This window comes from Streptomyces sp. CNT360 (assembly GCF_000424785.1).
On sequence record NZ_AUKO01000013.1, the window covers coordinates 227,121 to 284,159 of the forward strand.

The following is a 57,039-nucleotide window of genomic DNA, read 5'->3' on the forward strand; positions in this document are numbered from 1 at the left end:
GTCGGCCACAGCACCTCCGGGTGCAGCAGCGCGTCCGTGGCGCGGAAGGGGGCCCATGTCCCATTCCCGACAGCGGTGTTGGTGAGATTTCCGGTCAGCCAGGCGAGGGAGGCGAAAGCCATGGCGGCGCCGAGGATGCCGAACAGGAGGTAGAGGAGCGCGTCCGACCCAGTGGTGGTCGAGGGCGCGCTGGTGCGCTGGGATGGCACGGCGGTTCCTTAGGTGTGCGAGCGGGCGGGGGCGGGGCGCGCTCGGCTCTCGTGCAGCACATGGGGGTCCTCCTGCAAGGCCGAAGCGGAACGTTTCAGCGGGGCCGGCCGGCAGGATGAGGCGCGGAGGAGGCGCTGCGGTGGTGAGTCGAGCGTGGGCGGCGCGACGTACTGGTTGCCGACGGCGAAGAGCGCGGCCGGGGTCACCGTTGGGGGGTTGAGGCGCGCGGCGGGTGACCCGTGGTGCTCAAAGGCGCCGGCTGGGAACTGGACGCCGAGGAGACCTTGGCCTGGTCCGCCGCAGGAGAAGTGGCCAGAGCGGCACCACGGTGATCACGGACGGTCCGTGCTGCGGCGTAACTCGTCGAAGCGGTGCCGACGCGGCGTAGTTCGGCCTCGGAATCGACAAGTTCAGACTGGGCTGAGCTGACGAACTCCGAGGCGAAGCCGAACCGGTCAGCGAGCGCATACGCGTCGTCGTCCAAGTCGTTGACCTGTTCTCCAGCCGCTTCCAGGGCCTCCCGGAGCCGCTCCAGAGCACCGTGCTCGGAGTGAAGGAGGTGGTCAACTGCGCGCTGAAGGCTGGCCCCGTCTTCGGCCGCACGGATCTGGTCCGTGATGCCGAGAAGTTCGGCTCCTGCGGCGTAGGACCCGAGGGCATGCACCGGAGGGCTCATCCGGGCGGTGTCGAGAGAGGGCGGAAGGGTGACGTCATAGCGAGCGGCTCGAAGCATCTCGGCCGCATGGGTGGCGATGGCGACCTGCTCGGCGAGCGGAGTGGTGGTGGGAAGGCGATGGCGTCGGCCATGCCAGTCGTCGATCTGCTTGAAACCGGCGTGGCGGAGGAGCTGTGCGGAGAGGTCATCGGTAGCGCCCTTGGCAACGACGCTGCCGCTGAACTCGGACGTGATGGTGATCGAGGTAGGCACGGAATTCTCCGGGGCAGAGAGAGCGAAGGACCCGTTGGAGGTGGGCCAGTGGGCAGAGCGTCCGGCAAATCCGGGGTTTGGTCCGGCCGAGAATCGCTGGTAGAGACCGCACGGTGGCGATCAGCCGGGTGCCCCGCCGCAGCAGGGCACCTGGGCGGTCAGAAGAAGGGATTCTCTGTCGGCCGGTCGGCCCCGGTGGCGGCTCGGAGCAGTTCGGTGAGGTCCTCGGGCTCGGACGACCTCTGGTCTACGCCGTACCAGCCGCCGTTTGGGCAGGCGGTGTGGAAGCCGTCGCGGCAGATCGCGCAGGTGTTATCGGCGAACGCGAACGGCGAGACGACGAAGTCGCCGCGCTTGAGGCCGCGGACCTGCGAGCCGGTCTCCTCGACGACGCCGAGGAACTTGTGGCCCATCGGAGCGCCCTCGGCACTCTTGTCCATGGAGCGGTAGGGGGGCAGGTCGAGGTCTGCAGGGAGCCGCCTACGGTGAAGGAACCGGCATGCTGATGGAGAGGAGTCCGCTGTGGTCACGTCCCCGATGCCAGTTTGTCGCCAGTCGGAGGCTTCAGGAGTCGGCTAAGAGGGTGCGGGTGACGCTCAGGGCGAGGTAGGTGGTGAAGGCGTCGTGGTCCACGGGTTCGGTGGCGAAGTCGGGGCCGTGTGCGGTGCGCGGAACGACGCAGGCGGAGAAGACCGTGGCGAAGTACTGCCGTACGGCGGCTTCCGGGTCCGGGTGGGGGATGTGGTCGGATGGTGAGCAGTCGGGCGGTGAAGGCGTCGCCGTGGGCCTGGACGTGAGCACGGCCGCGGCGGAGGACCTCGGGATGGGCGCCGGAGAGCAGCACGACGGGTTTGAGGAACGCGGCATGCTGGCGGAACAGGGCGGTGAGCTCCGTGACCACCGCCGTAATCAGCTGGTCGGTCGCCAGATTGCGCCAGGGGTCCGGCGCCGTCAGGACGCGATGGCCGGCGGCGATGCGGGCGATGCCGTGTTCGTAGACGGCGAGGAAGAGGGCGTCCTTGCTGGAGGTGCGGTCATACAGTGCACGGGGCGGCACCTGGGCCTTCTCGCACAGGGCGGCGATGGTGAACGCCTCGTAGCCGCCTTCCTCGATCAGGGTGACCCACGACGGTGCCGGGCGCGGCGGCGTCGATCTCTTTGCGCAGGCGGAGCAGGAGGGCGACACAGAGCAGCCCGGTGCCCTCGACGGTTATGTCCGGCGCGGGGATGTCAGGGTTCATCGGTGGTAGGCGGTGGCGGCGACGGCGGGCAGGAGGGCGAGGGAGAGGATGCCGCCGGTCAGCGCGAGGGTGGGGTAGCTGGTGGCGGCGACCATGATGCCGGAGGCCATGCCGCCGGTGGCGCCGGCGATGGCGATGGAGACGTCGACCAGTCCCTGGGTCTTGGCCCGGGTTGCAAGTGGCACGGTGTCGGTGATGATCGAGGTGCCGGATACGAGCCCGAAGTTCCAGCCGAGGCCGAGCAGGGCCAGGGCGAGCGCGAGGAGCGCGACGGAGCCGCTGGGCGCGGCGGCGGCGAGGATGCCGGCGGCCAGCAGGGTGGCACCCGATGCGGCGGCGATCTTCATGCGGCCGTAGCGGTCGACGAGCCAGCCGGTGAGGGGTGAGGGCAGGTACATGGCGCCGATGTGGATGCCGATGACGAGGCCGGATGCGGCGGTGGAGTGGCCGTGGTCGTGCATGTGGACCGGTGTCATCGTCATGATCGCGACCATGACGAGCTGGGTGAGGATCATGACGAGCGCACCGAGGGTGACGCCTCCGCGGCTCTCGCTGGTGTCGGCGGTATCGGCGGCGGCCGGGTTGGCTGCAAGGTCGGATTCCTTGTCCTGGGCGACGGTTCGGGCCAGGAGCAGCGGGTCGGGGCGCAGCCAGAGGGCGAGGACGAGGGCGGCCAGTGCGTAGGCGGCGCCGGAGATGACGAAGAGTCCGGCGAGGTGGGGTATGCCGAGGGATTCGGCGAGGGTGCCTGCGGGGGCGGCGAGGTTGGGTCCGGCGACGCCGCCGAGGGTGGTGGCGACCAGGACGGTGGACACCGCGCGGGCGCGGTGTCCGGGTGGGGCGAGGTCGGCTCCGGCGTAGCGGGCCTGGAGGTTGGTGGCGGTGCCGGCGCCGTAGACGAACAGGGCGAGGAACAGCAGGACGGGATTGTCGAGGACGGCGGCGGTGATGACGCCAGCAGAGCCGGCGGCGCCGGTGAGGTAGCCGGCGGCGAGCCCGGGGCGGCGGCCGCGGGCTTGGGAGATGCGGCCGACGGTGACGGCGGTGAGGGCGGAGCCGGCGGTGAACAGGGCGCTGGGCAGTCCGGCGAGGCTGGTGGTGCCGAGCATGTCCTGGGCGAGGAGGGCGCCGACGGTGACGCCGGCGGCGAGCCCCGCGCCGCTGAGGATTTGGGAGGCGACCAGGACGCGCAGGATCCGCCGCTGGGCGTGGACGGGATCGGATATGAGTCCCGGCGTTGCGGCGGGTGCGGCGTTGGTCATCTCTCTCCTCATGTGTGAGCCCGCCGGCCCCGGACGGGAGCTTGCGGCCGGGCGCGGTTTCGTACGGCGTCAGGCCGGTGGCCTATCTGCTGGGGGCTGTGACGTACTGGGTGGTCCCTTTCACGTCGGCGGACGCGGCGAGGATGGCACGCGCCGCGCGTTCTCCGGAGGCGAGGGCGCCTTCGATGTGCCCGGCATGGCTGGTAGCCGTCTCGGTCGTCGCCCAGTGCAGCCGACCGTCGAGGGCCGGGCGCTGGTAGAGACGATGGCTGAAGAGTGAGTAGTCGGCGAGGCGCTGCACGGTCGACGGGGCGGTCCACCGCTCGGTGCTCCAGTTCTGCACATGCAGGGCCACCGGGGCTCCGGCGGGCGGGCCGAAGAGCCGGGCGAGCTGAGTGATGGCGTCCTGCTCGAAGCCGGGGCGGACGGTGCGTGCGTGGGCGAAGCCGAACAACGCGGCGGGCTTGCCGTCGGGCCCGGACATGTCGTGGATCTCCTGGAGCGGGCCGGTCCTGCTGAACGCCGCACCTGCGAGCCCCTCCTGGCGCCAGAACGCGTCCGGGTAGTGGGCAACGACCTTGACGGCAGCACCCATCCACACGGGGGTGGCCCGGGCCAGGTGCACGAGGTCGGCGGGGAGGGCATCGTGGAAGTCGATGCGCTCCAGGGCCAGGGCCGGAGGGACGGCCAGGACGACGTGCCTGGCATGAAGGGTGCCGGCCGGGGTGAGCACGTCGAGGCCGCCCTGACCGGCCGGGTGGATGGCGGTGACGGGCGTGTCCAGCCGAAGAGCTTCGGTGGGCAGCGCGGCGGCGAGGGTGGCGGCGATGCTCTGTGCCCCGGTGGCGAAGCGGCGGGAGGGGGCGCCGATCAGGTTGCCGGTGAGGCGGCGGATGCCGGTCGCCTCCTGGAGCATCGTGTCGCCGGCGAGGTGCTGCTCGAAGATGGCGAGGCCGCTGCGGGCAGCCAGGTTCCGTACGCGATCCTCGCCGTCCCAGAACCAGGTGGCTCCCAAGTCGAGCGCCCGCCCCGGGTACTCGACAGGGGTGGAGAGCAGGCGTCCGCCGACGCGGTCGCGGGCCTCCAGGACAACGACGTCGCGGCTGGCGGTGTGCAGAGCGTCGGCTGAGGCGAGTCCGGAGGCGCCGGCGCCGATCACGATGACGTCGTGGGCTTCCTGGTGGGACATTGTGGCTCCATTCTGAGCAGGCTGAACCCCCGTAGTCGTCGGTGGTCGCGGCATCGGGTGGAAGACAGGGTGGAGTACCGCCCGCCGCGTGGCCGGGGCGCGCGGCGTGGCGAGGGGGCCCGCTACTCGCCGTCGGAGGTTTCCAGGACGATGCGGAAGCGGGGAGCGCCGGAGCGCAGCCGGGTGACGGCGTCGTCGGCCTTCTTCAGCGGCATCTGCTCGATCATCGACCGGACACCCGTGGTGACGGCGAAGGCCATGGCTTCTTCCGTCTCGCGCGGGCTCCCGGTCAGGTGCCCGGTGAGGGTATGACCGTTCATGACCAGCCGGGCCGCCGGGACGGTGACGGATCCCGCGTCGACGCCGACGAGGGTGAGCTGCCCATGCGTGCGCAGCCCGGTGAGTAGTTCATCCACGGGGGCGGTGGAGGAGGCGGTGTAGACGATGAGGTCGGCGCCGCCGAACTCCTTCAGGACGGCTCCGGGCGCGTGGGCGTCGCTGTTGACGTAGTGGCGGGCACCGAGCTCACGGACGAGGTGCTCGCGGTCACGGCCGCGGGTGATAGCGACGGTCTCGTAGCCGAGCTTCACAGCGAACTGGACGGCGAGGTGGCCCAGGCCGCCGACGCCGAAGACGGCGACCCGTCCTCCGGCGCGGATACCGGCCTTGCGGATCGCGTTGAAGGTCGTCACTCCGGCGCAGCCGAAGGGGGCGGCGTCGACGAGGTCGAAGCTGTCGGGGATGCGGGCGAGAGCGTCGGCGGGCACGGTGATGCTCTGCGCCCAGCCGCCCGGGTAAGACAGGCCGGGGATCTTGCGTTCGGCGCAGTGGACGACGTCGCCCGACCGGCAGTACACGCAGTGGCCGCAGCTTCCGCCGAACCAGCCGACCGCCACCCGGTCGCCGGCCGCCCAGCCCTCGACCTGGTCACCGGTCTCGGCGATGACACCGGCGACCTCGTGGCCGGGGGTGACGGGGAAGACGGTGTCCTCGCCGGTGGCGGCGGCCGTTCCGATGTCGGCGTTGCACACGCCGCTGGCCACCACCGACACGCGGACCCACCCGGCGGGAGGCGGGACCGTCTCGGCCCCCATGGGGTGCAGGGGTCCGCGGGGCTCGGTAACGACCATGGTCACGGCGCTGTCCGACATGGTGCCTTCCGTTCCGAACAGCGATGCTCATAGCTGCTGTTTATGCTGAATGAGTAGGAGCCCCACCGTAGGCAGAGGAAATGCCGCCCGGTAGGGGACATCAGTGAATGGAACGATAAGCCGTGGCTATGGCAACAGACCGTCTGAATCTTGAGGGGCTCCGCTATGCGCAGGCGGTGGCGGAGACCAAGTCGTTCAGTGCCGCCGCACGCGCGTACGGGGTCACGCAGCCCGCGCTGTCGAACGGGATCGCCAAGCTGGAGGAACGCCTGGGCGGCAAGCTGTTCGAGCGGTCGCCGCGCGGTGTGACGCAGACCGCGTTCGGCATCCGGATCCTGCCGCTGATCGAGCGTGCCCTGACAGCGCTCGATGCCATCGGAGCGGAGGCCCGACGCCTGAACGAATCCGGTGAGCAGAAGATCCGCATGGGGCTCTCCCCGCTGATCGGATCGCACCTGGTCGCCAGGGCGTTCAGCATGGTCCAGGGCCTTCCCGCGCCCCGGGACCTCGTGCTGCGCGAGGCGAACATGCAGGAGCTGCGGGAATGCCTGCTGGCTGGCCAGCTCGACATCATCCTGATCCCGGCCGTGGCCGCGATGCCCCGCTTCGAGCACCGGGTCATCGACGTCGAGCCGATCGTCGTCGTCACTCCCGACGCGGCGGAGGCGACCCCCGTCGAACTCACGGAGGCCGGCAAGGAGCAGTTCATCCTCGTCCCCGACACCTGCGGCCTGACCACCTTCACCACGCGACTCTTCCAGGCGCACGAGATGCCCCTGAACACCTATCCGGGTGAGGCCGCCAGCTACCGGGTCCTGGAGGACTGGACGAAACTCGGCTTGGGCTCGGCGTTGGTTCCCCGCTCCAAGCTCACCTCGCCCGACGTCTGCCACCGCCCCCTGCACGACGAGGGCCGCGAGGTGCAGATCTCCTTCGAAGCGGTCTGGAGCACCGACTCCCCGCTCGCCCCGGACCTGCTCCGTCTCGCCGACAGCCTCGCGGCCACCCGCCACTAGGGCCATACGCGACGCTTATACCTTGATTCAGTGTGGTCCCCTACCGGACCTTGCTGGGGATGCCTAACGTGGCAGGCAGGTTGCGGGACTCACCGCACCGCCCCCTCCCTGTCAATCGAGTGAGGCATAACCATGGCGTATCTTCAGATCACACTGCAGGTGGACCCGGCCCACCGCCCCGCAGCCGCGGGCGTGTACGAGAAGTACAAGCAGCCGTTCCTCGACACCGCCCCCGGCGCCCTCAGCAAGGAGCTCCTCGTCCGCGACGAGGACGTCCAGGTCCTCCACGGCTTCCGGAGCGTGGCCGACGCCAAGACGTACCTGACCAGCGAGCTGTTCACCCGTGACGTCGTCGGCGGCCTGTCCCCGCTGCTGAAGGCCGACCCCGACGTGCGCGTCTACGACACCGTCTGAGGCCCGGTCGTGCACGAGCTCACGGCGCTGCTGCGCGAATACGACCGCGCCCGCGTCTACACCGACGAGCTGTGGAAAGACCTCAGCCCACACGAGGTGACCTGGCGCCCGCAAGAGGACTCCAGCGCGATCGGCTGGCACCTGGGTCACCAGGCTCATGTCGCCCACTTCATGATCCGCAACCTCACCGCGGCCGAGCCCAGCCCGGACCCGGAACTCGACGGGCTCATGGACTCGGCGAACCCGGAGAAGTTCCGCGGCGCGCTGCCCACCGTCGAACGGCTCACCACGTTCCGCGACACCGTCGCCGAACGTGTCCACGCCCGCATCGGTGACATCGCCGCCGGCCGGGTCGGCGCCCCGACCCAGCTGACCGTCGTCGCAGGCCACCTGCTGCTCGCGCTCATCAATCACGAGTACCAGCACGACCAGTGGATCAGCGAGGTCCGTGCCGACCACCTCGGCCGCACGCTGCCGCCCGACCCGGCCTCGGATTGGCTCAGCCGCATCGACGGCTACCTGGTCTGCGACCCCCACGTCTGACCGCCTGCACCTCTGTTCTGGCGAAGCCAGCAGCAATTCACCACCGGCAACGACCCGATCTCAACGCGGGCCGGTGCCCAGTCAAGGAGCACAACGTGAGTGATGTGCGTGTCACCCCCTGGCAGGACGACAGCCTCCCCGCGCCCCCGCCCGAACTGCTCGCGGGAATGCAAGCGCGCAGGCCGGGCGGTGAGCTGATCGGCATCGACCGTGTCCTGCTGAAGAGCTTCCCGCTTGCCACAGGATGGAACGGGCTGCTGGGTCGGGTCCGCGCCGAGTTCGACCTGGCACTGGAATACCGCGAACTGATCATGCTGCGCGTGGCCGTGCTCAACCGCGCCGAATTCGAGTGGGGCGTCCACTACCCGGCCTATCTGCAGGCAGGCGGCACGGAAGACAAGTGCGAAGCCCTCAAGGGAGATGCCGCGGACAGCGGCATCTTCAACAAAAAAGAGCTCGCCCTGCTCGCGCTGACCGATCAGTCCACCCGACAGGTCGAGGTCGATGCCGACGTCATCGACGAGGTCAAGCGTCTGTTCGGTGAAGCCCAGACGGTCGAAGCGGTCGCCACTGTCGCGGCCTACAACATGGTCTCGCGCTTCCTGGTGGCGCTGGCCATCTGACACCCCCGTGCGCGGGAGGCCGTGAGCCCGACCGAGCACCGCGGCTACCGAGTCTGCCACTGCCCCCTGACCACCCTCACCCCCCTTCACGGCACTACCTGCTACAGGAGCACCACATGTCCAGCACCACCCTCGACTTCACCGGCCAGAAGGTCATCGTCATCGGCGGCACCAGCGGCATGGGCCAGGCCATCGCGGCCCAGGTCCTCGACGCCGGCGGCACCGCCGTCGTCACCGGCCGCACCCAGCCCAGCGCCGATGAAGCCGTGACTGCTCTGTCCGCCCGCGGGCAGGTCGTCGGCCTGGCCGCCGACCTCTCCGACCCCGCGGCCGTCGACCGCCTGCGCACCGTCCTCACCAAGGAGCACGCCGACGCCACCCTGCTGGTCAACGCTGCCGGCGTCTTCGCCCCCAAGCCGTTCCTGGAGCACACGGCCGCAGACTACGACCGCTACCAGGACCTCAACCGCGCCTTCTTCTTCCTCACCCAGACCGTTACCGCCAACATGATCGAGCGCGGCACGAAGGGCGCAATCGTGAACATCGGCTCCATGTGGGCCCACCAGGCCATCGCCGCCACCCCCTCCTCGGCGTACTCGATGGCCAAGGCCGCACTGCATTCCCTGACCCAGCACCTCGCGATGGAGCTCGCCCCGTACGGCATCCGCGCCAACGCCGTCGCCCCCGCCGTCGTGCGCACCCCGATCTACGAAGAGTTCATCCCCAAGTCGGAGATGGACTCCACGATGGACGGCTTCGACTCCTTCCACCCGATCGGCCGCACCGGTACCACCGACGACGTCGCCGCCACCGTCGCCTTCCTCCTGTCCGACCAGACCACCTGGGTCACCGGTGCGATCTGGGACATCGACGGCGGTGTCATGGCCGGACGCAACTGACCCACACCGTCTGGTGCACAGACGTCCTCGTGGCCCGGAAGGCCGGCCGCGTGCACTCCAGCCGATGGGTACGGCACCGGCCCCGTCTCAGGCACGGCGCAACGGTGCACCCTCTACGCGTTTACGAAAAAACCCCACCCATGTCCGTCATCAACGACTTCGACGTCCAGGCACTCAAGGACACCGAAGAGCTCATCGCCCTCGTCGAAAGCCGCTCACCCATCCGAGACACCCTGATCAGCCCGGTTGACGTCCTCACCACGCTCGCCTGAGCACAGGTCAGACACCCTGCCACGACCTGTCCCTACGCCGCCTCGAAGAGGCAGGGGCGGGTCGTCGCCGTACACACTCTAGGCGGGCGGCCTTCAGGCAGAGGCCGCCCACCCCTGCGGGGCCAATTGCTCGGCGGCGGCACGCCCTGAAGCGCCAGGCCCGGCTGCGATACCGGGCAGTTGTCCTCCTGGCCGACTCTCCGGGCCTCCGGTTCATGCCGGTCAGCGGCCGGGCACCTGCGTGAGAACTGCATCCATACCGGCACGGCGGGCGATGTCCACGAGGGCGCGGGTCATGACCGGTGCGGGATCCCGTTTGGCGACCACGAGTCCCATGGGCACCGCGCGGGTCGGGCTCACCAGGGGGACGGCCTGCATCCCGGCGGGCACGCCGAATACGTGCAGCCAGGAATGCGGTACCACGCTGGCCCACCGGCCGGTTCGGACGTGAGCGAACATGGAGGCGATCGAATCGGTCTCCACGCGCGGCCGGACCGGTGCGCCGATCTCCTGGAAGACGGTGTCCAGTACTTTGCGTCCCTGCATGACCGGATCGAGCAGGCAAAGGGGCTGCTGCGCCGCCTCGGCCCAGGTGATCTCGCTGAGCCGTCCGGCGCCGGAGGGCGGCTGGATCAGCAGGACGTAGCGCTCGCGGTACAGAGGTACGCACTCGAACCGCTCGGGAATGGTGTGGCCGAGGTAGGTGATGCCGGCGTCGATCTCGTAGCTCTGCAGTTTGTCGAGGATTTCCGTCGCGCGCAGGTCGGTCAGTACCTGGACGGTCGTCAGCGGGTGCTGGGTGCAAAACGGTTCGGTGAGCAGGGAGACGACCGTCGAGGCGGTGGGTACCGAGCCGATGCGCAGCCGTCCGCTGAGTCCGTGGCGCAGGGCTGTGACCTCGCTTTCCAGGGCGTCGCGGTCGGCGAGCATCCGCTGCGCCCAGAGCAGGATGCGCTCTCCTTCGGGGGTGAGCCCTTCGTACTTGCGCCCGCGGTGGACGAGGGGGACGCGCAACTCGTCCTCGAGTTTGCGCAGCCCTTCGGACAGGGCCGGCTGGGAGACGTAGCAGGCGTCGGCGGCACGGGCGAAGTGGCCCTCGCGGGCCAGGGCGACGAGGTATTCGAGTTGGCGTAGCAGCACAGGACGGGTCTACTGCACACCGCTCGCACCACGCCAGTCGACACTGTCGGCCCGACAGATGCCAGGCCACCGGCTCTTCCCGGTTCCACGGGCCGGGTGGCCTCGCGTGATAGGCGGCGCTTGTCGTGCGATCGAAACGACTGCTTTGACCACGGTTGGACCACGCGGCCACAGTGCATGCGGGGCACGCCCCGCAGACCATGCTCGGGGCCGCTGACCTTCCTCGGTGTCCCCGCTGTCGGCCAGCATCCACGAGCGGTGAAGAAGGCGGTCCGATCAATGAGCGCGAGCGAAGACCCGGGCGAGGAGCGTCTTTCCGTCACCCCGCCCAAGACGTGGGCGACCGGCGTGCCCGGGGTCGCGCACGCGATCCAGTACTCGCTGCAGCAGACCTCGCCGCGGCGCACCGCGCTGACGCTGCTGAACATCAACCAGACCAAGGGCTTCGACTGCCCGGGATGCGCCTGGCCCGAGCCCGCACCCAACCAGCGCCACCGCAACGAATACTGCGAGAACGGCGCCAAGCACATCAACGACGAGGCGACCTCCGCCCGCATCACCGCCGACTTCTTTCGCCAACACCCCATCTCCGAACTGGCGGGCAAATCCGACTACTGGCTCAACCAGCAGGGCCGGCTCACCGAACCCATGGTCAAACGGCCCGGGGCCGACCACTACGAACCGATCGGCTGGGACGAGGCGCTGGACCTGCTCGCCGACGAACTGCGCGCCCTGCACTCCCCGGACGAGGCCCTCTTCTACACCTCGGGCCGGCTCAACAACGAGGCGGCGTTCCTCCTGCAGCTGTTCGCCCGGGCTTTCGGCACGAACAACCTGCCGGACTGCTCCAACCTGTGCCACGAATCCAGCGGCGCCGCTTTGAATGAGACGCTCGGCATCGGCAAGGGCAGCGTGAGTCTGCAGGACATCCACGACGCCGACCTGGTCTTCGTCGTGGGACAAAACCCCGGGACCAATCATCCGCGGATGCTGTCCTCGCTGGAGCAGACCAAGCGCAACGGCGGCCAGGTGGTCGCGGTCAACCCGCTGCCGGAGGCCGGACTGCTGCGGTTCAAGCACCCGCAAAAGCCCCGCGGGGTGATCGGGCGCGGAACCGCGATCGCCGACCAGTTCCTGCAGATCCGCCCCGGCGGCGACCTCGCCCTGTTCCAGGCACTGAACCTGCTGCTCCTGCAGGCCGAGGACCAGGCCCCGGGCACGGTCCTTGACCACACCTTCATCGACACCCACACCACCGGCTTCGACGCCTTCGCCCAGCACACCCGAACAGTGGCGTGGCCCGAGGTCCTGGACGCCACCGGCCTGACCCGCGCGGAGATCGAAGACGTCCACCAGCGCGTGCTGAAGAGTAAGAAGATCATCGTGTGCTGGGCCATGGGCCTGACCCAGCACAAGCACGGCGTGCCGACCATCCGCGAGGTCGTCAACTTCCTGCTGCTGCGCGGCAACATCGGCCGGCCCGGAGCGGGCGTGTGCCCGGTGCGCGGGCACAGCAACGTGCAGGGCGACCGCACCATGGGCATCTGGGAGCGGATGCCGCAGGCGTTCCAAGACGCCCTCGGGCGGGAGTTCGCCTTCACCCCGCCCGCCCACCACGGCCTGGACGCGGTGGATTCCATCCGCGCCATGCGCGACGGGCACGCCAAGGTGTTCCTCGGCGTGGCCGGCAACTTCGTCCGTGCCACCCCTGACAGCGACCTCACCGAAGAGGCCATGCGGCGCTGCCGGCTCACCGCTCACATCTCGACCAAACTCAACCGCTCCCACACCGTCTGCGGCGAGATCGCGCTGATCCTGCCCACCCTGGGCCGCAGCGACCTCGACATCCAGGCCGGCGGCGAGCAGTTCGTCACCGTTGAGGACTCCATGAGCGAGGTGCACGCCTCCCGCGGCCGCCTCGCCCCGGCCTCCGCGCACCTGCTCAGCGAGGTCGCCATCATCTGTCGCCTGGCCCGCCGCACCCTCGGCGCCCAACCCCCCATCACGTGGGAGGACTTTGAGGCCGACTACGGCACGATCCGGGACCGCATCGCCCGGGTGGTCGAGGGCTTTGAGGACTTCAACACCCGGGTGGCACGCCCCGGCGGCTTCCGGCTGCCTAACCCAGTCAACGAACGGTGCTTCCCGACCCCGAGCGGCAAGGCCGTCTTCACCTCCAACGCCTTCGAGATGCTTAAGGCACCCGCAGGGCACCTCATCCTGCAGACGCTGCGCTCGCACGACCAGTGGAACACCATTCCGTACGCCATGAACGACCGCTACCGCGGCATTCACAACGGCCGCCGGGTCGTCCTGGTGAACGCCGCCGATCTGCAGGATCTGGGGCTTGCGGACCGTGCCGAGGTCGACCTCGTCAGCGTCTGGCGCGACGGCGTGGAGCGCCGCGCCCCGGGCTTTCGCGTGGTCGCCTACCCCACCCCTCCCGGTTCCGCCGCCGCCTACTATCCGGAGACCAACGTCCTGGTCCCGCTCGACAGCGTTGCTGACGTCAGCAACACCCCCACCTCCAAAGGCGTCGTCGTACGCCTGGAGCCGGCACGAGTGCGGGCGGCTGTTCGGGCGGGGTGACCCGCGGCGCCGGCTGGAAGCCACCGGGCGTGGCCAGATGGGCCTGTGTCCGGGCGGCGTGGCCGCGTACGACGCCGCAAGGCGCTGCACGGCGGCCATCCACCCCAGGCCATCAGTCGGGTATCCCGGGCGGCGGCCGGCTCTGTCGGTGCACGCCGTGGCGGTGCCCGCGGCGCGCTGCCACGGCGTGCACCGACAGGTGAAGCAGGCGGCCGCGGGGGAGCACTCTGCCGATCTTGTGCCCACGCCCGGTGGCCGGGGATCGTCATCGAGGCGGCGGCGTCCGTGGGGCAGATGTGGCGGGCTGTGCCGTGTGACGGCGGGGGACCGACGCCCGCGATCGGCTCCGCACCCTGGCCGCTGCCTACGGCAACCTTACCTTCGACGCCCCCAACTCCCCGCGTTCACAGAGTCGTTATGCGCAGCCCGGCCTCCGCGAACTCTGTGCCCGAGCACTTCGCGAACGCGGACGCGCTGTCGAAGTCGAGCACCTCCACGTCCACCTGCCTCGCATACTGACGGCGCCGCAGTGCAGCAGGCGCCGGCAGCTCACCTACGCGTCGCGCCAGGCATCGGTGACACAGCCGGTCTCGAAGTGCCACCACCCGTCCGCCTGGCCGCGGGCGAGCAATGCCTTGATCCCACCGAGGTCCGCATCGGCCGGCACGGTGTAAGCGACCAACGGGAACTCCTCACTGAAGACCTCACCGCCCAGGCCGAACGGCGCCAGCCGCTCGTGCACAGCCTGAGCGCTGCGCCCCAGCGGGCCGGAGGGGACGGGCAGGATGCGGATGGTGCAGTTGTCCGACGCCTCGACCCGCTCCTTCGCCCAGTGGACCCCGTCGGTGTCCGCCACGAACCGCACGATCTCGCCCTCGGCCACCCCGTCCTGCAAGAACGGGGCGTTCTCCACCTTGGCCGTATCACCGCTCAGTCGCGTGGCCCACAGCCCCTCAGTGTCATAGGGAAGCCAGCCGTCACGCGGCACAAACCGGTACCACACCTTGATCCGGTTGCTTCCAGCAGCGGCGGGCCCGGCCGGGGTCATAGAGGTCACCGTCCAGATGATCGCGCAGCCACCTGCACGCCTCGAACCCGGCCCCGTTCCCGTGACCCGGAAGCGCGGCGCCTACAGCTGGTTGACGGGTTCCCGGAAGGAGCCCGGGGTCTGTCCCATGACGCGGCGGAAGGAGTCGATGAAGGCACTGGAGGTCGACCAGCCGCACTCGAGGGCCACCTGGCTCACCGAGCCTCCTTCGGCGAGCCGGGTCATGGCGTGGAACAGCCGGGCGTGGGTGCGCCATTGCGGGTAGGTCTGGCCGAACTCGGACTTGAACAGCCGGGCCAGGGTCCGTTCGCTGGCGTGGGTCAGCCGGGCCAGCTGCGGCAGCGAGTACGCCTGCTCCAGGTTCGCCTGGACCAGTTCACACGCGGCGCGCAGGCGGGGGTCGCGGGGCGCGGGCAACCGCAGTCCGGTGACCGGGGTCCGGCGTATCCGGTCGAAGAGCACGCGCCGCAGGTTGTCGGTCTCCTCGGCGGGCAGGCTCTCGTCGGTGACGGCCTTCAGCACCTCATGCACCAGCGCGTCGACGGCGATGACCTCCGGTGCCCTGGCTCCGCGGTCCAGCAGTCCGGGCCCGTCGGAGGTGAACAGGTGCAGCAGGGTGTCGCCGTAGGTGCGGTGCTCGTGCTCGATCCCGGCGGGGATGATCAGCGCCCGGCCCGGTGAGGCGACCCAGGTGCCGCGCGCGGTGTGGATGGCCATCAGGCCCGAGCTCACGTAGATGAGCTGGTACTCGTCGTGCCAGTGCAGCGCGATGTGGATGCCGGCGGGGTAGCGTTCCGTGCGCGCGCCGACGTGCGGGCGGTGCGGCTGCGGCGGCAGCGCATCGGTGTGCGGATGCGGCCCGCCTTTCACGGCTGTCACCGGCAGCCCTCCCATCGGTCCGGGCCACCGTAACCGCCCTGGCAGAATTTCGATACTTGGTGACCGAACAGCAGAAGTTTTCGCGGGGGTGCGACTGCCAGGCTCGCAGGTATGAAGAAGAACATTCACCCGGTGTCCCCGCCGGGGCCCGGCCTGTCGCAGACGCCCGGGCGCCCCGCCCGACACCCGCACACCGTGATGCTCACCCTCGCTCTGTTCCTGACCGGCTTCGGACTGCGCAGCGCGGTGGCCAGCGTCGGCGCCGTGCTCGGCGACATCCAGGACGCGCTGTCCGCCGGCACTACCGGCATCAGTTTCCTCACGACGCTGCCCGTGCTGTGCTTCGCCGCCGCCGGGATCGCCGTGCCGGTCCTGGCCCGCAAACTGGGACTGCACCGGTCGCTGCTCATCGCCCTGGCGGTGTCGGTGATCGGCCTGCTGTCGCGGGCGGTGACGTCGAGCTTCGCCGTCTTCCTCGTGCTGTCGACGCTGGCGCTCGCCGGCGCCGCAGTGGCCAACGTACTGCTGCCGTCGCTGGTGAAGACGCACTTCCCCGACCGTGTCGGCCCCAAGACGTCCGTCTACGTCGTCGCCCTGAGCCTGGGCACTATGGCCTCGGCCGGACTGACGGAGCCGATCGCGAGCTTCTTCTCCACCTGGCGCTGGGGCCTGGCGGCCTGGGCTGTGCTGCCGGTGGTGGCCGCGATCCCGTGGATCCTGGCCCGACCGCAGCGCACCGCCACCGCCGCGGCGGCCGCCCCGAAGGCATCCGGTACCCGCCCGGCGCTGCGTGACCTGATCAAGAGCAGGACCGTGCTGGCCCTCACCCTCTTCTTCGCATCGCTGTCCGCCCTGGCCTACATCGCCTTCGGCTGGTTCGCCCTATACCTGAGCGACCTCGGGATCGCCAGCCACGTCGCCGGCACGATGGTCGCCGTCCTCGCCGGAGTCAGCATGCCGGTCTCGGTGATCATCGCCCGCATCAATCCGCGCCACTACCGGCTGGTCGTCATCGTCCTCGGGTGCTGCTTCACCGCGTCCCTGGCCGGACTGGCGCTGGCGCCGACGTCCGGGACCTGGCTGTGGATGATCCTGTTCGGGATCGGCAACGGACTGTTCTCGCTGAGCCTGGCTTTCATCGGGATGCGCGCCCGGACACCGGAGACCACCGCGGCCACCTCCGGGGTGGTGCAGGGCATCGGCTACCTGTTCGCCGGTGCCGGCCCCATCCTGTTCGGCCTGCTCAACGCGTGGACCGGGGGATGGACTGGCTCCCTGGTACTCCTCTTCGTCCTGGTCGGCCTCACCGTCGTGAGCGGCATCGCCGCCTCACGCCCCCGGTTCATCGACGACGACCTGCCCACGGCGCCCGAGCCGGCAGCACAGCACGGCGTAGCCGGCACCTCCTGACAAGCGCCGGCCCCGCGCGGGACACAGTGCCCCCCGGCACACCGGGGTAACACGCCGCCCCGCACGCCGGGACGCACCCCCGTAACGGACCGTTGACCTAGAACGACCACGCGTCGGACGGCAACGTCCGGCCGCAGCACAGCTCGGAGAGATACACCATGGCCTGGGACAGGTTCGTAGGCACCTTCCTCAGCAAGGCAGAGCTCACCAAGGGCATCTTCCGGGTCGAGTTCGCCATCACGGCAGACCGCCCCGGCTACGGCTACGCGCCCGCCACACCCGGCGATGAGTCGGTCGGCCTGTACTTCGCCGAGGAAGGCCACCTGCTCGACACCCGCCCCTCTCACGCGCCCCACGCGCACGGCGGCTGGGAGGTGATCGAGGACAACCGCAGCATGGGCCGGCGCAACTTCACCGTCCGCTCCTTCGACCCCGACACACGCGTCATGGCGATCGATGTCGCCCGGCACGGAGCCGGGCCCGCGATCGAGTGGTTCGACGCCGCGCAGCCGGGGTGGCGGCTGCTGATGGCCGGACCGCGCTGCTGGCACCGCCCGCCCGGGGCGGCGACGGACCACTACTACCTGCTCGCCGACCTAGCTGGGCTGCCGGCGCTGGCCCGCATCCTCGCGGCGACCGCGCCGCACATCCGCGTGACAGCGCTGGCCGAGGTACTGGACCCCAGCGATCTCGAGTACCTGCCGGACCACCCCCGCCTGGAACTTCTTCCGCTCGTCGGCTCGGGCAACGGGGTGGCCGACAGCCGCCTGCTGGACGGCCTCGCCGCGCTGCCGCCCCCTGCCCCGGCGTCCTACCAGTGGGTGGCCGCCGAAGCCGGGCAGGTGCGCGCCGTGAAGAAGTATTTGCGCACCTGCGGCCTCGACAAGAACAACTGCGTAGCCCTCGGCTACTGGAACGCCACCGAGCACTAGCCACCCGCCCGCGAGGGGCTGGCGATCACGGGTGCCGCGACACGCGGCAGCGCCGGTCAGCCGGGGATCAGCTGGGCGGGGCGGCGGCCGCGCGGTCCGCCGCGCGCATCGTGGTCCGGTAGGCGCCGGGGGTCTGTCCCGCGGTGCGGGTGAAGGCGTTGACGAACGCGCTGGTGGTGGCCCAGCCGCAGTCCTGGCCCGCCTCGGTGACGGTGGCCCCCTCGGCGAGTTTGATCATGGCGTGGAAGACGCGGACGGTGGTGCGCCACTGGGGGTAGGTCATGCCGAACTCGGTGCGGAACAGACGCGTGAGGGTGCGCTCGCTGGCGCCGCAGTGCCGGGCCAGCCAGGTCACCGTCCGCGGCTGGGTCAGATCGTCCTCGGCCAGCGCGCAGGCCTGGGCGAGCCGGGCATCCTGCGGGGCGGGCAGGACGAGCGGCTGGATGTGGGAGCGGCGCAGCCGGTCGCGGATGACGGCCTGGATGCGGCCGGCCTCCTCCAGGGGCAGGCCGGGCTCGCTGCAGGCGATGAGGAGTTCCCGCAAGAACGGGCCGACAAAGACCATGGTGGGTACGTCACCGGGCAGTGGCGGGTCGTCGGTGGCGAAGCCGAAGGTGTGGACGCGGCTGGAGCCGTACACCCGGTGCTGGTGCCAGGTGCCGGCGGGCACCCACATGGCGCGGGCGCTGGAGATCACCCAGGCCGCCTCCTGGGTGCGGACCGCGAAGACACCGGAGCTGACGTAGATCAGCTGGTGGAAGAGGTGCCGGTGCCGTTCGATGGTGTGGCCAGCGGGGTGGTGGTCCCACGTGCTGCTGGCTTCCGCCGGAACCGGGTGGCTGTTTGAAGACATCTGCTCGCACTTTACCGGGAACCGCCACCCGCTGCCGCGCGGTGCTCGGGGCGCATCCGGCCACCGTCCGCGCGTGGCGGGCGTAGCCGGTGGCGGTTTTTCGACACCGGACGGCCAGTTTAGGGAAGCCTAACCTTAATGCTGGTTGGCAGGGTGTGCTCATGAGCAAAGCAACACCCACGCGCCCGGCCGACATACGGGACCACTCCGGTCCCGCGCCGCACCGCGTGGCCAGGAAGGTCTTCGGTGCGGCCATGGACACCCGCCCGCTGGCCGTGCCCGCCTACCGCCGTTTGCTGGCGGGACAGGGCCTGTCCTACATCGGGACCGCGATCACGACCGTCGCGGTGCCGCTGGAGGTGTACCACCTCACGCGCTCCTCCCTCTACGTCGGTCTGACCGGCCTGGTGGGCCTGGTCCCGCTGGTGATCTTCGGCCTGTACGGCGGTGCCGTCGCCGACCGCGTCGACCGGCGCCGCCTGTACCTCGCCGCGTCCGCCATGACCTGGCTGGTCACGGTCGGCCTGTTCGCGCAGGCCCTGCTGGAGACGGGCTCCGTGGGGCTGCTGCTGGTGCTCGTCGCCGCGCAGAGCGCGGCGTTCGCGGTGTCCTCCGCGGCGCGCGGGGCCATCATCCCGCGGGTGGTGCCCGGCGAACTCGTCTCGGCTGCCAACACCCTCAGTCAGACCGCCGGAAACCTGGGCCAGGTCGCGGGCCCGCTCATCGCCGGTGCGCTGGTGGCGCTGCCGCACGGCTACGCCGTCTGCTACGGCCTGGACGCGCTGCTGTTCGCCGCCCTGCTCTACGCCGCCGTCCGGCTTCCCCCGATCACAGTGCAGCAAGACATCTCCACGAGCAGCGGGGTGCGCATGGTGTGGGAGGGGCTGCGCTTCATCGCCTCCCATCCGGTGCTGTGGATGTCCTTCGCCCTGGACATCGCGGCGATGGTGCTGGCCATGCCGACCGCCTTGTTCCCCGAGGCCGCCGCCACCCGCTTCCACGGCGGGGCCGGCCTGCTCTACTCCGCCATCGCCATCGGGGCCATCGCCGCCGCCGTCTTCAGCGGCTGGATCGGCAAGGTCCGCCGCCAGGGCGTGGCGCTGACCGGTGCGGTGGCCGTATGGGCGCTCGCCGTCGCCGCGGCCGGCCTGACCCGCACCCTGTGGATCGCGGTCGCTCTGCTGATGTGTGCCGGCGCCGCCGATCTGGTCAGCGCCGTCTACCGGCAGACCATGCTGCAGACCTACGCCCCCGATGAGATGCGCGGCCGGATGCAGGGCGTGTTCACCGTGGTCGTCGCGGGCGGCCCGCGCCTGGGAGATCTGCGGGCCGGCGCCATGGCCTCTGGCGCCGGCCTGACCCTCGCCTGGTCCGGCGCGGCCCTGGCGTGCCTCGTCCTGGTCGTCGCCGCCGCCCTCACCGTGCGCGCGTTCTGGAACTACACCACCCCCGCCCCGCCCTGCACCGGCGCCCTCCAGCCCGCCACCGACTAGCACCCCACCTCACCCGCCGGTGCCTCAACCTCAAGCGCCCCGGGGTCTTTCCGCCTGCCCAACGCCGCCGTGACACGGGGCCTTCGAGTACACGAGGCAGTCCTCCATGACACACGACCACCCAGCACCGCATCGCCGAGCCGGCACCGCGATGCACGCCGAGCACATGCGCGTGTCCTACGACCGGCGCAAGGTGTTGCACCAGGCCGCTCTGACCCTGTGGCCGGGGAAGGTCACCGCGCTGGTCGGCCCCAACGGCAGCGGCAAGTCCACCCTGCTGCGGGCCCTGGCCCGCCTGGAGCCCGTACACGCAGGGGCCCGCATCACCCTCACCCCGGCACACGGCCGGCCCGCCGACGCCCTCGCCCTGCCCCCGCGCGCCTTCGCCCGGCAGGTGGCTTTGATGCCGCAGATGCGGCCCGTCCCCTCCGGCCTGGACGTGCGCAGCGTCGTCGAGCTCGGACGCCATCCCTACCGGGGACCCTTGGGCGGGCGCGATGCGCAGGCGGCCCACGCCGTGCAGCGGGCCCTGGAACTCACCGGTATCGCCGACCTCGCCGACCGGGCCGCCGACCAGCTCTCCGGTGGCCAGCTGCAACGCGTATGGCTGGCCTCCTGCCTGGCGCAGGACACCGACGTGCTCCTGCTGGACGAACCCACCACCTATCTCGACCTGCGCTACCAGGTCCAACTCCTGGACTGCGTCCGGGAGCTGGCCGACGAGCACAACATCAGCGTCGGCGTCGTCCTGCACGACCTGGACCAGGCGGCCGCCGTCGCCGACGAGATCGCGCTGCTGTGCGACGGCCGCCTGCGCGCCACCGGCCCCCCGCACACCGTGCTGACCTCCCAGCAGCTGACCGAGGTCTACGGCATCCGCATCGAAACCTCCACCGACCCGCTCACCGGCCGCCTGCGTACCCGCGCCGTCGGCCGCCACCACCTGCGCCACGAAAGGGCCGACACCACCCGATGAACAAGATCCTCACCCTGGGCGCGGCCGCCCTCGCCTCGGCCCTGCTGCTGTCCGGCTGCGGCACCACCCAGCCCACCACCGACGCCGCCGGCCGGCAGGGCAGCAAGGTCACGCTGACCGACGCCACCGGGCACCGCATCACCCTCGACCACCCCGCAACCAAGGTCATCGCCACCGAGTGGATGCCGGTCGAGGACCTGGTGACGCTCGGCATCAACCCCGTGGGCATCTCCGACATCAAGGGCTACACCCGGTGGAACCACTCCGCGCCGCTGCGGACCAAGCCCGCCGACATCGGCACCCGCGGCGAGCCGAGCATGGACACCATCGCCCGCCTGTCTCCCGACCTCATCGTCGCCACCCAGACCCTGTCCAGCGCGGCCGTCAAGCAGATGCGCGCCATCGCCCCGGTCCTGGTGCTCCAGGACGGCGATCGCAGCGACCAGGTCGGCCGCATGATGACCAACCTCGACCAGCTGGCGAAGGCCACCGGAACCGCTGAGCAGGCGACCAAGGCGAAGAAGGACTTCCACGCCAAGGTCGCCAAAAGCCGCCAGGCCATCGCCGACGCCGGCCTGCAGGGCACCAAGGTGGCCAACGCCGACGGCTACAAGACCTCCAACCAGATCAGCATCCGCGCCTTCACCAGCGGCTCCCAGGTCGGCGCCATGAACGAGCTGATCGGGCTCAAGAGCGCCTGGGCGCTGAAGCCGAAGGAGAACAGCGGACTGGTCACCACCGACGTCGAGGCCCTCACCCGGCTCGGCGACGTCCCCTTCCTCTACATCCCCTGGGCGGGCAAGGAAAACGACCTGTTCAAGCAGCAGATGACCCACAACGCGCTGTGGAAGTCCATGCCCTTCGTCAAGCACGACAAGGTGCACCGACTGGACGACACCATCTGGCAGTTCGGTGGCCCCCGCTCGATGGGCCGCTACGCCCAGGCGGTCGCCCAGGCACTGACCGCATGAGCGTGCAGACGGCCAAGCGGGCCGAGGCCCCTGCGGCCGCCTCCGCCCCGGCCCGCTCTCGCCTCCGTGCGGCCCCGGCCCCGGTCCTTGTCACCACCCTGACCGGTGTGGTCGCCGCGCTGGCCGTCATCAACATGTGCCAGGGCACCGCCGACGTCGGCGCCGCCCAGGTGTGGGACGCCCTCACCGGTGACACCGGCCGCACCGTCACCTCCGTCGTCTTCAACTCCCGCCTGCCCAGGGCGCTGGCCGGGATCCTGGTCGGCTTCTGCCTCGGCGCGGCCGGCGCGGCCCTGCAGCGGGTCAGCCGCAACGTCCTGGTCTCCCCGGACACCCTGGCCGTCTCCAACGGCGCCTACCTGGCGGTCGCGCTCACCACGATCACCGGCCTGTCGCTGCCGTTCATCGCCTCCACGGCCGTGGGCCTGGCCGGCGGCCTCGCCGCCGCCGTCCTCGTCCTCGCCCTCGCCGGACGCCGCGCATCACCGGTACGGCTGGTCCTGGCCGGCAGCGCGCTCGCGATGGGCCTGGGATCGGTCATCTACGCGCTGCTGCTCTTCTACCCCAAACAGGCCCAGGGCCTGTACCAGTGGGGGCAGGGCAGCATCAGCCAGGACGGCTTCCCCGGGCTGAGCCAGACGCTGCCGCTGGCCCTGATCGGCCTGATCGGTCTCATCGCGCTGGCGCACCGGCTCGATGCCCTGGCGCTGGGGGACGACGCGGCCAGAGCGGTCGGTGTCCCCGTCACCAGCACCCGCATCCTGGTGGTGGCACTGGCCTGCCTGCTGGCCGCGGTCTCCGTCACCCTGGCCGGACCCATCGGCTTCGTAGGGCTGGGCGCCCCGGCCGTGGTCCGGTTCCTGGCCCGCACCAGTACGTCGCTGGTCAAGGCCCGGCTGGGCATCCCCGTGGCCGGGCTGACCGGCGCGGCTCTCGTGCTCGGCTCGGATGTGGCACTGCGCGCCCTGCTGCCCGCCGACACCGCCGTCACCGTGCCCACCGGCACCATCACCAGCCTGATCGGCGGCGCCGCGCTGATTGCCGTGGCGCTGTCGCGGCGCAACACCCTGCGCTCGACCACCAGCACCGAACGGCTGCGCCTGGTCAGCCGCCGCAGGTTCGCCGTGATCACCGCGGGCACCCTGGCCGCCCTCGTGGCCATCACCGCGGCGGCCGTCCTGCTGGGCGACGCCACCCTGCTGGGCGGCGACGTCGTCAACTTCGCCCGCCACCAGGCCCCGTCGGGCATCACGTTCATCCTGAACACCCGCATCCCGCGGGTGCTGGCAGCCCTGCTGGCCGGGGCGGCGCTGGCGCTGTCCGGCACCCTGGTGCAGGCCGCCACCCGCAACCCGCTCGCCGAACCCGGTGTCCTGGGCATCTCCGGCGGCGCGTCCCTGGGAGCCGTCTCCCTCCTGACGGTCCTGCCCGCGGCCGGCGGATGGGCGCTGTCCGGCGCCGCCTTCGCCGGGGCGGTGGCCGCCGCCCTCCTGGTCTTCGGCCTCACCGCGCGCAGCGGCTTCGCCGAGAACCGGCTGGTCCTGGTCGGCATGGGTACCAGCACCGTGACCGGGGCGCTGGTGGGTCTGGTCATCACGCTGACCGACCCGGCCAACGCGGTCAAGGCGCTGACCTGGCTGTCGGGGTCGACCTACGGCCGCACCCTGGCCGACACCCTGCCCGTCGCGGTCATGCTCGGTGTCGGGGCGGTGTTCGCGCTGTGCGTTCACTCCTCGATCGACCTGATCGCGCTCGACCAGGACACCCCCCGCTTGCTGGGCGTGCGCCTGACGCGTCAGCGCCTGGCCCTGCTGGCGGTGGCAGCGCTGCTGAGCGCGGTCGCCGTCGCCGCGGCCGGCACCATCGTCTTCGTCGGGCTCGTCGCACCGCACGCGGCACGCGCCCTGGTCGGGCGCCGGCACCTGCGGGTCATCCCGACCGCGATCCTGCTGGGGGCCTGCCTGGTCGCCCTGGCCGACCTGGTCGGACGCTGGGTCATCGCCCCCGGTCAGCTCGGTGCGGGCATCACCACCGCCTTGATCGGCGCCCCCTACTTCCTCTATCTGCTCATCCGGAGCAGGACCTGACGGCGTGAGAGGAGCGCCGGGCACCGCGGCCGCGATACGGCAGGGCCGTGCCGCCCGCCCGGCAGCCCGCGGTACGGCAGCCTGCGGGGCGTCGGCTCACTGCGGGCGGCCGGGCTGTGTCGGCGCTGCCAAGACCAGGGGAGCGAGGTGGGCGCGGGCCAGTTGCTGGGCGCGCCCGCTGTTGCGTTCCTGGATGGCCTCGACGATGGCCGCGTGCTGGTCGACGAAGGCGCCGAAGTCCTCCGGCGCGGTCGTCTCGCGTACCGAGCGCTCCGCCCCGTCGTGGATGGCCTGGTAAAAGTGGGCCAGGATGGTGTTGCCGGCCGCCTGCACGATCGTGCGGTGGAACCGGGTGGACAGCTGGGTCAGCTCCTCGCCGTCCTGGCGGGCCAGCGCCGCCCGCGAGGCCGCGATGATCTCCTCCAGCACGGCGATGTCGCCGGGTGCGGCTCGCACGGCCGCCAGTGCGGTGGCCTCGCTCTCGATGGCCAGCCGGACCTCCAGCACCGTGGTCAGGTCCTCGCCGCCGACGTAGCGGGTCAGCACGGCGTCGAGTTCGGTGGTGGCGCGCACGAAGGTGCCGCTGCCCTGGACGGTCTCCAGCACCCCGACGTGCACCAGCGCCTGGACGGCCTGCCGGAAGGTGATCCTGCTGACGCCGTACTCGGTGGACAGCTCCGCCTCCGTGGGCAGTTTCGCGCCCACCGGCCACCGGCCGGCCTGGATGTTGCGCTGCAAGATGTCGATCAGCTGGCCGACCAGGGCCGAGCGCTTGGGCGCCTCGCTGGCGTGCGTCATGTGCGTCTGTCCTTCGCGTCGCATCCGCGTGTCGTTGTGAGGCGGATCTGTCGTTCCCCACCGGATTGGGTTGCCCTTTAGTCTACTCGCGCTGCACAATAGGGTTGCTCTTTTACTCTTTAGCTCTTAGGAGGAGGTTCCGTGGTAGCCACGACGTCACTGTTCAAGCGCAACGCCATCGCGGGGTGCCTCATCGCAATGACCGCGATCGGCGCCCTGACGGCGGCCTACGGGCCGTCCATCCCCGCATTCAAGGACCAGCACGGCATCAACGACACCGCCGCCGGCGCCGGGCTGGCCATGCAGTCCATCGGCGCGGTCGTCGGCATCCTGCTCAGCCAGCCCCTCATGCGCCGCCGCGGCAACCGGACCGCCCTGGCCGCCTCGATGGGCCTGGTCGCCGCCGGCGCGGTGATCGTCGCCGCCGCACCCACCTGGCCCCTGATCCTGGCGGGCGCCGTCATCACCGGTGTGGGACTGGGCGGCTGCGACGTCCTGATCACGCAACTGCTCATCGTCGGCACCGGCGCCCGCGGCCCGGCCCTGGTCAACATCGCGCACGCCTGCTTCGGCCTGGGCACAGCCGCCGCCCCCGCGCTGATCGCCGCGGTCGGGGCCGCCCAGTACCGCATCGTCTTCGCCGTGATCGCCGTGATGGGCCTGATCGGCGCGGCCACCCTCAAGGGCGTGGCTCCCTCGCCGGGCCCGCACGAGCTGGTCCCCAAGGCCGGGCAGCACACCCACCACAGCCCGCGCCGCCGGGGCCTCGGCGTGGCCGTCGCCTTCGGCTTCCTCGCCCTGTACGTCACGCACTTCGGCGCCCAGTCCGGAATCGGCAACTGGGAACCCACCGTCCTGGCCGACCAAGGCTTCACCGCATCCGGCGCCGCGCTGGCCACGTCCGGCTTCTGGCTGGCCATGGTCGCCGGCCGGTTCGTCGCGGCCGCCCTGCACCGGCGCGTCGGCCTGGCCCCCCTCGTGGTGGCCAGCTGCATCGGCATGACCGGCGCGTCCGCCCTCGCCCTGCACGGCTCGATGACCGCCTGGGCCTACCTGCTGACCGGCTTCTTCATCGGCCCCATCTTCCCCAACGGCCTGACCTGGATGGCGACCACCGGCCACGCCCACGGCAACCGGTTCGCCTACGTCATCGCCGCCTCCATGATCGGCATGGCCCTGGCCCCCGTCGTTCTGGGGGCCGTCATCGGCGCCCACGGCACCACCGCCCTGGCTCCGGCCATCCTCGCCATTGCCGCGCTCACGCTCGCCTCGAGCGCACTGGTGGCCGCGCTCACCCGCACGCGCCGCCCCCGCCCCGGCCACGAGATCACACCCGAGCAGGATCTGGCCGCCGACGCCTCCCGCGCCCGCGAGCACAGCCCGCACTGACCCCAGCCGCACGCGCACGATCCGCAGGCCGGCACCACGACACCGGAAAGGAGCAACTGCCCCGATGCGACCAGCGATGCTAAGCCGCCGCCTCCGGGCTGCGCTCCGGCCCGGCCTGCGCCTCGCGCGCCTCGCGCGCGGCGGCCCGGTAGAAGCCGGGCGCCGTGTCACCGCACAGCGAGCAGATGGCACGGTCCTCATTGGCGGGGTCGCGGTCCATCTCGTAGGCGACGTAACTCTGCGCGCAGCGTGCGCACTTGATGCGGGCCGCCCACGCGTCCTCGACCTCCTCACGCAGGTCGCCCGGGCGGACCAGGACGGCCCTGCCCACCGGCTGCCACCGATCCAGCAGCGCGTACAGGGCGGCGGCGAGGGGGAGGACGATGATGATCGCCCAGGTGGCACCGAAGTCTCCGGCGAAGGCCAGCAGCAGGACGCCGACCGCGGCCGAGCACAGCCACGACGTGAGGCCGGCGGGGTTGAGCAGCGTGAGGCGGCCGGGCCGGAACTCATCCGCCGCCGCCGACGACGGCGCGGTGCGCGAGCGCACGATGTGCACGCACGCGATGGCCACCCACGCGGCCACGAACACGGTCTGGTAGTTGAGCGCGGTCAGCAGGAAACCGATCACGTCCGCCAGCATCAGGACGTAGACCAGCACGCCCGCGACCGCCGCCCAGACATAGCGCGGCCTGAACCAGCGCAGCGCACGGCTGCCGAACGCCTGCAGATTCAGCGACGCCACATAGAAGTTGGTCGTATTGATCCGGCTCTGGGTGACCCACACGAGCAGCACCCCGGCGAACCCCATCAGCGAGATCAGCGCGAAGACCGCCGAGGTCTCCGAGAACGCCCCGCGGATGTCGATCGTCTGCGCCAGGAACAGCCCGGCCAGGCCGTTGAGCACGAACGTGACCAGCCAGAACGGCAGGCCGAAGGTGACCCGCGCGTGATACGTCGCGTGCTGCGTACGGGACATCCGGGCGAAGTCCCACAGATACATGATGAAGACGAGCTGGCTGAGGTAGCCGCTGAAGGACAGCACCCAGCCCGGCCCCACAGTGGTGACCGGGCGGGCGGGCATGTAGGAGATCCAGGCGGAGTCGTAACCGAACTCGGCGACGGCCCACACCACGGCGGCCACGATGCCGACGACGTAGACCGGCAGCAGCCAGGCGTTGAACTTGTCCAGCCACACCCTTACGCCGCCGAAGGCGAGCGCGACCGCGACGGCGACCGCGAGCAAGTACCAGACCGGCAGCGGCAGCGTGCCGACGTACTCGTGGAACGCGATCGAGATGATCGACGTCTCGAACGCGCAGTAGTACAGGGCGGTCACCGCCACCAGCAGGCTGACCAGCGCGCCACCCCAGTAACCCATCAGCCGGCGGCTGAACATCGCCAGACTCGTCCCGGTCCGGGCCGCGTAGGGCACCACGATGGCGGCCGCGACGGAGATGACGACCGCCGCCAGCACCATGCCGATCAGGGTGTCGCGCACCCCGACCGCAAGCGCCAGGGTCTGCGGGAAGACCAGCCAGAACATGGCGCTGAACACCGACAGCCACGCCATGGACAGCGAGCCGCGCGAGCTGCGCCAGCTGCGGGGCACCACATGCCCCGAGAAATCGTCGGTGGCGGCAGCCTTCAGCACCGCCGGGTCATCGTGGAAGGAGACCTCGAAAGAGGGGTTGCTCATGTGTGTCCTCGCTGGGTTCCAAAACCTCAACCGGATGCGCTCGAAGCAGGAAGGAGCGCCGAACTGGGCGGGTGCCGTACGCCCGAGAGCCGCGGCGGCCGCGGGGCCGCCGGGAGGCCGCCCACTGGCGAACCTATTTAGACCAGTGAGGACCATTGGTTGTTGGGGCGAGACGGTACACCGGCCCCCCGGGCCTGTCGACCATCCGGTGAGGAAAAGCCCGCGCGGCACCGCCGCCCTGCTTGCGCGGCCCGGCGGCCGGGCCGGACGCGTCGCCGCTTCCGCCGACGGGCAGGCATGCGGCGGCGCACGGGCGCAGGATCTGGCGGTGAATCAGCGACGTGGGGGCGTCAGCGGCGCGGGCCGGTCACAGGCTGTGGCCGAACAGCTCGCGCGAGACGTGCTGCAGGTGGGCGCGCATGCGCAGCCGGGCCTCGTCGGGGTCTCGCTCCTCGATCGCCCTGACGATGGCCTCGTGCTCCTTGCAGTAGTTCTGCTGCAGGCCGGGACTGTAGGTGCGCTGCTTGAGCCGGCCCCACACCGGCTGGTGCCGGCTGTCGATGAGCAGCCGGCTCGTCTCCACGATCAACGGATTGTGGGTCGCGACGGCGAAGCTGTGGTGCAGGAGCGTGTCCCAGTGCTCGAACTCCGCGGAGCTGGCGGCCTGCTCGCCCTCCTGGTGACAGCGCCGCATCTCCCGCAGGTCCTGCTCCGTGGCGGAAATGACGGCGGTGGGCAGGAACTCCGGCTCGAGCACCAGACGCGCCTGCATGATGTTGACCGGACTGGGCGCGCCCGCCTGCGCGGCCGGCTCGGCCTCCGTGCCGGGCGCGACGAAGGTGCCGCGCCCCACGTGCCGCACGACCACACCCTCGTCCGCCAGGGACTTCAGCACAGACCGGACCACCGCTCGACTGGCTCCGGTCGACGCGGCGAGGTCGCGCTCCGTGGGCAGCTGGGCGCCAGGGGCAAGCTTCTCCTCGCTGATCACCTGCGAGATGTGCGCACGGACCACCGCCGCGGGCCCCACTGCCTGCACCCCTGCCACCTCCCCGGAACAACCAATGCGACCCATCGCGGCCGCCACCGTCTGCTTCTGCTGGAGGACCGGCATGCAGCCCCTCCTCCTGAGCCCAGGAGCCTAGCAGGCGAGCCCCAGGCCAGCGCGCGACATCCCGGCCCGAGCGCCCCCTGCAGGAGGCGCGTTCCAGCCGCCGACGCTCCCCTCCGCCGCAGCGCCGACCGGTCGATGGGCAACCCGGTCGACCGCAGTTCCACCGTCGCCGGCGACGGTGCCCCGCCTGCTGGCCGGGTGCCGGAAAACCGCTGCTCGCAGGCTGCCGCTCAGGGCGGCGGGCGGGGGGCCTGCCCCGTGCCGGGCGACGGAAGGGGGCTGCTGCGCAACCGTTGACGGCCAACCAATCGATACCTATGGTGAGCCGAAGGTTCACATTGGTTTCGCGCAACCGGAGGATCAATGCGCTTCGCGCGCTCACAAACGGAGAACTACGGGCCGGTTCTGTGCGTACTGGACGAACAGGGCGCCGAGCCCCGCATCGTGTGGGACGAGAAGAACCAGCGGCCCTACACCCGCCTCCAGGAACTCGTCGGACTCTCGGGCGACGAACTCGCCCGGCTGGCCACCCGCCCGGGACCTCCCGGCTGGAAGCCGCTGGCCCCCCTCGTGCCGGACCGCAACATCTTCTGCGTCGGCCGCAACTACGCCGACCACGCCGCCGAGTTCGCCCGCAGCGGCTTCGACGCCACGCACTCCGCCGGCGTCGCCGAGGTGCCCGACAAACCCGTCATCTTCACCAAGCCGGCCCATTCCGTCATCGGCCCCGGCCAGGAGATCGACCCGCACACGGACATCACCTCAGCCCTCGACTACGAGGGCGAGATCGGCATCGTGATCTCCAAGCCCGGCTACCGCATCCCGCGGGCCGACGCCCTCGACTACGTCTGGGGCTACACCCTCATCAACGACGTCACCGCCCGGGACATGCAGCGCGACCACAAACAGTGGTTCCTGGGCAAGTCCCTGGACACCTTCTGCCCGATGGGCCCCTGGGTGACCACGGCCGACGAAGTCGACCCCGACAAGATCACACTGCAGACGTTCGTCAACGACGAACTCCGCCAGGACTCCGACACCTCCCGTCTGATCTTCGACATCCCGGCCATCATCGAGACCCTCTCCGCCGGAATCACCCTGCAGCCGGGCGACGTGATCGCCACCGGTACCCCCCAGGGCGTCGGCATCGGTTTCAACCCCCCGCGCTACCTCCAGCCCGGCGACGAAGTCGTCATCAAGGCCAGCGGCCTGGGAGCCCTGCGCAACACCATCGCCCACCCCACCCCGGCACACACCCCCACAGGAGGAGCCACCCAGTGACCATCAGGCAATACCCCGTCCACGTCGAGGCGGACGGCAAAAGTGTGCAGACCCGCGTCCTGGACGCAGGATCGGGCAGCGACCTCGTCCTGTGCATCCACGGCGTCGGCTCACGGGCCGACCGGTTCACCCCCCTGCTCGAGCCCCTGGCCGCCCAGGGCTACCGCGTCCTCGCACTGGACCTGCCCGGCCACGGCTTCGCCGACAAGGGCTCCCTCCCCTTCACCGTCCCCTACTGCGCCGACATCGCCAGCAAGGTCGCCGCCCAGTACGCCCACTCGCGGCTGACCGTCATCGGAACATCCCTCGGCGGCCAGATCGGCGGCTACATGGCACGCAACTTCACCACCCCGGTGCACCGCCTGGCCATGGTGGGAACCCTCGGCGTCGTCCCGCTCGACGAGAAGGAGGGCGCCAACATCAGCCAGGTCATCCTCAAGCAGCGCGGCGTCGAGGACTGCCGACGCAAGCTCACCGCCCTCATCCACGACAGCGCGCGGGTCACCGACGCCTGGGCCCTGGAGGAATCTAGGATCAACAACTCCGCCGGCGCCGACGCCTCCTTCGACGCCATCGGCCGCCACTTCGAAGGCCCCATCAACGACCACCTCATCGCAGCCGACGCCCAGCGCCTCGCCGACCAGGGGGCACCCGTCGGAATGATCTGGGGCAGCGAGGACACCATCGTCTCCGCCGAGACCGGGCGCGCCAGCATGGACCGCCTGCCCGACCTGCCCATGGCCTGGATCCGCGACACCGGCCACGCCCCCTACTGGGAGCGGCCGGCCGCCTTCATCGACGCCCTCAACTGGATCTTCGCCGACACCGCCACCCGGCACGGCCGCGAACGCACCTTCTGAACGCCCACAGCCCACCCAGGCTCGCCAGCGACCAGCCACACCCCACCGAACAACCCCATCCTCTGAACGGGAGCACCCCATGTCCGTGAAGTTCACCCCGCACATCCCCGACCTCGGCAAGCTGTACGGCGCCTACTCGCCGGCCTCGAGCGGGACCGGAACCGTGCACTCGATCGCCGGCCAGCTGGGAGGACTGCCGGACGGCTCCCTGCCCGGCGACGGCAGCATCTACGCCCAGACCAAGCAGTCCTTCGCCAACGTGCAGACCGTCCTCAACGGCATCGGCCTTACCTTCGCCGACGTACTGCGCTTCAACACCTTCATCGTCGACCGCGCCTCCATCCCCGAGTTCATGGACGCCCGCCGGGAAGTCTTCGCCGAGATCTACCCCAACGGCGAATACCCGCCCAACACCCTCGTCCTCGTCTCCGGCCTCGTCGAAGAGCAGTTCAGCGTGGAGATCGAAGCACTCGCCATCGGCTAAACCCAGCGGCCCACCGCGAGCGGGCGGCGCCCACGCTTCTCCCCAAGCAGTCGGCACCGCCCGCCCGCGGACCCGCCCCACCTGTACGCCCGGTGCGTTCGAAGCGACCAGCAAAACCGCAAGCCCGAGACCCCCGCACCACGGAGGCCCCGGCGGAAAACGGCAAAGAGCAGGAGTTGGACAATGGCGAAGCAGTGGATGTTGATCGAAGGCGGGGACGTCATCACCGGCGATGGCTCCACCATTCTGCGCACCTGTGACGTCCTCGCCGAAGGCGACCGGATCGTCAAGTTCGGCAGCGTCGACGCAGAAACCGACATACCCCGCGGTGTCACACTGCAGCGCATCGACGCCCGCGGCAAAACCGTCATGCCCGGACTGATCGACGCGCACTGTCACATGACCTACGGGCTGGCGCGCACCGAAGAAGAAATCAGCATGTACACCCCGGCCGAGCTGCGCACCCTGATCGCCGCGGCCAACATCGAAAAGGTGCTGCACGCCGGGGTGACCAGCATCTCGCAGCCCGGCGGCTCCTTCTACATCGGCGTCGGCCTGCGCGAAGGCATCCGGCAGGGGCTCGTGCACGGCCCCCGCATGACGACCGCCGGCCGGTACCTGACCACGAGCAACGGCCTCACCGACTGGTTCCCGGACACCACCGGCAACCCGGAGGCCAGCACCGGACGGCTGACCAACACCGCGGACGAGATGGTCTCCGAGATCCGCCACCAGGTGAAGAACGGCGTCGACCTGATCAAACTGGCGGACAGCCCGTTCGGCGAATTCCAGGCATTCAGCAACGACGAGATGAAGCTGTGCGCCGACACCGCACACCGCTTCAACCGGCGCATCACCATCCACGCCCGGGGCTCGGACGAGGTCGGCGCGGCCGTCGACGCGGGCTTCGACCACATCATGCACGGCAACATGATGACGGACGAGGTGATCGACAAGCTCGCCCAATCCCAGATCCCGCTGATCCCGACCCTGCTGTTCATGCACCACATCGTCGAGTTCTCCCACCTGTCCGGGATCCGCCCCAGCATCGCCGAGGCGACCAAGCGCATGAACGAGAAGACCATGGACTCGCTGCACCGGGCCCATGCGGCCGGCGTCAAGTTCGGCATGGGCACCGACAGCGGCTTCGCCGTCGTCCCCTACGGCGAGTTCCACGCCCGCGAACTCGAACTCCTCGTGGAATACGCCGGGATGACGCCCCTGGAGGCCATCCGCGCCGGCACGCTCAACAACGCCCCCATGGTCGGCCTGGAGGGCGAGGTCGGCGAGGTCGCCGTCGGCAAGCTCGCCGACCTGATCGTCGTCGACGGCGACCCCAGCGTGAACCTCAAGCTGCTCTACACGCCGGGCAAGATCACGCATGTCGTCCTCGCCGGCGAACTGCAGACCTTCCCCGACGACATCCGCACCCGTTTCCTGCGCAACAACTACCTGCCGCACGACTACGGCTTCGAGGTCATGTCCTACGAGCGCGCCTTCGAGGGCGGCGAACGCCCGGTCACCCAACTCGACTGGAGCACCGAGCAGCGCGAGGACCTCGTCTCGGACCTGCAAAAGCGCGAGCACGAGGTCGCGGCCGCCGCCGAATAGCGCACCGCACTTCCAGCGGTCGGGGCCGGACCCCGACGCTTCACCGCCCGGCCGCCGGGTCAACCCGGCGGCCGGCCACCCCCCAACCTTCGCTCGACACCTCGCAGCACACCGCACAACGTCCCAGACCAGACGCAACCGTTGACAGCTCCGCCCCGGCACGGCCGCCCCCGCGCCTGTGCCGTACTCAACACCGCACTCTGACGGCTCCACCCCGATCCAGGCACTTTCCAACGCATCTTGGAGGTCTACGGATGGCACCGCGAACCGCAGAAATAGCAGGAGCCGGCCTGGCCGGTCTCACCCTGGCCACCCGGCTCGCCCAACTCGGCTGGCACGTACGGCTGCACGAGCGCAACGACGAACTGCGCATGTACGGCGCCGGAATCTGGCTCTGGGAAAGCGGCCTGCAAACGCTCGAGACCCTCGGGGCCTTCGACCAGGCCACCAAGCGGGCACGCACCATCCGCGAATGGCGCATCGCAGACCACCGCGGCAAGCCGCTGATGTCGCGCTACACCGGCCCCGGCGACCGCATGCTCCTGCCACCCCGGGCCGACCTCTACGCCGCTCTGATCGCCCGCGCGGAGTACTACGGCGTCGACATCGTCACGTCCTCACTGGTCACCGGAATGTCCGCGGACGGCCGAATCGAGTACGCCAACGGCAAAACGAGCCGCGCCGACCTGGTCGTCGCCGCAGACGGCGCGTACTCCCGCCTGCGCGAATCGATCTTCTGCACCGCATGGATGGACTTCGGCAGTCAGGCCGGCATCCGCATGCTCATCGACCGCTCCGACGACCAACCCGACGACACGATCATCGAGTACTGGCACGGAGCACGGCGCCTGCTGTTCAACCCCTGCACCGACGAGCAGGACTACATCTTCCTCAGCGCCCCGGTCGGGGACGACCGCGCCGGACGACTCCCCGTCGACCGCGATCTATGGGCCGCGGACTTCCCTGCTGTCGCCGACCTCGTGCACCGCTTCGCCGAAGACGGCCGGTGGGACCGCCTCGTCAACGTCCGCTGCCGACGCTGGAGCGCCGGCCATGCTGCTGTCCTCGGCGACGCCGCCCACGCCATGCCGCCCAACCTTGGACAGGCCGCGAACACCGCCTTCATCAACGCGATGGCCCTCGCCGCCCTCGCGGAACAGAACAAGGACATCACCACCGTGCTGCCCGAATGGGAGCGACGACAGAAGGCCATCACGGACCATGTGCAACGCTGGTCCTACTACTACGGCTTCGTGCTCGGCCACTGCCCGAGCCCATTGCTCGGAACCCGCGCCCGCACGCTCGGGCGCCTGTCCCAGACCCAGTGGTTCGACCGGAACCTCAACCGCGGCGCCCGGCACCAGCCAATGGGTTCCCTGGCAGTCCACTGACCCGCTCGGCCGCCTGGAAGCAGAGACGGCCCCCAGGCCAGGGCTGCGCCTCCCGACTGCTTCTGCCTTGCCGCCTCGTTTGACGCGACGTATGTGCGCCACCACACGTCCGCATCTTGCTGGCCACCTGGTCTTCGTGCGCCCGGGCATGGGGATAGGCAGACCAAAGCAGACCATTGCCCGGGTCGCGACGGCAACGATGACGCCTTCGTGGGCGAGAACCTCGGCCACGAAGGCGGCCATCGCGAACCCGACCCGGCCGCCCCGCGGGGGGAGCGAGCGCTACGTACGAACGGGTGCATCAGGCGGGTCAGGCGTCCGGGCCGTCGTCTGACATTTTCTCGTCCAGCACCCGCAATAGTGCGTGCATGTTGAGCAGGGCTGGCAGGACGTACTCCTGGCGCACGGAGGCGTAGGGCCCGGCTACGGCCGCCCGCCCCCAGGCCCGCTTCGACATGAGCACCCATGCCAGCCGGCGCAAACTCGACGCCGTCGAGCAACTCGCCGTCTTGGCCGAGAAGGCCGGGCACACGCTGATCGAACTGGCCGTCGCCTTCGTCATCAACCACCCCGGTGTCACCTCGGGCATCATCGGCCCGCACACCATGGAGCAGCTGGAGGCGTTCCTGCCGACCGCGGACATCACCCTGTCCGCCGACGTGTTCGACGCGGTCGAACCGGATCGGACTGCCTACAACTATCGCCGACGCCAGCGCACATGCCTACAGAAAAGCGGATGGCCTACACATCGTCGGGACGCGACATCAGTCCTGCGCCGGCGAGGTATCCGGCCTGAGTCCCTGCTACCACCGACCCTGGTGTGGGGCACTCCGCAGTTCCGAATAGCGTGCTGTACCAACAACGGCCATGCAAGGGCCTTCTTGGAGAGTTGGATCAGCGGTCGCGGGAGTACGCGATGCGGGGGTCAACCGGCCGGACCGCTGCTGTGGTGACGGCGGAGGCGGGGACCGGCGCCCTGCCCGGGATACGGGCGCGGGCTGGGCTGGCGGCGAGCGCGGCGGCGCTCAACGGAGACGCGCGAGCGGGACCATGGCCGCGCTCCCTATCGGCGGCCGGCGTCGCAACAGAGCGGGTCCGGGCCGTCACCTCTTGAGCGAGACGGGGCTGCACTGCGACTTGGAGCCCCGAACGGTGCAGGGCCACCGTGGCGTCGGCGACTTTCCCCAGCGCCTCGACGCGATCGGTGGTCGCGGGGAGCGTGTAGACGTCCAGGCTCGAGTTGTGCCGCCAGCCGTCCTCCACCAGCGCGAGCGCGCTAAGGGCGGAGACACGGTCGTCGAGGGCTGCGATGATGCCGAGCTGCGGGTGATCGGCGAAGGCGACGTCTGGTTCACCGAGCGGACCGCGGTCGCGTACCTGTGCCGTGTCGGGCGCCAGTGCAGGGTCAAGCGCGGCGTCCACATCGACCTGGTAGCCGGCCTTGCGCAGCAGCTCGATGGCCCGCCTCGTACGGCCGTGACCGTCACGGTTTTGGTCGGCCAGCGCGTACAACGTCGCCTGGTCGGCAACGGGATGGAAGTCGAATCCCCTTAGCATCCAGGAGCTGGCCGCGAGGTTCTTCGGGTTCGCGGCGACGATGCCGTGGACAGGGTGGTGGCCGAAGGCCAGGTCGGGCAGCACATCGTAGTGGCTGGGCATGGGAGATCCATCCGAGGCGGGTGCGGTTGCAGGTGCGGGCGACGGGCGGATCAGTTCTGGTGGTGCGGTGCACGGAGGACTCCTGGGCGGTTACAGGTGCGGGCGACGGGCGGATCAGTTCTGGTGGTGTGGTGCACGGAGGACTCCTGGGTCGCGGTCGGTCAGAGTCGGGGAGCGGATGAGGGACGAGCCGGCGACGGTGCGGCCCGCGCGGAAGACTCCGTCGGCGGACCGGTCGGGGGCACGCGCTGGCCGATCGACGGTGAAGGGGTGAGAGCGACACGCGCCCGGGATGGAGCGGAGCCGGGTGGGAGCACGTTGGCGGCGCGCTCCTTGCCGGATCGTTCCTGCTCCTGGCGTGGCGGTACGCCAAGCTGGTCCAGGCGGGCGTCGACGGCGGCGAGGAGATCCGGCACGCTGCCGCCGTGGCGTGCATGCGGACCGTTCGGCTCGGAGTCGTAGATCACTTCGTAGACGGCAGGCTCGACGGATCGGTGGCGGGTGACCATCCAGCTTTCCGAGGACTCGGGGTGCGGCTCCTGTGGGGGCGAGATGATCAGCGAACTACCGTCGGGAAGCTCGGCGTGGACGATGTAGTCGTTGAGGCCGTACTCGACGGTGCACTCCAGGCCGCGCTGCCCGAGCATGGAACAGAGGGCGGCCTGAAGGTGCCGCGGATCGGATGCGGAGGGCGGGGGCGGGCCGTCGCGGTGCATGGAGTTCTCCGTTGCGAACGCCCCGCCGGACGGTGTGAGCCGCCGGGAGTGTGGGCTGGGGGAGTGCGGTGATCCATGAGGATCCGGTGATCGGGCGTTTTGGTGCGGCCGTGACTGCGCGCTAGGGATCACCGCGACTGACCTGGAGCCGGCGGATGCGGCGCCGGGGGGACTGAGGGAGAGGCGGGTGACGCAGCAGGGGTGTTGTGAGGGGACCGGGTCAGGGCGACGCGCGCCCGTTCGGTCTGCGCCGGCCGTTCGGTGTCCGCCCGGTGAGCGAGGAGTTCGCCTATACGCACCAACGCCGGTCCCTGATAGGACAGTTCGTGTGCGTAGTGCCAGCCTTCGGTGTTGCGGTGCTCCTCGGCGCGCTCCTGGTAGAGGTGGAGCACGCTCGGTTGTGAACCGTCCATGAGCGCCATGACGCCGTCCCACTCGTGCCGCAGCTCCTCCGCCCGGAGAAGGGTGGTGTCGATCCCGCGCAGCCGACGGAGGTCGTCACTGATCGGCCCCTCGACGTAGTCGGGGCCGTCGGCGGCGGCGCGGACCCCGGCCAGCACTTCGGGTCCGTGGTCGAGGAACACCTCGGCGTGCTTCCACGCGTCGGCGTCCCGCTTGACCTTCCCGTCCCCGTAGACCTTGTCGTCCAGCGGCCAGCCGTCCGCGTCGCAGAGGGAGCCCGAGACTGCATCCCACGCGTCGGACGCCTCGTTGATGCCGGCGGCGGCCGAGGCCAGTGCCGGGAGGTGCCGTCGCCACGCCAAGGGCTCTGCGACCTGCGGCGGCTGGTCATCATCGGAGAAAGGAGAAGTAGAAGTAGCAGACATGATCGATCCCTTTTGCTGAGCTGGGCGTTGGGCTACGCCGCCATGCGGGCGTCGGTGTCGAACAGCTCCCGCTCGGCCGGGTGGAGGATGTGCTGGGTGATGAAGCTGCGACCGGCGACCTTCCACAGGCCCCGGCCCTTGGTCAGGGCGGACACTGCCTGGGTCTCGACACCGGTCAGGCCGAGCAGGGATGCGGCGGCAGCGAGCTGGTCCGGCTCCTGGCGGTAGATGATGCGGGTGGAGCAGTCGGCGAGCAGGCCCTCGGCCAGCACGCGACCGCGCGAGCCGGCGTCGCCCGCCGAGAGCAGGTCCGACAGCCGGTGGATCACCATCAGGTTCGCGATGCCCAGCCCCCGTGAGAGCTTCCATTGGCTCTGCATCCGCTCCAGCAGGCCGACGTGCCGCATCAGCCGCCACGCCTCGTCGTAGATCACCCAGCGTCGACCGCCATCGGGATCGGACAGGGCTGACTCCATCCACGCGCTCGCACACGTCATCGCGAGCACCAGCGCTGTGTCGTCGCCGGAGCCGCCGAGACGGGAGAGGTCGATGGACAGCATCGGTGTGGTCGGGTCAAACGACACCGTGGACGGGGCGTCGAACATGCCGCTCAAGTCGCCGTGCACAAGGCGTCGCAGGGCGTGGGCGAGATCCTGGGCGGCCGAGCCGAGGTGTCCGGCCTGGTGGCCGAGAGCCTGGTCGAGGCGTTCGGGGGAGCCGAGTACGTGCGCGATCTCGCCGAGCAGCGGCACCGTGCCCTGACCGATGGCATCGGCGACGACCAGGTCCAAGGCGAGGTCGAGAGCGGTGTGTTCCATCGGCAGCAGATCGCGCTTCAGCACGGTACGGGCGAGGCCGGCCAGGAGCAGCAGCCGGCGCTTGCGGACCTCCGTGCACCAGTCCTCCTTGCTGACGGAGGCGGGGCGGGCCGGGGCATCGAGCGGATTCAACCGGCCCGGGAGCCCTGGACCCAGGGCGATGCTGTAGCCGCCGAGGGCCTGCGAGACGCCGGTCCACTCTCCCTTGGGGTCGCAGGGGATGTAGACGCGGTAGCCGTGGGCGATCGACCGGGTGGCGATCGACTTCGCCAGCGCCGACTTGCCCATGCCGATGATCCCGGCCAGAACTGCGTTGGGGTTCGTGAAGCCTTCGATCCGGCCGCTGTTGTAGAGCGAGAACGGATCGAAACAGAAGGCCGCCTCCGCGTGCACATCGCGGCCGATGAACACCCCTTCGGCGCCCAGGCCGCCCTCGGCCACGAACGGGTACGCGCCGCTGGCTGTCGCGGTGGTCATCCGGTGGGCGGGCAGGTCGAGCTTGCCGCCGCGGGCGGACGCCGGACCGGGGCGACCCGCGAGCGGATAGGTGGGCCGCAGATCCGGGTCGAGGGTCTGCTCGGCGCGGTGCTTGGGCGGGCTTCCGGCGAGGCGTGCCTGGCGGCGAGCCTCGGTGAAATCGGCTCGGGCGGCCCGCTGCTCGGCGCGTGTCGTCTTATGGGGCACGAACAGGGGGGAGGCACTGGCGCGGGTACGGGGCATGACGTTTCTCCAGGTGAGGGATGGATCAGCGGCGGACGAGGCCGGTGAACGGGGCGTGCAGGTCGGCCGGGGTGGTGCGCCGCCGCACGAGATGAGCGGTGCGCTGGTGGCGCTGGCAGATGGTCAGTTCCGGTGCGCCCTCTGGAAGGCCGGTCTGGCACGCCTCCGGTTCGGGGACCTCGCCGGAATCCGGGCGGGGTGCCGCGTGGTAGGCGGCGTGGAGGTGCTCGGCGGCCTGCCAGATGCGGGTGCGGGCGGTACGGAGCTGGTCGCCCTCGATCGCCACGAGCTGCCCGGTGCGACCGGCGTGGGCGTCGAGCAGCCCGTACAGCGAGACGAGGTGGGCGTGCAGGGCGTCCAGTTCGGCCCGGGTGGTGACCAGCGGGCTGCCCGGGATGTTGAGCGCCCGGTGGAAGTCGAGTGCGGCGGTGGCGAAGGGCACGAAGTCCTGCGCGGTCGGGCTGGTGGTGCGGGACATGAGGGTGCTCCTTCGAAGGGAAGGGTCAGGCAGCGAGCGCGAGCGGCAGGGCGGCGGCGGCGAACGCCTCGGCCTGCTGCCAGGTCAGCGGCCGGAGATCGAGCTGGGCGCCGACAGCGGCGGTCTCCACGACGGCGCAGGCGGTGCGCAGCTCGTCCTCGGTGTCGGCTGAGACGGTCAGCAGACCGGTCAGGGCGACATCGGCGTGCCCGGCGATGAGCTGGCGTTCGCGAGACTTGATGTCCTGGTACTCGAGTGAGTCCGCCTCGGAGTCGACCTGACCGCGCCGGGCCCGTTCGGCGGCGTCGGCGATCACGCTGGACTTCTTGCGCTGCACGTCGCGCAGGGCGGCGTCGAGGTTCTTCGGCTCATAGGAGAGCGACAGCGTGCGCCGGACGCCGCCGGTGAAAAGGAGCTGGTGCAGGAACCCGGCCGACGTCTCGGTGCGCGGCCAGTTCTCCACCCAGTAGGTGGCGTGCACGGCGGAGTCAGTGGCGATGTGGTCCGCCTTTTCGACGACCACGACGGGGCCGGCAGCGGCGGGCTCGGCCTCGGGGCGACCGGCCGTGGACCAGCGGTCGAGTGTCGCCAGCGCCTTCGGGTCGTAGGAGGTGCGCACCACGGCGGCGATCTCGCGGGCTGTGAGCCAGCCCGTCGGGGTGAGACCGGCGGTCCGCGCCGCCTGGTCGAACGTGGAGGTGAGCTGGGCGAGGACACTGAAGGCACCGGTGAGACCGCCACCGGCCTGGTTGATCAGCCGACGGGCCGCCTTGGTGTCCAAGGACACCGCGACGTACGCCTCGTGCGGGGCGGCTGCGGGGCCGGCGCTCTGGATCAGCTCGTTGTAGATCGCGCCGGCCATTGGGGTGTCGGGTCGGCCGTGCTCTTCCCAGTAGCGGCGCAGCGCGTCGCCGGAGTCGGGGATGGTGCGCTCGATCACCTGGATGCGGGCGATCTGTCCGGTACGGGCGAGGGCCGCCAGCGCGCGTCCCCAGCCGCCGACGTTGGCCTGCTGGGTGCCCGGGTCGAGCAGGGCGTAGGCGCGGGAGGAGACCTTGACCACCGCGGTCAGCGTCCCGGTGTGCGGGTTGTGGACGGCGCCGTACTTACCGTCGGGAGCGGTGGCCACGCGCAGGCTGGCGGCAGTGCCGGGAAGGTGCAGCAGCCCCTCGCGGGTCGGCCGGCGGGAGGGCCGGGTGAGCCAGACGAGCTGGCCTCGCATCCGGCGCAGCGCGTAGCGGACGACGATCGGGGCCCAGTCGGCCAATGCGCGGCCTCGGTGGCGGACGAAGACGAGCAGGGCGATGACCGCCCACAGCGGTATGAGCTGGAGAGCGCCGACCACGCCTCGGGCGAGGATGACGGTGAGAAGGAGAAGGCCGGTGAGTCCGGCGACGGCCAACTGCGGGACGGTCAGGCCGAGCAGGACGCCGCGCCTGCTGCGGTGGGGAAACTTCACGGTGGGCGTGGAGGACTGGTCCTTGCCGGACATGGTGGTTCCAGACGGTGGGAGCGGGCGGAGGACGGGGCGCGCGGCGGTCTTCTGGACGTCATGGCGAAACCTTCCTGTTGATCGGGCAGAGGCGGGGGCAGGCCGTGGAGTGCGGCCCGCCCCCGGGGATGTGGGTCAGGAACCCGACGGCGGCTGGGTGGGATACACCCAGTTGCTCGGCGTCGGAGAACCGGCGGCCGACGGCGTGGGGCCAGCAGGCGGCATGGAGGTCATGTTGCCGCGCGGAGCCGCTGCGGCTGCGAGTTGACCCGAACCGCCCGAGACGCCATGGGCAGTCGATTCGGACCCATCCGGTTCGTCCTCGCCGGGCCGGGTGATCAGCGGCGGGATCCCGGGGCGCTGGATCAGGGCACGGCCCTTGTCGCCGGAGGCGTTGGGGTCCTCGCCGTACCGGAAGCGGGTCTGCTGCTTGGGCGGCCCAGCGTCGATCCCCTCCTTGCTGAGGTTGGTGCCCGAGGGGTTGATACCGGAGGCGACGCCATCGGTCCCTGCCCCGGGGACCTGGTTCGGCCCCTGCGGAGCGGGGGTGCCGGTGCTGGCCCGCATCGCGAGGCTGCCCACGGTCTTGGCCGCTCCGGCGGCGACTGCCATGCCGGCGACGCCGGTACGGTGCATGTCGTCGTGACCACCACCATCGCTGGCCCAGTGCACGAACTTGTACGTCGCGTAGGGGCAGAGCAGCACCAGGACCATCACGACGATGCCGGCCATCGCGTCGGACAGGGCCGCCATCCCGTCGCTGGCGTCGGTCTTGCCCATGGCGGAGACGCCGATGAGGAAGACGACGGTCATCAGGAGCTTGGAGACGATGAGGGTGCCGGTGGCCTCGATCCAGCCGCGCCGCCACCGCTTGGCGACCTCCCAGCCGCCGCCCGCCCCGGCGAACACGGCGAGCGCGACCATGATCAGGACGCCGACCTTGCGGGCGACCATCACGCCCCAGTAGAGGAAGGCGCCGATCGCGCACCCGAAGGCGACCAGCGCGGGCACACCCCAGCCGAGGCCGTACATGGCCCCCATCTGATCGACCTTGATCACACGGCGGATCGCATCGTCGATCGAGGTGTTGGCGGCTTTGAAGAGGCCGTCGGACAGCGCGTCGACCACGGTGATGGCGACGGTGGTGAAGGCGATGGCGGAGAAGCTGAACAGGACTCCGGTCATGGTGCCGAACGCCGCCTTGGCGAGTGCGCGTTCGTCTCGGCGCCAGGCCGCGGTCATGAGCTGGATGCAGAAGATGCCGACGGTCAGGGCGAGGCCGATGGGCAGCAGCAGCTCGTAGTTGTCGCGGAACCATCCCGCGTTGAGGTCGATCGCCGTCGTCTTGTTGACGGCCTTGGCGGCCAGGTCGGCCGCGCTGGACGCCAGCTCACCCGCCGACTTCGCGATCCACGCGCCGAGACCGTCGGTGACGGTGCCGGCGGGGTTGGTGGCGAAGTCGACAGCGCCGCACACCTTGTCCATCAGCGGGAAGTCGCAGACTCCCATGGGTCGTACCTCCGTTCTGGGGCGAGGGTCAGGGAGCGACGGACGGCATGACGCCGACCAGAGCGCAGGGGTGGTTGGGCCGGCACTGGACCGCGAGGGTGGTGGAACGGCTCTCCGCGCCGCCGGCGGCCGAGCCCTTCCAGCGAATCGACTGCTTGCCGGAGACCGTGACGGCGTAGACGTACGCCTGGGTGATCGCCCCGGGGTCGTCCTGGAGGGCCTGGGTGAAGGCGTGCGGGAAGTGGCCCTCGTTGATCTTGGCGGTGGCTGCCTGCTTGTTGGCGGCCATCTCCTTCCACAGCACGGCCGAGGGGACCGCCTGGTCGACGGAGGCCGGATCGGCGTACTTCGACTCCGTGGTCAGCCAGCCGCGCAGCGCCTTGCGCAGCTCGGGCTGCGAGTACGCGTGGGTGTCGTACGACCACAGCGCTGCTGCGGCGGCCTTGCCGTACGTGATCGGGTCGTGGGTTTTCGGCGGGACGGGGAGAGCGCGGGGTCGGGTGTGCGGCCTGGACGGTGCCGCGGACGACGAGGAGGCCGTGGGCGAACTCGACGGTGGCGCAGGAGTATCGGAGGGGCTTCGGCTCTCGCGGGTGAGGTATGCGGCCAGGCCGGCGAGGGCGACGAGCACCGCCAGGACGGCAGTGCCGAGCAGCGCCCGGCGGCGCACGCGAGATGCGCCGCCGGGGTGTGTGGAGTGCTGAGCCATCAGTGGACCTGCGTCCCGAGCGTCGAGAAGAAGGCCACCACGCCGTTGGCCGCACCGAGCAGAAGGGCCGCGCCCGCGCTGACCAGCACGCCCTTCTTCCCGTTCGCCTCCGCCTGGTGACCGCCCGAGTGATGGCCCCAGGCCCATACGCCCGCGCTGACGGCGAGGGCGCCGACCACGGCGATGAGCCCGAAGAGGTTGATCGAGCCCATCACCTGCTTGAGGACGTTGAGGCCGGGGAGTCCGCCCTCGTTCGGCTTGATTCCGGGGTCGTAGGCGAGCTGTATGACCTGGTCAGCGAGATACATGGGAACTCCAGTTCGAGGGAGCGCAGCGCCAAAGCCCGGCGGGGCGAACAAGCGGTGCGAGGGGGGAGGCGAGGAGGGGGAGGAGCGTCGGTCAGACGACTCGGCGGGCCGCGAGAATCCGCGATTTCCAGGACGCGACGGTGGTGATCCGTACGACGTCGCCGGTGTGCGGGGCGTGGACGATCAAGCCCTGGCCGATCGCCATCCCAACGTGTTCCGGTACGGCGGCCGTCCCCTCGGTGAAGAGGAGGTCGCCCGGCTCGAGGGCATCGACCGAGACGGCCTTGCCGTCCTTGACCTGCGTGTACGTGGTCCGCGTCAGGGTGACCCCGGCGGCCTTGTACGCGCCCTGCATCAGGGAGGAGCAGTCGCAGCGGCCCATCGGGTTCTTGCCGTGGGAGTCGGTGCACGTGCCGCCCCACTGATACGGCGTGCCGAGCTGGCCGAGCGCCCACCGGATCGCCGTCTGCACCTTCGGCGGCGCGGAGGCGGGAATCTTGTACTCGTCCGGCAACGCGCCCGCCGGGATGGTGCCGAAGTCCGTCCCGTCGCCGTCCGCCGAACAACCCCCCGCGGAATCGGGAGAGGGGCTGCCGGTGTCGGCAGAACCGGACGGCGACGGGCTCGGCGATGCACCGCCGGCCTCCTGCAGCAAGGGCGCGATGGCCTTCTGCAGCGCGGTGGCCAGCGGCTCCCACTTGGCGTACGCCTCGGGGAAGCCCGACTTCTGCACCGCCTGGGCGGCCTGGGTAACAGAGAGGGACTGCCACCCGGAGACCTTCTTGAGCCCCTCGTAGAACTTCGTCGAGGCGTGCACCGGGTCAAGGATCTGGCTGGCCGTGCCCCAGCCCATCGACGGCCGCTGCTGGAAGAGACCCAACGAATCGCGATCGCCGTAGGTCAGGTTCCGCAGGCCGCTCTCCTGCAGCGCGGTCGCCAGGGCGACGACCTGCCCTCGGGCAGGGATGTTCATCGCGACACCCGTGGCCTGGATCGTCTTGGCGTTGGGCACCTGGTCGGCAGGCGCGTCCAGGCCCGGCACGGAGACCGAGCCCTTGTCGCCGCCGTCCAAGATGGCCTTCACCTGCTTGGCGACGGCGGAGGTGTCCACACCCTGTGCACCGTCGGTCGAGCACGAGGCCGAGGCGGTCCCGGCACCGATGCCGAGAATCGGCAGTGCCAGCAGGAGTGGTCCGGTGGCGCACAGACCGACGAGGGCTCCCGTCGTCTTCTTCACGGCCGCCGCCGTTCAGCACGAGGGCGGTGCGAACCAGACGACGGAGGTGGGTCGGGGCGCGGGTGTGTCAGGGCATGCTGCATCGCAGCGGCTCCTCGGTGTTCGTAGGAGGCGCGGTGCCGACTTCTCGTGCAAAGCCGTCGGCACCGCGCCGATGTGCATCCGCCTCTCGGCGGGCCCAGGTCAGAGGAGTTGGTAGCTCCACGACGCCGGTTTCAGGTCACGCGCGGCAGCCAGCCGCGCTCGTAATCTCAGGCAGTGCACGTGGGCCTCCTCACGGCGCTCGCGGGCAGATGGGCAACATGCCTTCGACGCTGCTCGATTGGACGAGACAGCACGGATAAGCACAGCTCAACGGGGGTGGAGCAACGCTCCTTCCCGGTGGCACGGCGAGACAGTAGACCGGGATTCCGGCCGCACCAAACGACTGCCATCCGAGGGCTCAAAGCAGGGAGCCACCTCGTTAGGTGCGGCCGAAATTCACCGTTAACCTCCGCTGCAACCTCGCACCGGATGCGCGCCGTTGAGCGCTGCCCGGAGCAGGTCCAGACTCCGCCGCGCCCGAATAGAGGCCCTCCCCATGAGCTACACGCTGCACCGAGGCGACGCCCTGACCGTCCTGAAGTCCCTCCCGGACGAGAGCGTCCAGGCGGTGATCACCGATCCGCCGTACAACTCCGGGGGCCGCACCAGCTCCGACCGAACCGGCCGTACCGCTCGCGCCAAGTACGTCACGAGCAACTCGGCACACGACCTCGCCAACTTCCCCGGCGAGAACCGCGACCAGCGCTCCTACCGCTCCTGGCTGACCGAACTGCTCACCGAGGCGTACCGGGCCTCGACCGAGCACGCGGTCGCCATGGTCTTCACCGACTGGCGACAGGAGCCGACCACCTCCGACGCCCTGCAGATGGCGGGATGGACCTGGAGCGGCACGATCCCGTGGATCAAGCCGTCCAGCCGCCCCCGCAAGGGCGGGCCGAAGCAGGACTCGGAGTTCATCATCTGGGGCGTCAAGGGCTCCCTCGACAACACCCGCGACCTCTACCTGCCGGGGCACTACATCGCCTCCCAGCCCCGCAAGGGCCGGGTTCACATCACCCAGAAGCCCGTCGAGGTCATGCAGCAGCTCGTCCAGGTCTGCCCCGAGGGCGGCACCGTCCTCGACCCGTTCACCGGCAGCGGCTCCACAGGGGTCGCGGCCCTGCGCGAAGGACGCCACTTCGTAGGCGTCGAGCTGTCCGCGCACTACGCCGACGTCGCCGAGGAGCGGCTGCGAGCCGAACTGACGAAGGACGACTTCGAGCTGGCCGGACCGGAGGCATGAGCGTGAGAGCGCAGAGAGGCCAGGGCCGGCGGCCCACAGACGCCAGAGGGGCGGCTGGAGCGTCGACTAACCGATGCACCAGCCGCCCCTCCTGTTACGTCAAGCCGCCTCGAACGCCCGCCGGATCAGCGGCGCCGCCTTCTCCAAGTCGGCTGCCGAGACGACGCGGACCTCCAGGTCGCCGGTCCCGAGGTGTCCGATACCGCGCATGTCCCGGGTGAAGCCCTCCTCCAGCTCGACCGTGTCGGGGTCGAGTCTGAGGTACACCAGGATCGCTTCGTGCTTCGGCCGGAAGATCACCGACGCTACGTTCACCAACCGCCGGTAGGCGATGTAGTGCCGCAGGGACGCCACCTCCACCTCGCCCCATGCCGTGAGCGCCTCGTCCAACTCCGCGTACAGGTCCCGCAGGCACTCCGGCACCGCTCCTCCGCCCGCAGGCGGAGAGACCGCCGAAGCCGTCGGCACGCTGTCCGCCACGGGTGCCCGCTCCCGGCCCCGGCGAGACGAGGCAGCGCTCGGGAAGCCGGTCGCGGAGTCCACGAGCAGCAGCCCTAGCAGGCCACCGTCGAAGATCCGGTAGCGCACTAGGTCGATCCGCTCGGGCAACCTCTGCACCGCCACCCGGTCGTGATGCGAGAAGCCCGCCGCGATGCAGATCATCCGCGGACGACGCCAGTCGACGGACTCAGCGACCTCCGCCCCCAGCACCTTCCGCACGAGCGCCTCGAACTCGTGGTGCGCCGACTCCAGCCAGGACAGGTAGGAGACAGCCTGGGACATCACCCCGCTGTCCGAGCCCTTCTTGAACTCGATCACCACCGGGCTGCCGTTCTCATCGAGTCCCAGGGTGTCGATCCGCCCCCGGTGCCAAGGCCCGGTCGGATACTCCGAGGCCAGGAAACGGACGCCCAGCATCTGCTCCAGGCCGGCCTCGACCCGCCGCTGCAGCTCCACCTCCAGCGCAACCGTCGAGCCGGCCAGCTCGACGTCCCGTCCGTTCGCGTCCTGCCGGAACATCATTAGCTCGGCCACCAGCGCCCCCTCCCGCGATCTCTGCAAGGAAGCCAATCGCGCGAACGCCCTGGTTATTCCACTTCTAGCTGGCCGGACCGTCTGGTGGGGTCAGGCTTCACGCTGAGGAGTAGCGGAAAACGCCTGGCTGACGGCGGTGAAGACTGTGACTGAGTGTTCTACTTTGTTCTGATCGCTTCTCCGTGACGGCAACGCCATCAAGTCTGGACGCGTTCAGGGCGGCCAACCACCATGCAGCCACCTGAGCAGCGCGGGACCGTCACGTCGGCGGGAATAGGGCGCCTACATCGTCTGCGGTGATTAGTCGCCCACGAGAGGGAGCGAGCAGCTTGCCCAGCCAGCCATCTTCTTGTGGGAGGAGCGCCTCGATCCTCGTACGCGCGTCACCGCGCGCTTCGGCGTCGTTATCACCGCATAGCCCGTCGTACTTGCGGAGCCGGTCGGCCAACACGTCGTAGAGCCGCACAGCCGCAGCGTGGTTAACCAGCACAATCTTGTCGTGGGCTGCTTCGGCAGCATCGTCCTCGGTAGCGGTCGCCGGGGTGAGTAGGCAGCCGATGACGCGGGTCTTCGCAGAGCGCCTCGTCTCGACCTCGATCTGACCGAGCAGCTGGTTCACGTCACTGCGGTTCAGCGGATGGGGCTCCCCCTTCGGAACGGTTTTGACTTCCCAGACGCGACGTTCGGCCCGCTTGACCGTGGACCACGTCCAGCGGCAGTCAGTGGCGCTCTGTTCCCACTTGGGTGGGCGTTCGCCGCTGGCGCCCACGAGACGAGCAAGGCTGGTCAACCCTTCGCATTGCTGATCGTGGCTACCGATGAGCGAGGCGCGTCCGTCAGACAGCATGCGGTTCAGCCGACCACCGGTTTCACGACGCCACTCGTCCCAGGCAAGGAAGAACCGGTCGGTGTCGTCAGCGGTGTGTTCGGAGCCTTCGAGGTCGGCGACGGTGCGAGCCAGGCGGAGGAACCAAGTGGTCCGGGGCCCGCCAGCGGTGGCGTCCTTCAGCGCCCTACGCGCGGCGACCCGATCTTGTGGGCGTCCACGGTCGAAGTGGGCATGGGCCTCCACATAGCGCCAGAACGCTGCATGCTCGGTTTCTCCAGCCAAAGCAAGTTGGGCGGCTGCTTCACTCGCTTTCTTGGCCGCTCCCGCGTGGTCGCCGAGCCAGAGATCGGTCGCTGCGGAGACCTCGGCGTCGGCGCTGGAGACGTCGCTGCTCCCGCTGGCGCTACGGCCGGGCCGAACCTTGCGACGCGGCCCCGCCGGGGCCGTGGTGTCTGCATCTGCCAGCAGTTGCGCGGCTGGTTGCCAGAAGGTCGTGCAGGCACGCAGGGTGCCATCCCAGCCCCGGTCGTAGATCTCCAGTGAGGCACGGATGGTGGGTTCGGTGCCCGTGGGGATCGACTTGCGGACTGCCGGGTCAGCGAGCATCTGGGCGAAGCTGGGGTCCAGCCCAAGGTAGAGAGAACGGTCGGTCGGTTCGCGATTGGCACGGCCCAGGGCCTGGGTGACTCGCTGGCCGACCCGGTGGCGCATAAAGCTGGCGTCGCCGAGATAGGCAACGACGAAACGTTCAAACTCGCTGCTTGCCTGCGGGACTGTGGTGATGATGACCAGCTTGCACAGGTCGCCAGCGAGGTCGAGTCCGTCGTAGCGGCCAGCGGTGATCAGGTGCCCGGCCGCGACTCGACTCCAGGTGTCAACCATCGAGTCGTCTCCGGGACGGAGACGGTAGACATGGTGCCCGCTGGCGGTGAGGGTCTCCTCAAGGGTGTCCGCCTCGGCGTGGCTGGCGCACAGCCAGGCCGCTCGGCCTCCGGCCGCCTGGGCTTGGGCGAGAGCCCAGCCAAGGACGTTCTGGGCGAAGGCAGGTTCGGCACTGGGATTGAGCACCAGACGTCGTGCGCCGGTCGCGCTAGACGGCAGCGGCGACGCGGTAGTCAGGCGGGTGACCGGCCCGCCGCCGACTCGCCGCTGGAGGTCGTCCATCGAGCCGAGGGTGGCCGACAGGTAGATCCGCTGCTTGGCCCGGCTGTACTGGGTATTGAGCGCAGTTGGGGGGTGGTAGGGGCGGATTTCGATGCCGGAGGGTCCGATCAGGATGCCGCATCGGGTGAGGTGGTCGCGGACTGTGGGCCAGACATACATCGCCTCGTCCCTCAACTCGCGATCCGTGACGAGAGGCGATGCCTCGATGGCATCGCGTGCCGGACCTGTGATCGCATCCCAGTCGCTGAAGGACAGCAGCTCGGGTGGGGTGCCGGGTCGGGCGGAGCCGTCGAGCATCGCGCTGAGTCCGGGGTATGCATCGGTGTGAGCCGCCACCAGCTCACAGATTGTTTGGTAGAGCTGGCGAGCAGGGCCGGGTATGTCGGGGATGCGTAGGGTCTGCAAGCCGCTGAGGGGTTGCTCTGCGAGATGGGCGTCGTCAAAGATGACCAGGTCGGCGGGCTGTGGAACGGGCCTGCTGTTGAAGTAGACCCAATAGTTCATGACACCGACAGCCTGGGCCTGGTGGAAGTCGTCGAGCTTGGCGCCGCCGTAGTCCTTCGAGGCAAAGCGGACAACATCTAGTCCTAGCGCTTCGGCTTCCTCTTCGACCCGCTCGGCGAGTTGGCGGGTGCCGGCCAGGTAGGCCACTGACCACCCGCGGGTGAGGGCGTGATCGGCGATGAGCAACGCCAGCAGCGTCTTGCCTTCACCCGTGGGCATCTCGATCGCCAGATCTGGCGTGTCGAGGTGCTGCTCCGCGTATGCAGCGAGGACCTGGAGCTGACCAGGCCGAAGCTGAGTGAACCTCCCCGATCTGAAATCCGTGAGGTTCTGTTCGAAGTCCGGCTTCGCAGCGTATGCCACCGTTCACCCCTCACTCGTAGAGTAAGAACTCTACGGCGCTGGCGGTAACTCCGCGCTGCTCTCGTTGGCTGACCCGGGCCTCGGCGGGCCCGGCGTCGAAGATGTAGCGGGCCTTGTCGAGATGGAACCCGGTGACCTCGCCGAGGGCTCCGGAGTTGTCGGCGGCCCGGGCCGCCTGTCCGGGCCCGGCGAGTGCGGCCGCCAGCCCGACGAGGGCCACGGTGACGAGGGACCTGAGGCGTCCAGAACGCCCGAGCGTGCTCGATGTTGATCGCATAGGCAGGTTTTAGCGCAGAAACGAGCACGGCACTAGGGTGCGAGAAAGCCCCTCCGGCGATTGAGGAGCGGGGCCAAGGGCGGCGCCCCGTGACCTCAACCCCCTCGCTCTGGAGGGGCATTTCGGAGAACGAACTGCTCGGGGCCCTAGAGCGCGACCTCGAGTAGCGCGTCGACGGCATGACGAGGTCCCGGTGGCGAGCACTCTCCGTGAAGGCTGACGATCGCTCAGGCGTCCCTGACGCCTCGTCACCAATTCAAGATCATCTTGCACGTACGTTGCACGAGATGATGAAAAACAGCGATGATCAATGGAGGGTTGTGCAAGTGTGTAACAGCAGGTCAGAAGGCATTTAGGAGTGTCGTGCCCCTCATCTCCTAGGGGCACGACACTCCTACCGATCAGATGTCGCGGAAGGTCTCGATCTGCGCGCCCACCTCGTTGAGCCGCTCCGCGAGGTCCTCGTACCCGCGGTTGATCACGTACACGTTCCGCAGCACGGAGGTGCCCTCCGCGGCCATCATGGCGAGCAGCACCACGACGGCCGGGCGCAGCGCGGGCGGGCACATCATCTCGGAGGCGCGCCAGCGGGTGGGGCCCTCGACCAGCACCCGGTGCGGGTCGAGCAACTGGAGCCTGCCGCCGAGCCGGTTGAGGTCGGTCAGGTAGATGGCCCGGTTGTCGTAGACCCAGTCGTGGATGAGGGTCTTGCCCTGCGCCGAGGCGGCGATCGCGGCGAAGAAGGGGACGTTGTCGATGTTGAGGCCGGGGAACGGCATGGGGTGGATCTTGTCGATGGGCGCCTCCAGCTTGGAGGGCCGCACCGTCAGGTCCGTCAGCCTCGTGCGTCCGTTGTCGGCCGGGTACTCGGCGCTGCGGTCGAAGTCGAGGCCCATCTCCTCCAGGACCGCGAGCTCGATCTCCATGAACTCGGCGGGCACGCGCCGCACCGTCAGCTCCGATTCGGTGACAATTGCCGCGGCGACCAGGCTCATCGCCTCGACCGGGTCCTCGGACGGGGAGTAGTCCACGTCCGTGTCGATGACCGGAACGCCGTGCACCGTCAGCGTCGTGGAGCCGATGCCGTCCACGCGCACGCCCAACTGCTCCAGGAAGAAGCACAGGTCCTGGACCATGTAGTTGGAGGAGGCGTTGCGGATGACCGTCACGCCGTCGTGCCGGGCCGCGGCCAGCAGCGCGTTCTCGGTGACGGTGTCCCCGCGTTCCGTCAGCACGATCGGGCGCTTGGGTGCGACGCCCGTCTCCACGTCGGCGTGGTAGATGCCCTCGGTCGCGGTGATCGCCAGACCGAAGTGGCGCAGCGCGCTCATGTGCGGCTCGACGGTCCGGGTGCCCAGGTCGCAACCGCCCGCGTACGGGATGCGGAAGTGGTCCATCCGGTGCAGCAGCGGACCGAGGAACATGATGATGCTCCGCGTGCGCCGTGCGGCCTCCTCGTCGATCGAGTCCAGGTCCAGTTCCGCGGGCGGCACGATCTCCAGGTCGGCGCCGCCGTTGATCCACCGGCACCGCACTCCGACGGAGGAGAGCACCTCCAGGATCCGGTAGACCTCCTCGATCCGGGCGACCCGGCGCAGCACTGTCCGCCCGGAGTTGAGCAGCGAGGCGCACAGCAGGGCCACGCACGCGTTCTTGCTCGTCTTGACGTCGATGCTGCCGGACAGCTGCCGCCCGCCCACGACGCGCAGGTGCATCGGGCCCGAGTACCCCAGCGAGACGATTTCGCTGTCCAGCGCTTCGGAGATGCGGGCGATCATCTCAAGGCTGATGTTCTGGTTTCCGCGCTCGATGCGGTTGACCGCACTCTGGCTGGTGCCGAGCGCTTCGGCCAGTTGAGACTGCGTCATGCCGCGGTGCTGCCGGGCGTCACGGATCAACTGGCCGATACGGGCGAGGTAGTCGTCGGTCATGTCAGGAGACTATCTCAGATGTGAGATAGCGGCGCGCGCGGGGGTGGGTGACGCGCGGGTCACCCCGACAACCGCCCGAATGCCGCAGCTCGGGTTGCGGCCGGCTCCCGTTGATGCCAAGGGGTCCGACGGTGCGGGGACCGGCGCACCGGGTTTCCCCGCGGCGCCGGGTTCATGCGGCGCCGGGGCCGGAAAAGCGCGAAGTCCGGGACCCTCGACAGGCGGTGCCGGGCCCCGGCGACTGCGCCGGACTCACGAGACCGTGTCGGGTCCCGAAACAGCGCGGGCCTTCAAGACGGCCCGGAACGTACTCGGTCCCGCCGCCTCCCTCAGCTCTCCCGGCGCGCCTTCAGCACCAGCTTGTTGACCGCCCACAGGACAATGCCGATCACCAGCAGGACACCCGCCCGGACGTAGACGGCGGCATCGCGGTCCGCCAGCGGGCTGGCCAGGATGAGCGCGGTGACGGCCCCCAGCACGGGCACCACCGTCGGGGCCCGGAAGTGCCGGTGCGGCACCCGGTCGCGGCGCAGCACCAGTACCGCCACGTTGACCACGGCGAAGACGCACAGCAGCAGGAACGAGGTCGTGTCGCCCAGGCCGGCGATCTCGCCCGTGGCAACCAGCCCGATCGCCAGCAGGGTGACGAAGACGATGCCGGTCACGGGTGTACGGCGCCCGGCCAGCACCCTGCCCATGGCGCGCGGCAGGATCCGCTCGTTCGCCATGCCGTAGCACAGCCGGGAGGCCATCATGACGTTGATCAGCGCGGAGTTGGAGACCGCGAACAGCGCAATCACCGCGAACAGCTCGTGCGGGAAGTGCACCCCGCCGGCCTTGACGACCTCCAGCAGCGGGCCGCTCGACTTCTCCAGCGTGCCGGTGGGTACCAGCAGCGAGGAGACCAGGGCGACGAGAACGTAGACGGTGCCCGTGACGGCGACGCCGAGGAAGATGCCGCGCGGGAAGGTGCGCTGCGGGTCCACGGTCTCCTCGGCCATGTTGACGGAGTCCTCGAAGCCGACGAAAGCGAAGAAGCCCAGCGCGGTGGCGCCCAGTACCCCGGAGAAGAGCGCGTAGCCGGTGCCGCCCGTCTCCAGGTCGCCCAGCCGGGAGGGCTCGCCGCTCCCGGTCACGACCGCGTACACGCCGATGCCGAGGATGACGGCCAGGCCGGTGACCTCGACCAGGGTCAGTACGACGTTGGCCTTCACGGACTCCGAGACGCCCCGCAGGTTCAGCCCGGCCAGCGCGAGCACGAACAGGATCGCGACCAGCGTCGAGGGCACGGCGCCGTGTGTCAGCTCGTCCAGGTAGTCCCCGCTGAAGGCCAGCGCCGCCGCGCTCGCCGAGGACAGGCCCGAGCACATCACCATGAAGGCGACGATGAAGGTCACGAAGGGCACCTTGAACGCCCGCTGCGTGTAGAGGGCGGCGCCGGCGGCCTTCGGGTACTTGCCGACCAGTTCCACGTACGAGGCGGCGGTCAGCAGTGCCACGACGAACCCGATCGCGAACGGCAGCCACAGCGCCCCGCCCACCTTGCCGGCGACCTTGCCGGTGGTGGCGTAGATCCCGGTGCCCAGGATGTCGCCGATCACGAACAGGATCAGCAGCTTGGGGCCGATGGCTCGTTTCAGCTCCGGCCCGCCCGGCCCTCCGGGGCCTGCGGCCTCTTCCGGTCCGCGCGGTGGGGGGACCGCTGGATCTGAGGTGGACACGGCACCACTGTGCGGGAGGGAGGGCCGCGGGTCCATGGGGCGGACCCGATCGGGCTGCTCCGCGTGCGGCTGCTCGTGATCCGCCGCAGCGCAGGGCGGGCGTCTCTCGTCGAAGCCCGAGCGACGCCGCGTCCGGTCCGCGGCGCCCTACTCGGTCCCGCTCGGCTGCCCGGCGGAGCGGGAGCGCCGATGGGCTGCCACGCGTTCCCGGGTCGCGCACCGGCGGGAGCAGTAGCGGCGTTCCGGGCCGCTGCCCTGGGTGAGGAAGACGTTGTCACAACTGGGTGAGGCGCAGATCTTGCCGGGCGGGCGCTGGCGGTCCCAGACCAGGACGGTCAGGGCCATGCAGGACGAGGCGAGGAACCACTCGTCCCAGGGTGCGTCGTCGTCGTGGTCGAGGTGGGGATGCCAGGGGGTGCTGCCGCGGTGCGAGGTCAGGCGGAGCGGTCCGGTGTGGTCCCGCAGCAGGCGGTTGAGGGCGGCTGCGGCGTCATCGACGTGCTCGGCGGCGAAGACGTGCCGCAGCACTGCGGCGGCTGCGCGCATCCCGGCGACGTCGCGGGCGGTGAGGTCGAGGGGATCGCTCTCGCCGTAGTCGCGGAGTACGCCGGCGACGTCGGCCGGGTCGGGGCAGTCGACGGTGAGGGCATTGATCAGGGCGGCGGTCCGGCGAGCCGTGGCCAGCACGGAGTGCCGGGTGGACCAGTCGTCACTGTGGGAAGGCACCTGAGGAAGGTAACGCATCTTGCTGAGTTCTGAGTTACTTCCGTAACGTCCTGCTCATGAGAAGGCGTTACCCGCTCCCGTCCTATCTCGCCGGAGCAGTGGCAGCCCGCACCGGGGACGAGATGTCAGGACCGGCGCTGATGCTGGCGGGATTCGCCCTTTCCGGGTCGACCGTCGAGGCCTCGTCGCTGCTGGCGGGCATCACGATCTCCGCTGCTGCAGGCGGGCCGGTGCTCGGGGTCCTCCTCGACAGGGCAGGGCGCCCGGGGCGCCTGCTGGCCGGGGCCCTCGTCCTGTATGCGGCGGGGCTGTCCGTGATCCTCGTGGGACTGGGCCGGGTGCCGTTCGCAGTCGTCCTCCTGATCGCCGTGCTGACGGGACTGCTGGGGCCGGCCCTGTCGGGCGGATGGACGGCCCAGTTGCCGCGTGTGGCGCCTGGCGAGCACCTGCCGCGGGCGAACGCGCTCGATGCGATGACGTTCAGCGTGGCGAGCCTGGCCGGTCCGGCTCTCGCGGGCGGCGTGGCGGAGGTGTGGGGAGCACCGCCGGCCGTGGTCGTCTCGGTGGTGCTCATCGCCGCGGCGCTGCCCGCCGCAGGGATGCTGCCTGCCCGTCCCGGCCGGGCCCGGGGCGCTCGGCCGGCGTCGGTGATCAGCGACCTCGCTGCCGGGATGCGGATCATCGTCGGAAGACCGTCCCTGGCCCGGGCCACCCTCGCCTCGACCGTCTCCTGCGTCGCCCAGGGCATGCTGATGGCGTGTGTCCCGCTCCTCGGCGAGCGCGTCCTGGGCGGGGCCGGCCGCGGTGCTGTGCTGCTCTCCTGCGTGGCGCTCTCCGCCGTGGTGGCCGACGTCGTACTCGCCCGGTTCCCGCGTGCGGTCGCCCCCGACACGATCATCTGGGCCGGTGCTCTGGTCCAGGCAGCCGCGCTGGCCCTGGTCGCGTCGGGTTGGCCGGTCGTGCTCTTCGTCGCCGTACTCGTCATGGGGGTCGCTGAGGGGCCTCAGCTGGCCGCGCTGTTCGCAGTCCGCCACCGGGAGTCCCCGGATCATCTGCGGGGTCAGATCTTCACCACCGGTGCCAGCCTCAAGACAACGGGATTCGCCCTGGGGGCAGCGGTTACCGGGCCACTCGCGACATGGTCCCTGCCAGGCGCTTCGGCGCTCGCAGCAAGCGTGGCGGTCCTCGCGGCGGTGGCCTTCTTCGCGATCCCGTCGACAGCCGCCCGCTCGTCTGCGGACAGTACGAGGTCGACTTGAGCGATCTTCGGGACCGGCCGCCGGGGCGGACCGGGGCGTCGCACGCATCGGCAGACGGGCCGCAGGTGGACCGCGCCGCCGGAGCTTCAGCTCGTTGCTGCTGCCGACCCGTTGTAGGAGAGTTCCAGGTCGAAGACGCCCCGTGCAGGACCGCCGTACGCGCGTACCGGCTTCCTCGCCGTCCCCCGGGACAGCCGGTTTTTCCGGGCAGGCAGCCCTGAGCGAGCACTCGTCATCCGGGAGGGAGGCCCCCCGGTCAGCGGCCTTCGGTGACGTGCTCGACCTGCGCTGCGCGGGATCACTCGGGGGCAGGCATGACCGGCAGGCAGTCGTGTACTAGAGTTATCTCGACATCGAGATAACTGGCGACGGCATACGTCGTGGTCGCTGTCGCGAGGCGACACGAAGGGGCGGGCAAGCCAAGTAAGGCTTACCTAACTTCGTGACTCGCTCACCATAGCGCACCGGCGGCCGATGCACACAAGGCACTGAAGGAGACTGTCGTGTCGGCGAACAGCTTCGACGCCCGCAGCACGCTGCAGGTGGGCAACGAGTCGTACGAAATCTTCAAGCTGGACAAGGTGGCCGGCTCCGACCGGCTGCCCTACAGCCTGAAGGTCCTGCTGGAGAACCTGCTCCGCACCGAGGACGGCGCCAACATCACCGCCGACCACATC

The 57,039-nt window shown here is 70.1% G+C and carries 53 protein-coding genes and 1 pseudogene (2 of these 54 running past the window's edge); 23 read left to right on the forward strand and 31 right to left on the reverse strand.

Annotation, left to right across the window (positions count from 1 at the left end; all coding sequences use genetic code 11):
- The 7 genes and pseudogenes from H297_RS0115595 to H297_RS0115630 form a co-directional block, all read right to left on the reverse strand.
- Positions 1–209, reverse strand: a pseudogene (locus H297_RS0115595) (type IV secretory system conjugative DNA transfer family protein) (it extends 1,580 nt beyond the left edge of the window).
- 203 nt (positions 210–412) lie between these two features.
- On the reverse strand, positions 413–1,138 hold the full coding sequence (locus H297_RS0115605) for a hypothetical protein (RefSeq protein WP_027737816.1): 726 nt from the start codon (positions 1,136–1,138) through the stop codon (positions 413–415).
- 158 nt (positions 1,139–1,296) lie between these two features.
- Positions 1,297–1,578, reverse strand: a complete 282-nt coding sequence (locus H297_RS41720) for an alcohol dehydrogenase catalytic domain-containing protein (protein ID WP_199787200.1) — start codon at positions 1,576–1,578, stop codon at positions 1,297–1,299.
- A gap of 86 nt (positions 1,579–1,664) precedes the next feature.
- Complete coding sequence (locus H297_RS41725; protein WP_078514128.1) at positions 1,665–2,324, reverse strand: TetR/AcrR family transcriptional regulator; 660 nt, start codon at positions 2,322–2,324, stop codon at positions 1,665–1,667.
- 51 nt (positions 2,325–2,375) lie between these two features.
- Positions 2,376–3,641, reverse strand: coding sequence for an MFS transporter (locus H297_RS0115620; RefSeq protein WP_027737819.1), 1,266 nt, complete (start codon positions 3,639–3,641; stop codon positions 2,376–2,378).
- 82 nt (positions 3,642–3,723) lie between these two features.
- Positions 3,724–4,830: a flavin monoamine oxidase family protein gene (locus H297_RS0115625; protein WP_027737820.1), complete on the reverse strand. Its 1,107-nt coding sequence runs from the start codon at positions 4,828–4,830 to the stop codon at positions 3,724–3,726.
- Positions 4,831–4,952: 122 nt separating this feature from the next.
- A complete protein-coding gene (locus tag H297_RS0115630) occupies positions 4,953–5,981 on the reverse strand; it encodes an alcohol dehydrogenase catalytic domain-containing protein (protein ID WP_064744828.1) in 1,029 nt (342 codons plus the stop codon).
- A gap of 128 nt (positions 5,982–6,109) precedes the next feature.
- Between H297_RS0115630 and H297_RS0115635 the strand changes: the two genes are divergently transcribed.
- From H297_RS0115635 to H297_RS44270, 6 genes are all read left to right on the forward strand, one after another.
- Positions 6,110–6,997, forward strand: a complete 888-nt coding sequence (locus tag H297_RS0115635) for a LysR family transcriptional regulator (protein WP_037794251.1) — start codon at positions 6,110–6,112, stop codon at positions 6,995–6,997.
- Between the two features lie 132 nt (positions 6,998–7,129).
- Positions 7,130–7,411 (forward strand): hypothetical protein, encoded by a 282-nt coding sequence (locus H297_RS0115640; RefSeq protein WP_027737823.1) that lies wholly within the window; start codon positions 7,130–7,132, stop codon positions 7,409–7,411.
- 9 nt (positions 7,412–7,420) lie between these two features.
- On the forward strand, positions 7,421–7,954 hold the full coding sequence (locus H297_RS0115645; protein ID WP_027737824.1) for a DinB family protein: 534 nt from the start codon (positions 7,421–7,423) through the stop codon (positions 7,952–7,954).
- A 95-nt stretch (positions 7,955–8,049) separates the two neighbouring features.
- Entirely contained in the window at positions 8,050–8,577 is a 528-nt protein-coding gene (locus tag H297_RS0115650) for a carboxymuconolactone decarboxylase family protein (RefSeq protein ID WP_027737825.1), read from the forward strand.
- A 116-nt stretch (positions 8,578–8,693) separates the two neighbouring features.
- On the forward strand, positions 8,694–9,476 hold the full coding sequence (locus H297_RS0115655) for an SDR family NAD(P)-dependent oxidoreductase (RefSeq protein ID WP_027737826.1): 783 nt from the start codon (positions 8,694–8,696) through the stop codon (positions 9,474–9,476).
- Positions 9,477–9,616: 140 nt separating this feature from the next.
- A complete protein-coding gene (locus tag H297_RS44270; protein WP_261411933.1) occupies positions 9,617–9,748 on the forward strand; it encodes a hypothetical protein in 132 nt (43 codons plus the stop codon).
- Positions 9,749–9,970: 222 nt separating this feature from the next.
- Here H297_RS44270 and H297_RS0115665 read toward each other — a convergent pair whose 3' ends face one another.
- A complete protein-coding gene (locus H297_RS0115665) occupies positions 9,971–10,888 on the reverse strand; it encodes a LysR family transcriptional regulator (protein ID WP_027737827.1) in 918 nt (305 codons plus the stop codon).
- Positions 10,889–11,167: 279 nt separating this feature from the next.
- Between H297_RS0115665 and H297_RS0115670 the strand changes: the two genes are divergently transcribed.
- Positions 11,168–13,477, forward strand: coding sequence for an FdhF/YdeP family oxidoreductase (locus H297_RS0115670; RefSeq protein ID WP_027737828.1), 2,310 nt, complete (start codon positions 11,168–11,170; stop codon positions 13,475–13,477).
- A 553-nt stretch (positions 13,478–14,030) separates the two neighbouring features.
- Here the strand turns inward: H297_RS0115670 and H297_RS0115680 are convergent.
- Both H297_RS0115680 and H297_RS0115685 read right to left on the reverse strand, forming a co-directional pair.
- Positions 14,031–14,525: a DUF4265 domain-containing protein gene (locus H297_RS0115680; protein WP_051351866.1), complete on the reverse strand. Its 495-nt coding sequence runs from the start codon at positions 14,523–14,525 to the stop codon at positions 14,031–14,033.
- 81 nt (positions 14,526–14,606) lie between these two features.
- Complete coding sequence (locus H297_RS0115685; RefSeq protein ID WP_199787201.1) at positions 14,607–15,404, reverse strand: AraC family transcriptional regulator; 798 nt, start codon at positions 15,402–15,404, stop codon at positions 14,607–14,609.
- Between the two features lie 111 nt (positions 15,405–15,515).
- On the opposite strand from H297_RS0115685, the gene H297_RS36590 reads away from it, so the two are divergent.
- Entirely contained in the window at positions 15,516–16,814 is a 1,299-nt protein-coding gene (locus H297_RS36590) for an MFS transporter (RefSeq protein ID WP_051351867.1), read from the forward strand.
- A 158-nt stretch (positions 16,815–16,972) separates the two neighbouring features.
- Positions 16,973–17,746: a siderophore-interacting protein gene (locus H297_RS36595; RefSeq protein ID WP_051351868.1), complete on the forward strand. Its 774-nt coding sequence runs from the start codon at positions 16,973–16,975 to the stop codon at positions 17,744–17,746.
- 67 nt (positions 17,747–17,813) lie between these two features.
- Here the strand turns inward: H297_RS36595 and H297_RS0115700 are convergent, their stop codons facing one another.
- Positions 17,814–18,599, reverse strand: a complete 786-nt coding sequence (locus tag H297_RS0115700; protein WP_027737831.1) for a helix-turn-helix transcriptional regulator — start codon at positions 18,597–18,599, stop codon at positions 17,814–17,816.
- Positions 18,600–18,760: 161 nt separating this feature from the next.
- On the opposite strand from H297_RS0115700, the gene H297_RS36600 reads away from it, so the two are divergent.
- The 4 genes from H297_RS36600 (at position 18,761) to H297_RS0115720 (ending at position 24,126) form a co-directional block, all read left to right on the forward strand.
- A complete protein-coding gene (locus tag H297_RS36600; RefSeq protein WP_078514134.1) occupies positions 18,761–20,092 on the forward strand; it encodes an MFS transporter in 1,332 nt (443 codons plus the stop codon).
- Positions 20,093–20,258: 166 nt separating this feature from the next.
- Entirely contained in the window at positions 20,259–21,068 is an 810-nt protein-coding gene (locus H297_RS0115710) for an ABC transporter ATP-binding protein (RefSeq protein ID WP_106959639.1), read from the forward strand.
- Positions 21,065–22,039, forward strand: coding sequence for an ABC transporter substrate-binding protein (locus H297_RS0115715; protein ID WP_027737833.1), 975 nt, complete (start codon positions 21,065–21,067; stop codon positions 22,037–22,039). The genes H297_RS0115710 and H297_RS0115715 overlap by 4 nt, the downstream gene beginning before the upstream one ends.
- On the forward strand, positions 22,036–24,126 hold the full coding sequence (locus H297_RS0115720) for an iron ABC transporter permease (RefSeq protein ID WP_027737834.1): 2,091 nt from the start codon (positions 22,036–22,038) through the stop codon (positions 24,124–24,126). Before H297_RS0115715 ends, H297_RS0115720 begins: the two co-directional genes overlap by 4 nt.
- 96 nt (positions 24,127–24,222) lie before the next feature.
- On the opposite strand, the gene H297_RS36605 is transcribed toward H297_RS0115720, so the two are convergent.
- Positions 24,223–24,924 (reverse strand): FadR/GntR family transcriptional regulator, encoded by a 702-nt coding sequence (locus H297_RS36605; RefSeq protein ID WP_051351869.1) that lies wholly within the window; start codon positions 24,922–24,924, stop codon positions 24,223–24,225.
- Between the two features lie 141 nt (positions 24,925–25,065).
- Between H297_RS36605 and H297_RS36610 the strand changes: the two genes are divergently transcribed.
- A complete protein-coding gene (locus H297_RS36610; RefSeq protein ID WP_064744829.1) occupies positions 25,066–26,313 on the forward strand; it encodes an MFS transporter in 1,248 nt (415 codons plus the stop codon).
- Between the two features lie 79 nt (positions 26,314–26,392).
- Here H297_RS36610 and H297_RS0115735 read toward each other — a convergent pair whose 3' ends face one another.
- On the reverse strand, positions 26,393–28,012 hold the full coding sequence (locus H297_RS0115735; protein ID WP_027737835.1) for a purine-cytosine permease family protein: 1,620 nt from the start codon (positions 28,010–28,012) through the stop codon (positions 26,393–26,395).
- Between the two features lie 367 nt (positions 28,013–28,379).
- The gene (locus H297_RS0115740; RefSeq protein WP_199787202.1) at positions 28,380–29,126 is read right to left on the reverse strand and encodes a FadR/GntR family transcriptional regulator; all 747 of its coding nucleotides are present in this window, start codon (positions 29,124–29,126) and stop codon (positions 28,380–28,382) included.
- A 363-nt stretch (positions 29,127–29,489) separates the two neighbouring features.
- Here H297_RS0115740 and H297_RS36615 point away from each other — a divergent pair, with 363 nt between their 5' ends.
- From H297_RS36615 to H297_RS0115765, 5 genes are all read left to right on the forward strand, one after another.
- Positions 29,490–30,407, forward strand: a complete 918-nt coding sequence (locus H297_RS36615; RefSeq protein ID WP_078514138.1) for a fumarylacetoacetate hydrolase family protein — start codon at positions 29,490–29,492, stop codon at positions 30,405–30,407.
- On the forward strand, positions 30,404–31,267 hold the full coding sequence (locus tag H297_RS0115750; protein WP_027737837.1) for an alpha/beta fold hydrolase: 864 nt from the start codon (positions 30,404–30,406) through the stop codon (positions 31,265–31,267). Before H297_RS36615 ends, H297_RS0115750 begins: the two co-directional genes overlap by 4 nt.
- 79 nt (positions 31,268–31,346) lie before the next feature.
- On the forward strand, positions 31,347–31,751 hold the full coding sequence (locus H297_RS0115755) for a RidA family protein (protein WP_051351870.1): 405 nt from the start codon (positions 31,347–31,349) through the stop codon (positions 31,749–31,751).
- A 183-nt stretch (positions 31,752–31,934) separates the two neighbouring features.
- A complete protein-coding gene (locus tag H297_RS0115760) occupies positions 31,935–33,362 on the forward strand; it encodes a metal-dependent hydrolase family protein (RefSeq protein WP_027737839.1) in 1,428 nt (475 codons plus the stop codon).
- 254 nt (positions 33,363–33,616) lie between these two features.
- Positions 33,617–34,753, forward strand: a complete 1,137-nt coding sequence (locus H297_RS0115765) for an FAD-dependent oxidoreductase (RefSeq protein WP_027737840.1) — start codon at positions 33,617–33,619, stop codon at positions 34,751–34,753.
- A 310-nt stretch (positions 34,754–35,063) separates the two neighbouring features.
- On the opposite strand, the gene H297_RS43270 is transcribed toward H297_RS0115765, so the two are convergent.
- Entirely contained in the window at positions 35,064–35,210 is a 147-nt protein-coding gene (locus tag H297_RS43270; RefSeq protein WP_158693695.1) for a hypothetical protein, read from the reverse strand.
- Here H297_RS43270 and H297_RS44275 point away from each other — a divergent pair.
- Positions 35,209–35,706, forward strand: coding sequence for an aldo/keto reductase (locus H297_RS44275; protein ID WP_239142089.1), 498 nt, complete (start codon positions 35,209–35,211; stop codon positions 35,704–35,706). The two genes, H297_RS43270 and H297_RS44275, sit on opposite strands and share 2 nt — an antisense overlap.
- Here H297_RS44275 and H297_RS0115775 read toward each other — a convergent pair.
- The 10 genes from H297_RS0115775 to H297_RS0115820 form a co-directional block, all read right to left on the reverse strand.
- On the reverse strand, positions 35,648–36,412 hold the full coding sequence (locus tag H297_RS0115775; RefSeq protein ID WP_027737842.1) for a hypothetical protein: 765 nt from the start codon (positions 36,410–36,412) through the stop codon (positions 35,648–35,650). The two genes, H297_RS44275 and H297_RS0115775, sit on opposite strands and share 59 nt — an antisense overlap.
- Before the next feature lie 161 nt (positions 36,413–36,573).
- Positions 36,574–37,128, reverse strand: a complete 555-nt coding sequence (locus H297_RS0115780) for a hypothetical protein (RefSeq protein WP_027737843.1) — start codon at positions 37,126–37,128, stop codon at positions 36,574–36,576.
- Between the two features lie 128 nt (positions 37,129–37,256).
- Positions 37,257–37,892, reverse strand: a complete 636-nt coding sequence (locus H297_RS0115785) for a hypothetical protein (RefSeq protein ID WP_027737844.1) — start codon at positions 37,890–37,892, stop codon at positions 37,257–37,259.
- Positions 37,893–37,987: 95 nt separating this feature from the next.
- The gene (locus H297_RS0115790; RefSeq protein WP_027737845.1) at positions 37,988–39,493 is read right to left on the reverse strand and encodes an ATP-binding protein; all 1,506 of its coding nucleotides are present in this window, start codon (positions 39,491–39,493) and stop codon (positions 37,988–37,990) included.
- A gap of 25 nt (positions 39,494–39,518) precedes the next feature.
- The gene (locus tag H297_RS0115795) at positions 39,519–39,971 is read right to left on the reverse strand and encodes a DUF6238 family protein (RefSeq protein WP_027737846.1); all 453 of its coding nucleotides are present in this window, start codon (positions 39,969–39,971) and stop codon (positions 39,519–39,521) included.
- Positions 39,972–39,996: 25 nt separating this feature from the next.
- Positions 39,997–41,463 carry an SCO6880 family protein gene (locus H297_RS0115800; RefSeq protein ID WP_027737847.1) on the reverse strand — a complete coding sequence of 489 codons (1,467 nt, stop codon included), beginning with the start codon at positions 41,461–41,463 and terminating at the stop codon, positions 39,997–39,999.
- A 135-nt stretch (positions 41,464–41,598) separates the two neighbouring features.
- Positions 41,599–42,972 carry an SCO6881 family protein gene (locus tag H297_RS0115805; protein ID WP_027737848.1) on the reverse strand — a complete coding sequence of 458 codons (1,374 nt, stop codon included), beginning with the start codon at positions 42,970–42,972 and terminating at the stop codon, positions 41,599–41,601.
- A gap of 28 nt (positions 42,973–43,000) precedes the next feature.
- Positions 43,001–43,681: a hypothetical protein gene (locus H297_RS0115810; protein WP_027737849.1), complete on the reverse strand. Its 681-nt coding sequence runs from the start codon at positions 43,679–43,681 to the stop codon at positions 43,001–43,003.
- Positions 43,681–43,989: a DUF6112 family protein gene (locus tag H297_RS0115815; RefSeq protein ID WP_023421641.1), complete on the reverse strand. Its 309-nt coding sequence runs from the start codon at positions 43,987–43,989 to the stop codon at positions 43,681–43,683. Before H297_RS0115815 ends, H297_RS0115810 begins: the two co-directional genes overlap by 1 nt.
- 91 nt (positions 43,990–44,080) lie before the next feature.
- On the reverse strand, positions 44,081–45,226 hold the full coding sequence (locus tag H297_RS0115820) for a C40 family peptidase (RefSeq protein ID WP_027737850.1): 1,146 nt from the start codon (positions 45,224–45,226) through the stop codon (positions 44,081–44,083).
- A gap of 580 nt (positions 45,227–45,806) precedes the next feature.
- Between H297_RS0115820 and H297_RS0115825 the strand changes: the two genes are divergently transcribed.
- Complete coding sequence (locus tag H297_RS0115825; RefSeq protein ID WP_027737851.1) at positions 45,807–46,553, forward strand: DNA-methyltransferase; 747 nt, start codon at positions 45,807–45,809, stop codon at positions 46,551–46,553.
- Positions 46,554–46,652: 99 nt separating this feature from the next.
- On the opposite strand, the gene H297_RS0115830 is transcribed toward H297_RS0115825, so the two are convergent.
- From H297_RS0115830 to H297_RS0115855, 6 genes are all read right to left on the reverse strand, one after another.
- On the reverse strand, positions 46,653–47,588 hold the full coding sequence (locus tag H297_RS0115830) for a DUF5655 domain-containing protein (protein WP_027737852.1): 936 nt from the start codon (positions 47,586–47,588) through the stop codon (positions 46,653–46,655).
- A 259-nt stretch (positions 47,589–47,847) separates the two neighbouring features.
- Positions 47,848–50,448 carry a DEAD/DEAH box helicase family protein gene (locus H297_RS0115835; RefSeq protein WP_027737853.1) on the reverse strand — a complete coding sequence of 867 codons (2,601 nt, stop codon included), beginning with the start codon at positions 50,446–50,448 and terminating at the stop codon, positions 47,848–47,850.
- Positions 50,449–50,458: 10 nt separating this feature from the next.
- Complete coding sequence (locus H297_RS0115840) at positions 50,459–50,725, reverse strand: hypothetical protein (protein WP_199787203.1); 267 nt, start codon at positions 50,723–50,725, stop codon at positions 50,459–50,461.
- Between the two features lie 401 nt (positions 50,726–51,126).
- Positions 51,127–52,656, reverse strand: a complete 1,530-nt coding sequence (locus tag H297_RS0115845; protein WP_027737855.1) for a UDP-N-acetylglucosamine 1-carboxyvinyltransferase — start codon at positions 52,654–52,656, stop codon at positions 51,127–51,129.
- Between the two features lie 329 nt (positions 52,657–52,985).
- Positions 52,986–54,377: an amino acid permease gene (locus H297_RS0115850; RefSeq protein ID WP_027737856.1), complete on the reverse strand. Its 1,392-nt coding sequence runs from the start codon at positions 54,375–54,377 to the stop codon at positions 52,986–52,988.
- Positions 54,378–54,524: 147 nt separating this feature from the next.
- A complete protein-coding gene (locus H297_RS0115855) occupies positions 54,525–55,121 on the reverse strand; it encodes a CGNR zinc finger domain-containing protein (RefSeq protein WP_027737857.1) in 597 nt (198 codons plus the stop codon).
- A gap of 38 nt (positions 55,122–55,159) precedes the next feature.
- Here H297_RS0115855 and H297_RS0115860 point away from each other — a divergent pair, with 38 nt between their 5' ends.
- Positions 55,160–56,362 (forward strand): MFS transporter, encoded by a 1,203-nt coding sequence (locus tag H297_RS0115860; RefSeq protein WP_027737858.1) that lies wholly within the window; start codon positions 55,160–55,162, stop codon positions 56,360–56,362.
- Positions 56,363–56,865: 503 nt separating this feature from the next.
- Positions 56,866–57,039 carry the 5' portion of an aconitate hydratase AcnA gene (gene acnA, locus H297_RS0115865; RefSeq protein WP_027737859.1) on the forward strand. The gene runs 2,559 nt beyond the window's last position, so only the first 174 of its 2,733 coding nucleotides appear in the window; the start codon lies at positions 56,866–56,868; the stop codon falls past the right edge of the window.

Excerpts from the sequence above, each read along its gene's own strand:
- H297_RS41720 (WP_199787200.1), bottom strand. The coding sequence starts at position 1,578 with ATGGACAAGAGTGCCGAGGGCGCTCCGATGGGCCACAAGTTCCTCGGC.
- H297_RS0115620 (WP_027737819.1), bottom strand. The coding sequence starts at position 3,641 with ATGACCAACGCCGCACCCGCCGCAACGCCGGGACTCATATCCGATCCC.
- H297_RS0115625 (WP_027737820.1), bottom strand. The coding sequence starts at position 4,830 with ATGTCCCACCAGGAAGCCCACGACGTCATCGTGATCGGCGCCGGCGCC.
- H297_RS0115630 (WP_064744828.1), bottom strand. The coding sequence starts at position 5,981 with ATGTCGGACAGCGCCGTGACCATGGTCGTTACCGAGCCCCGCGGACCC.
- H297_RS0115635 (WP_037794251.1), top strand. The coding sequence starts at position 6,110 with ATGGCAACAGACCGTCTGAATCTTGAGGGGCTCCGCTATGCGCAGGCG.
- H297_RS0115640 (WP_027737823.1), top strand. The coding sequence starts at position 7,130 with ATGGCGTATCTTCAGATCACACTGCAGGTGGACCCGGCCCACCGCCCC.
- H297_RS0115655 (WP_027737826.1), top strand. The coding sequence starts at position 8,694 with ATGTCCAGCACCACCCTCGACTTCACCGGCCAGAAGGTCATCGTCATC.
- H297_RS44270 (WP_261411933.1), top strand. The coding sequence starts at position 9,617 with ATGTCCGTCATCAACGACTTCGACGTCCAGGCACTCAAGGACACCGAA.
- H297_RS0115670 (WP_027737828.1), top strand. The coding sequence starts at position 11,168 with ATGAGCGCGAGCGAAGACCCGGGCGAGGAGCGTCTTTCCGTCACCCCG.
- H297_RS0115680 (WP_051351866.1), bottom strand. The coding sequence starts at position 14,525 with ATGACCCCGGCCGGGCCCGCCGCTGCTGGAAGCAACCGGATCAAGGTG.
- H297_RS36590 (WP_051351867.1), top strand. The coding sequence starts at position 15,516 with ATGAAGAAGAACATTCACCCGGTGTCCCCGCCGGGGCCCGGCCTGTCG.
- H297_RS36595 (WP_051351868.1), top strand. The coding sequence starts at position 16,973 with ATGGCCTGGGACAGGTTCGTAGGCACCTTCCTCAGCAAGGCAGAGCTC.
- H297_RS0115700 (WP_027737831.1), bottom strand. The coding sequence starts at position 18,599 with ATGTCTTCAAACAGCCACCCGGTTCCGGCGGAAGCCAGCAGCACGTGG.
- H297_RS36600 (WP_078514134.1), top strand. The coding sequence starts at position 18,761 with ATGAGCAAAGCAACACCCACGCGCCCGGCCGACATACGGGACCACTCC.
- H297_RS0115710 (WP_106959639.1), top strand. The coding sequence starts at position 20,259 with ATGCGCGTGTCCTACGACCGGCGCAAGGTGTTGCACCAGGCCGCTCTG.
- H297_RS0115715 (WP_027737833.1), top strand. The coding sequence starts at position 21,065 with ATGAACAAGATCCTCACCCTGGGCGCGGCCGCCCTCGCCTCGGCCCTG.
- H297_RS0115720 (WP_027737834.1), top strand. The coding sequence starts at position 22,036 with ATGAGCGTGCAGACGGCCAAGCGGGCCGAGGCCCCTGCGGCCGCCTCC.
- H297_RS36605 (WP_051351869.1), bottom strand. The coding sequence starts at position 24,924 with ATGACGCACGCCAGCGAGGCGCCCAAGCGCTCGGCCCTGGTCGGCCAG.
- H297_RS0115735 (WP_027737835.1), bottom strand. The coding sequence starts at position 28,012 with ATGAGCAACCCCTCTTTCGAGGTCTCCTTCCACGATGACCCGGCGGTG.
- H297_RS0115740 (WP_199787202.1), bottom strand. The coding sequence starts at position 29,126 with ATGCCGGTCCTCCAGCAGAAGCAGACGGTGGCGGCCGCGATGGGTCGC.
- H297_RS36615 (WP_078514138.1), top strand. The coding sequence starts at position 29,490 with ATGCGCTTCGCGCGCTCACAAACGGAGAACTACGGGCCGGTTCTGTGC.
- H297_RS0115755 (WP_051351870.1), top strand. The coding sequence starts at position 31,347 with ATGTCCGTGAAGTTCACCCCGCACATCCCCGACCTCGGCAAGCTGTAC.
- H297_RS0115760 (WP_027737839.1), top strand. The coding sequence starts at position 31,935 with ATGGCGAAGCAGTGGATGTTGATCGAAGGCGGGGACGTCATCACCGGC.
- H297_RS0115765 (WP_027737840.1), top strand. The coding sequence starts at position 33,617 with ATGGCACCGCGAACCGCAGAAATAGCAGGAGCCGGCCTGGCCGGTCTC.
- H297_RS44275 (WP_239142089.1), top strand. The coding sequence starts at position 35,209 with ATGAGCACCCATGCCAGCCGGCGCAAACTCGACGCCGTCGAGCAACTC.
- H297_RS43270 (WP_158693695.1), bottom strand. The coding sequence starts at position 35,210 with ATGTCGAAGCGGGCCTGGGGGCGGGCGGCCGTAGCCGGGCCCTACGCC.
- H297_RS0115775 (WP_027737842.1), bottom strand. The coding sequence starts at position 36,412 with ATGCCCAGCCACTACGATGTGCTGCCCGACCTGGCCTTCGGCCACCAC.
- H297_RS0115780 (WP_027737843.1), bottom strand. The coding sequence starts at position 37,128 with ATGCACCGCGACGGCCCGCCCCCGCCCTCCGCATCCGATCCGCGGCAC.
- H297_RS0115790 (WP_027737845.1), bottom strand. The coding sequence starts at position 39,493 with ATGCCCCGTACCCGCGCCAGTGCCTCCCCCCTGTTCGTGCCCCATAAG.
- H297_RS0115795 (WP_027737846.1), bottom strand. The coding sequence starts at position 39,971 with ATGTCCCGCACCACCAGCCCGACCGCGCAGGACTTCGTGCCCTTCGCC.
- H297_RS0115800 (WP_027737847.1), bottom strand. The coding sequence starts at position 41,463 with ATGTCCGGCAAGGACCAGTCCTCCACGCCCACCGTGAAGTTTCCCCAC.
- H297_RS0115805 (WP_027737848.1), bottom strand. The coding sequence starts at position 42,972 with ATGGGAGTCTGCGACTTCCCGCTGATGGACAAGGTGTGCGGCGCTGTC.
- H297_RS0115810 (WP_027737849.1), bottom strand. The coding sequence starts at position 43,681 with ATGGCTCAGCACTCCACACACCCCGGCGGCGCATCTCGCGTGCGCCGC.
- H297_RS0115815 (WP_023421641.1), bottom strand. The coding sequence starts at position 43,989 with ATGTATCTCGCTGACCAGGTCATACAGCTCGCCTACGACCCCGGAATC.
- H297_RS0115825 (WP_027737851.1), top strand. The coding sequence starts at position 45,807 with ATGAGCTACACGCTGCACCGAGGCGACGCCCTGACCGTCCTGAAGTCC.
- H297_RS0115840 (WP_199787203.1), bottom strand. The coding sequence starts at position 50,725 with ATGCGATCAACATCGAGCACGCTCGGGCGTTCTGGACGCCTCAGGTCC.
- H297_RS0115845 (WP_027737855.1), bottom strand. The coding sequence starts at position 52,656 with ATGACCGACGACTACCTCGCCCGTATCGGCCAGTTGATCCGTGACGCC.
- H297_RS0115855 (WP_027737857.1), bottom strand. The coding sequence starts at position 55,121 with ATGCGTTACCTTCCTCAGGTGCCTTCCCACAGTGACGACTGGTCCACC.
- H297_RS0115860 (WP_027737858.1), top strand. The coding sequence starts at position 55,160 with ATGAGAAGGCGTTACCCGCTCCCGTCCTATCTCGCCGGAGCAGTGGCA.